This window comes from Cellulosimicrobium arenosum, from assembly GCF_014837295.1.
In the GTDB taxonomy this organism is placed as follows: domain Bacteria; phylum Actinomycetota; class Actinomycetes; order Actinomycetales; family Cellulomonadaceae; genus Cellulosimicrobium; species Cellulosimicrobium arenosum.
In genome coordinates, this window is record NZ_JACYHB010000011.1 from 1 (window position 1) to 57,671 (window position 57,671).

Genomic DNA, 57,671 nt, shown 5'->3' on the forward strand with positions numbered 1-57,671 from the left:
GCCCTTGCGGGCCACGGCCACGACGTCGTCGCGGAACTCCTTGGGGTAGGGCTTTGCCACGGGGACATCCTTCCACCTGAGGCCGGAACCTCAGAGATCAGGTGTCAACCAAACTCGGGGCAGACCCCAGGAACGCTGAGTCAGACCTGCATATCGACGAACCGCGAGTAGTGACCCTGGAACGCTACGGTGATCGTGTCCGTCGGGCCGTTACGGTGCTTCGCGACGATCAGGTCCGCTTCGCCAGCTCGCGGCGACTCCTTCTCGTATGCGTCTTCGCGATGCAAAAGTATGACCATGTCCGCATCCTGCTCAATTGAGCCACTTTCGCGCAAATCAGACATTGCAGGCTTCTTGTCGGTGCGCTGCTCCGCGCCACGGTTGAGCTGCGAGATCGCGATGACCGGGACCTCGAGCTCCTTCGCGAGCAGCTTCAGCGCCCGGGAGAACTCCGACACCTCCTGCTGACGCGACTCGACGCGCTTGCCGGACGTCATGAGCTGCAGGTAGTCGATGACCACGAGCTTGAGGTCGTGTCGCTGCTTGAGTCGCCGACACTTGGCACGGATCTCCATGAGCGACATGTTCGGCGAGTCGTCGATGAACAGCGGAGCCTCGGAGATCTTGCCCATCGTCGCGGCGAGCTTCTGCCAGTCGTCCTCGCCCATCGAGCCGTTACGCATCTTCTGCAGGTGGATGCGCGCCTCGGCCGCCAGCAGACGCATCGTGATCTCGTTGCGGCTCATCTCGAGCGAGAACACCACGGATGCCAGGTTGTGCTTGATCGACGCGCTTCTGACGACGTCGATTCCTAGAGTTGATTTGCCGATGGCCGGCCGGGCGGCGACGACGATCATCTGCCCCGGGTGGAGCCCGTTCGTGAGCCGGTCCAGGTCCGCGAACCCGGTCGGCACGCCGACCATGCCCTCGCCGCGGTGGCTGGCCGCCTCGATCTCGTCGACGGTGCCGCCGATGATGTCCGACAGCGGCAGATAGTCCTCGGTGGTCCGCCGCTCCGTCACGGCGTAGACCTCGGCCTGCGCGTTGTTGACGATGTCGTCGACGTCGCCGCCGTCGGTCGCGTACCCGAGCTGGACGATGCGCGTCCCGGCCTCGACGAGGCGGCGCAGCACGGACCGCTCGCGCACGATGCGTGCGTAGTACCCGGCGTTCGCGGCCGTCGGCACGCCGGCCATGAGGTCGTGGATGTAGGGGGCACCGCCGATGCGGGTGAGCTCGCCGCGCTTCTGCAGCTCGGCGACGACGGTGATCGCGTCGGCGGGCTCGCCCCGGCCGTAAAGGTCGATGATCGACTCGTAGACGACCTCGTGCGCGGGGCGGTAGAAGTCGGAGCCGCGGATCTGCTCGATGACGTCGGCGATCGCGTCCTTCGACAGGAGCATGCCGCCCAGGACGCTCATCTCCGCCGCGACGTCCTGCGGGGGCGTGCGGTCGAAGCCGGTGGGCCCCGGTCCCCCGTAGCTCTCCTCGAGCTCGTCGATCGACATGCGCCCCTCATCCCCCCGGTCCCGCCGACGCCCACAAGGGCCCCGACGCCCGGGCATCGCCCGCGTCGTACATCAGTTCTACAGCGGGCCACCCACAAGACCGCCCCGGTGGCCGCGCCTCCCACCCCCGACAGGCACGACCTGGCGACACTAGATCCCGCATCCAGGCCCCGCAAACGAGCCTGTGCACACACCGGTGGACAGACCGCCCGTTCCTGTGGACGAACGGTCCCAGCCTGTGCACATAACGTGGATAACCCTGTGGACAGAGCACGGATGTCCCTGTGTACACCTCCGCGCGCGGGGTTTGACCTGCGCCTTCACTACCCTCAGGGTGTGGACGAAAGAAAGTCCGGCGACACGCCGACGCTCGACCGCCAGATCGTCGCGCTCGCCCTGCCTGCTCTCGGCGCGCTCGTGGCCGAGCCGCTCTTCGTCCTGGTCGACTCCGCCGTCGTCGGCCACCTCGGCACGGCCCAGCTCGCGGGCCTGTCCCTCGCGTCCACCCTGCTGGTCACCCTCGTCGGGCTGTGCGTGTTCCTCGCCTACGCGACCACGGCCGCGGTCGCCCGCCGTCTCGGCGCCGGACGCGAGCGCGAAGCCCTGCAGTCCGGCATCGACGGGCTCTGGCTCGCGCTGGGCCTCGGCGTCGTGCTCGCGCTCGTGCTGCTGCTCGCCGCGCCCTGGGCCACGGACGCGATGGGCGGGGCGGGCGCCGTCGGGCAGCATGCCGTCACCTACCTGCGCTGGTCCGCGCTCGGTCTGCCCGGGATGCTGCTGGTCCTGGCGTCCACCGGCGTGCTGCGCGGGCTGCAGGACACCCGCACCCCCCTGTGGGTCGCAGCGGGCGGGGCGACGTTCAACGGGGTGCTCAACGTCGTGCTCGTCTACGGGCTCGGCCTGGGGATCGCCGGGTCGGGGATCGGGACCGCGGTCGCCCAGACCGCGATGGGCCTCGTCCTCGTCGTCGTGGTCGTCCGCGGCGCCCGACGCCGCGGCGCCTCCCTGCGCCCGGCCACCGGCGGCATCTGGGCCAACGCGCGCGCCGGCGCGCCGCTGTTCGTACGCACCCTCTCGCTGCGGCTCGCCATCCTGCTCACGGTGTTCGTCGCCGCCGGCCTCGGCGAGGTCGCGCTCGCCGGCTACCAGGTCGTCGCCTCCGTGTGGGGCCTGGCGGCGTTCGCGCTCGACGCCCTCGCGATCGCGGCGCAGGCGCTCGTCGGTTTCGGGCTCGGGGCCGGCGACGTCCCGCGCGTCCGCGGCGTCCTGCGCCGCACCCTGCAGTGGGGCGTGGCCGCGGGCGCGGTGATCGGCGTCGTGATGGCCGCGGGCGGCTGGTGGTTCGCGCTGCTCTTCACGTCGGACCCGCAGGTCCGGACCGCCGTCGCGCTCGGCATGGCGGTCTGCGGCGCACTCATGCCCATGGCGGGCTGGGTGTTCGTGCTCGACGGCGTCCTCATCGGCGCCGGCGACGGCCGGTTCCTCGCCTGGGCGGGCATGGTGACGCTCGTCGTGTACGCGCCGGTCGCGCTCGCCGTGCGGCACTGGGCGCCCGACGGCGCCCCCGGCCTCGCGTGGCTCTGGCTGGCCTTCGCGGGCGTCTTCATGGCGGCACGAGCCCTCACGACAGGCCTGCGCGCCCGAGGCACCACCTGGATGACCACGGGCGCCGCCCCCTGACACGACACCTGGCTCACCGGGGGCTGACACGTGGGTGGGGGGATGACGAAGGCCCGGTGCCGGGAGCTCGCGAGGAGCTCCGGCACCGGGCCTTCGGGTACTGCTGGATCAGGCAGCGACGACCTTCACCGTGACGGTCGCGGAGACCTCAGGGTGCAGGCGCACGGAGACGGTGTAGTCCCCGGTCGACTTGATCGGCTGGCCGATCTCGATCTTGCGCTTGTCCACCGACGGGCCCTCGGCCGCGGCGACCGCGGACGCGATGTCCGCCGTCGTCACGGCGCCGAAGAGACGACCGGCAGCGCCGGACTTCGCCTCGACCACGACCGTCTTCGCCTGCAGCGAGTCACGGATCGCCTTCGCGTCGTCGAGCGACGCGATCTCGCGGGCCTTGCGCGCCTTGCGGATCGCAGAGACCTGCGACTCGGCGCCCTTGGTCCACGGCGTGGCGAGCTTGCGCGGGACGAGAAAGTTCCGGGCGTACCCGTCCTTCACCTCGACGACGTCGCCAGGCTCACCGAGACCGGTGACCTCGTGGGTCAGAATCAGCTTTGCCATGTTCTTCCCCTTCCTCAGCGAGCCGTCGACGTGTACGGCAGCAGGGCCATCTCACGCGCGTTCTTGACGGCACGGGCGATCTGGCGCTGCTCCTGCACGGAGACGCCGGTCACGCGACGCGCACGGATCTTCCCGCGGTCGGAGATGAACTTCCGCAGCAGGACGGTGTCCTTGTAGTCGACCGTCTCGATCTTGGCCGTCTTCAGCGGGTTGGACTTCTTCTTGGGCTTACGCACCACAGGCTTGGCCATGGTGTTGCTCCTCTACAAGGTGCGATCCTCGCGAGCGGTCCGCGCCGACGGGCGGCGACAGGCCTACGAGGATGGGTGTGTGTATCCGGGAAGGCGTCCGGTCAGAACGGGGGCTCGTCGGAGAACGAACCACCGGACGACGCGGGACCAGCCGTGGCCCACGGGTCGTCGTTCTGCTGACCGGCGCCGGAAGCGCTGAAACCACCGCCGGCGGAGGCACCGCCACCGCCGAAGTTGCCGCCACCGCCGCCACCGCCGAAGTTCCCGCCACCCGAGCTCTGCGCCCGGGTGACCTTCGCCGTGGCACGTCGCAACGACGGGCCGACCTCGTCGGCCTGCATCTCGACGACGGTGCGCTTCTCTCCCTCGCGAGTCTCGTACGAACGCTGGACGAGGCGGCCCTGCACGATCACGCGCATGCCCTTCGTCAGCGACTCCGCGACGTTCTCCGCGGCCTCGCGCCAGATCGAGCAGCGCAGGAACAGCGTCTCCGCGTCCTTCCACTCGTTCGTCTGACGGTCGAAGGTCCGCGGCGTCGACGCCACCGTGAAGCTGGCCACTGCTGCACCCGATGGGGTGAAGCGCAGCTCCGGGTCAGCGGTCAGATTGCCGATCACCGTGATGACGGTGTCACCTGCCATGCCAGCTCCTCGTTCCTGTGTGCGTCGTGCGTCGTTGTCGCGGCTGTCGCGTGGCTCGTGCTGCTCTCGCGTCGGCTCATCCCATCACGCGGCACCGACACGCGCGAGGGCGTGCGGGCACACGATCAGCAGGGCGTGCCGAGCAGGGGCGGGGGGAGGTTCAGCGAGCGTCCGTGCGCAGGATCTTGGTCCGCAGCACAGCCTCGTTCAGGCCGAGCTGACGGTCCAGCTCCTTGGCGGTCGCGGACTCCGACGTGAAGTCGACGACCGCGTAGATGCCCTCGGACTTCTTGTCGATGTCGTACGCCAGGCGGCGACGACCCCAGATGTCCACCTTGTCGACGTTCCCACCGTCGGTCTTGATGACCGTCAGGTACTTGTCGAGCGACGGGCCGACGGTGCGCTCCTCGACCTCAGGGTCAAGGATGATCATCATCTCGTACTTGCGCATGTGGGTAACCCACCTCCTCTGGTCTTCACGGCCACGGCCTTTCCGTGGCAGGAGGGTTCATGCACTGCAGGCTGCCCGACGACGCGGCGTCCCCGGGTGGGCACACCGCGGCTCGCGGGTCAGCAGCTCCCCAGGGTACTCGCTGCGCGAGCACCCCGGAAAATCAGGGTCAGCGGAGACGGTCAGCCGGTGCCGCCGTTGCCCCCGCCGCCACCGGCATCGCCCCCGCCACCGCCGTTGCCGCCGCCGTTGCCGCCGCCGCCTCCCCCGCCGTCGTCGCCGCCGCCACCGTCGGTGGGCGGGTCGGTCGGGTCCGGAGCGGGCGGCTCGGTCGGTTCGGTCGGTTCGGTGGGCTGCGTCGCGGGGTCCGGGCCCTTCGACACCACGAGCGCGATGGTCGAGCCGGGCGGGACCTGGCCCCCGCTCGACCCGGCGCTGATCACCGTGCCACGCGGCTGGTCCGAGAACTCCTCGGTGACCTGGGCGCCCAGCCCGAGCGCACCCAGCGCAGCGCGCGCGTCGTCGACGCTGCGACCCACGAGGTCGCCCGGGACGGTGACGTCCTCCGGCTCCTCAGGCTCCTCGGTGGGCTCCTCGGCCGGCTCCTCGGTGGGCTCCTCGGTCGGCTCCTCCGTCTTCGGCTCCTGCTGGGGGACGCGCTGCGTCGGGACGTACGCCGGGAACTCCTCGACCGGCATGCCGTCGAGGGCAGCACCCATGTACTGGGTCCAGGCCTGCACCGGCCAGGTACCACCGGTCATGGACTCGCCCGCCCACTGGCCGAACGGGGTGACCGACTCCTGCTCGCCCTTCGGCCCGGACTGGTAGATCCCGACGACGGTCGCGAGCTGCGGCGAGTACCCGGCGAACCACGCCGACTTGTTCTCGTTCGACGTGCCGGTCTTGCCGGCGAGCGGACGACCGAGCTCCTTCGCGGGCTCGCCCGAGCCGCGCTCGATCACCTGGGTCATCGCGTACGTCGCCGCGGCCATGTCGTCGGCCTCGAACACGCGCTCGCGGTCGTCCGACCCCGGCCCCTCGTGCACGAGGCTGCCGTCGAGCTTCTCGACCTTGGCCACGATGTGCGGGTCCGACCGCAGGCCCTGCGCGGCGAACGTCGCGTACGCGTTCGCGAGCTCGAGCGGGGTGACGGTCGCCGTCCCGAGCACGTTCGCAGCGTTCGACTGGATCTCCGTGTCCTCCGCGATGCCCGCCCGGTGCGCGACCTCGGCCGTCTTCTCGGGGCCGTCCTCGACGTTGAGCTGCGCGTAGACGGTGTTCACGGAGTTCGCGGTCGCCGTGGCGAGGTCGATGGTCCCCCAGCTGTAGCCGTTCCCGACGCCGAAGTTCTGCACCCTCCAGTCGTCGCCGTTGTTCGCCTCGGGGAACGTCCGCGGCGAGTTGCCGTCGTACCGCTCCTCGAGCGTGTGCCCGGCCTCGAGCGCCGCGACGAGCGTGAACGGCTTGAACGTCGACCCACCCTGGGCGGCGCCCATGGTCGAGTTGTTGTACGACTGCTCGAGGTAGTCCGCACCGCCGTAGAGCGCGCGGATCGAGCCGTCGGCCGGGTCGATCGACACGAGCGCCGTGCGCGCGTTCTCGGACGCAGGGTTCGGGTCGTCCTCCTCGGTGCGCGGCACGGACTCGGCGGACTTCACGGCCGCCTTCTGCATCTTGGGGTCGACGGTCGTGGTGACCTTGTACCCCTTCTGGTCCAGGTCCTGCTCGCTGATGCCCTCCTCGACGAGCTCGTCCCGCACCATCGCGAGCAGGTACCCCGTCGGACCGGCGTACCGGTCGGACTTCTTGTACTCCTTGGCCTCGGGGAAGCCGGCGGCCTTCGCCTCGTCGTACTGGGCCTTGTCGATGTGGCCGTCCGCGAGCATGTTGTCGAGGGACCGCCCCCAGCGGTGCTCGGCCTGCTCGGGCGAGACCGCCGGGTCCCAGTTGGTCGGGTTGGGGATGACCCCGGAGATCATCGCGGCCTGCGACACCGTGAGGTCGGCCGCGTCGACGCCGTAGTAGGCCTGGGCGGCGGCCTCGATGCCGTAGGCGCCCCGGCCGAAGTAGATCGTGTTCAGGTAGTTCCCGAGCACGACCTCCTTGTCCTGCTGCTGACCGATCTTGATCGCGAGGACGGCTTCCTTGAACTTGCCGGCGTAGCTGGTCGTCGTGTCGAGGTAGTACCGCTCGACGTACTGCTGCGTCAGGGTCGACGCCCCCTGCGTGTCGCCGCCGCGGATGTTGTTGAGGAACGCGCGCCCGATGCCCTTGAGGTCGACCCCGGAGTTCGTCCAGAACGTGCGGTCCTCCGACGCGACGACGGCGTCGCCCACGTACTTCGGCAGCGTCTCGTACTCGACGATCTCGCGGTCCTCGACCGCGAACTTGCCCATCTCGGAGCCGTCGCCCCAGTAGACGGTGGTCGTCTGGTTGTCGATGTCCGGCAGGGCCGTGGGGACGTCCGTCGTGTAGTACGCGGCGACGACGACGCCCGCGACGAGCGCCACGCCGGTCAGCATCGCCCCGACGACGACGCGCCACGAGGGGAGCCAGCGGCGGAAGCCGCGGACGCGCGAACGCGGATAGTCGAAGAAGCGCCGGCGGCCCCGCGGGGCCGTCGCCTGCTTCGTCCTCGTGGATCGCGCCACGGTCTACCTTCCTCTGGGGGGCAAGCTCGGGGTCCGACGCCGGGCGGCGCAGCGACACGCGCGAGCGTGGGCGCACACGGCGGACCACCCTGAACAATAGGGCGTCACCCCGCCGTGACAAGGCTCGAGAGCGCGCCCGCCGCGATCGTCCCCGATTGATTCGCCGCCGCGTCCCGGGTCCTTCACAACTCGCGGCGGACTCGCCGTGGACCTGTCGTGGACCCGCCGTGGACCAGGGACGTTTGCGCGATGCATCGCGACGATCTACTGTTCCGATGTATCGACTCGATACATCGGGTCGCACCGAGCTGGCGTGACGCCGACTCGACACGGCCTCGATACGGCAGGGGGTGGGATCGTGCGCAGCAAGACACCGGTGCTCGAGACCGCGATCCTCGGCCTGCTCAACGGCTCGCCGCTGCACGGGTACGAGCTGCGCAAGCGGCTCAACCTCATGCTCGGATCGTTCCGCGCCCTGTCCTACGGCTCGCTGTACCCCGCGCTCAAGTCGCTGGTCGCCCGTGGACTGATCAGCGGCAACGAGCAGCCCGCGTCCTCGACGACGCCTCCCGTGCGCCCCCTGTCGGGACGCCGCGCACGGATCGTCTACGAGCTGACGGCGGACGGCAAGGAACAGCTCCAGAGCGTGCTGGCCTCCTCCGGGCCGGCCGCATGGGAGGACGAGAGCTTCGACGTCCGGTTCGCGTTCTTCGCGCAGACCGACGCCGAGACCCGCATCCGCATCCTCGAGGGCCGGCGCATCCGGCTCACGGAGAGGTTGGAGGCGGTCAGGGAGTCCGCGGCTCGCACCCGCGAGCGGCTCGACGAGTACACCCTCGAGCTGCAGCGCCACGGACTCGATCAGGTCGAGCGCGAGGTGCGCTGGCTCGACGGTCTCATCACCACCGAGCGCGACCGCTCCTACGGGCAGACCCGTACGAGCGGCCGCGCACGAACCAGCAGCACCCCGCACCCCGCGGACACACCAGAACAGGAGCCCGACGGCGCACGGCGTCCCGAGGACCCTGGAACTTCGAGAACCAAGGAGCGAGGATGACCTCCATCCGCGTCGCCATCGTCGGCGTAGGCAACTGCGCATCGTCCCTCGTGCAGGGCGTCCACTTCTACCGTGACGCCGACCCGGGCAGCACCGTGCCGGGCCTCATGCACGTCCAGTTCGGCGACTACCACGTGTCGAGCCTGGATTTCGTGGCGGCGTTCGACGTCGACGCGAAGAAGGTCGGGTTCGACCTCTCCGAGGCGATCAACGCCTCCGAGAACAACACCATCAAGATCGCTGACGTCCCGCCGCTCGGCGTGACGGTCCAGCGGGGCCCGACGCTCGACGGCATCGGCAAGTACTACGCCGAGACGATCGAGGAGTCGACGGCCGAGGCGGTCGACGTCGTCGCCACGCTGCGCGAGTCCCGCGCCGACGTGCTGGTCTGCTACCTGCCGGTCGGGTCCGAGGCCGCGGCGAAGTTCTACGCGCAGTGCGCGATCGACGCGGGCGTCGCGTTCGTCAACGCGCTCCCCGTGTTCATCGCGTCCGACCCGGAGTGGGCCGCGAAGTTCGAGGAGGCCGGCGTGCCGATCGTCGGCGACGACATCAAGTCGCAGGTCGGCGCCACGATCACGCACCGCGTGCTCGCGAAGCTGTTCGAGGACCGCGGCGTCGTGCTGGACCGCACGTACCAGCTCAACGTCGGCGGCAACATGGACTTCAAGAACATGCTCGAGCGCGAGCGCCTGGAGTCGAAGAAGGTCTCGAAGACGCAGGCCGTGACCTCCAACCTCACCGGCGCTCTCGCCGGCAAGAAGGAGGACCGCAACGTCCACATCGGCCCGTCGGACTACGTCGCGTGGCTCGACGACCGCAAGTGGGCGTACGTCCGCCTCGAGGGCCGCGCGTTCGGCGAGGTCCCGCTGAACCTTGAGTACAAGCTCGAGGTCTGGGACTCCCCCAACTCCGCCGGCATCATCATCGACGCGGTCCGCGCGGCGAAGATCGCCAAGGACCGCGGCGTCGGCGGCCCGATCCTCTCGGCCTCGACGTACTTCATGAAGTCCCCGCCGGTCCAGATGGAGGACACGAAGGGCCGGGCGCAGCTGGAGTCCTTCATCGCCGGGGACGTGGAGCGCTGATCCGGAGCGCAGCAGAGGTTGAGGGCCCGGCATGCTTTTCGCCGGGCCCTCGGCCGTCGCGCAGCGCAGGATCAGCGCGACCATGAGGATCAGGCGCTGATCCCGAGTGCAGCAGAGGCTGAGGACCCGGCATGCTTTTCGCCGGGCCCTCGGCCGTCGGCCCGGCATGCTTTTCGCCGGGCCCTCGGCCGTCGCGCAGCGCAGGATCAGCGCGACCATGAGGATCAGGCGCTGATCCCGAGTGCAGCAGGGGTCGAGGGCTGAACCTGGCCGCTCGCGTCGCGGGCGGCGCTGGTGCGGCGGGACTACGAGTGCCTGCGGCGGGCGAGCAGGACCCCGCCCGCGCCGAGCAGGACCAGGAGCAGTGCCGCGCCCGCCACGGCGATCACGTCCGCTCCCGTCGCGGGCAGCGGCCCCGGACCCGGGGTGGGCGTCGGGGTCGGGGTGGGCGTCGGCGGGTGCTTCGGGGTGAACTCGTTCGCCACACCGGCCACCTGCACGATCCCGTCGGCGTCGCCCGCTCCGCTGAGCGTGATCGTGCCGCTGATCACGGGGTCCTCCCAGGTACCCCCGTCGACGTCGGGAGCCGGGTCCTCGAAGACCGTGCACTCGGTGCCGACCGGCAGGTCCGCAGCCAACGTCTCGGTGCTCTCGCCCGCCTCGAGCGACCACGTGCCGTCCGTCACGACACCTTCGGGATCTGTGCACTGCCACGTCCCGGAGTACACGGTGTCCGCCGGGACCACGTCGCCGTCGTCGGTCAGGGACTTGGCGATCCGGAAGCCCGCGGCGGCCGGCGTGAACTCGTTGTCCACCGTGACCACCGGGACCGGGTCGTTCGCCGCGACGCCCAGCGTCACCTCGGCGCTGACGACCGGGTCCACCCAGTCGCCACCGGCCTGGTCCGCGGGCGGGTCCTCCGTGACCGTGCAGACCGAGCCCACCGGCAGGTCCGTCGCCACCGTGACCGTCTCCCCCGCGATCAGCGTCCAGTCGCCCGACCCGACCTCGGTGTCCGCGTCGGGGTAGGTGCACACCCACTCCCCCGTGAACTGGGTCCCGTCCGGGACCAGGCTCCCGTCGTCGGTCAGGTTCTTGGTGATCGCGAAGCCCGTCGCGTCCGCGTCCAGCTCGTTGTCGACCGTCACCAGCGGGATCGGGTCGGCGTCACCCGCTCCGATCACGATCGGGTCCGAGACCACCGGGTCCACCCACTCGCCGTCGTCCACGTCCGTCGGCGGGTCCTCCGTCACCGTGCACGTCGCACCGACGGGCATGTCCGTCGCGACCGTCGCCGTCTCCCCGGCCGTCACGGACCACGTCCCGCTGCCGACCTCGGTGCCCGCGTCCGGGTACGTGCAGACCCAGGTCCCGGTGAACTCGGTGTCCGGGGGTACCAGGCCGCCGGTGTCCGTCAGCTCCTTGGTGATGTCGAAGCCCGACGACGGCACGCGCGTGTTCGTCACCGTCACCGTCGTGTCGGTCGAGCTCCCGTCGACGAGGAACCAGTCGTCCGGCTCGATCGTGACCTCGTAGCTCGGGTCCACGTCCGGCTCGGTGACCAGGATCTGCGCACCCGCCGGCAGCGTGCTCGGCGACTCGGGGACGTCCGCGCTCTCGCCGTCGGCGAGGGTCACGGTCTGGAACGGGTCGGACCCGAGCGGGTCGCCGCGGAAGTCCCGCGCCTGCACCTCGATCGTGAACTCCTGGTCCGGGTCGACGTACAGGTCGTCCGGGTTCTCCACGACCTTCTCGACGCTCGTGGACACGTCGGCGACGTAGCCGGCGTCGATGGTCGGGTCGTTGTGGCCCGGCGAGCCGGCGGTGTAGACGACCTGCCCGGTCGCCTGGTCCGCGTCGGAGTCCACCTGGTCCTCGGGACCTCGGTCGTCGGTCGGTCCCTGGACCGTGAGCGCGGCCTCCGTCCACGGGACCGCCCCGAACGTCGCGAACGACGGGTCGTTCGCGGCGAACACGTCGCCGGTGGTCGGTGCGACGAACTCGACGGTGTAGTCCCCGCCGTCGGGGTCGAAGCCCTCGATGGCGGGGTCGTCGGTCGCGAAGTAGTACTGCCCGTTCGCGTCCGTCGTCGAGGTGGCGATCGTCGCCCCCTGGGGGTCGAGGAGGTTGACGGTGACCCCGGGCAGGGGCGGCTCGTCGGCGTCCTGACGACCGTCCTGGTCGGCGTCGAACCACACCACGTTCCCGATCTGCAGCGGCGCGAGCGGGAGCAGGGTGGCGACGTCGCCGAGCCCACCGGCCTTCTTCACGGAGGCACCGGTCTCCGGACCGGAGATGATGCGGGCGTCCGCGCGCGAGCCGTCGTCCGTGCTGAACCAGGAGAACCCGTTGGTCCGGTACTCGCCGCCCGGGTCGTAGGCCGTCGAGAGGATCTGGTCGACGCCGGGGATCGTCGCCAGCGCTCCCGTCGTCGTCTCGTGGTGGACCGGCGGGATGCTGACGTAGTCCGGGTCCTGCCACTGGGCCGAGTAGACGTTCGTGTCCTCGAAGAACTCGCCGCCACCCGGGCCCTCCGCACGACCTCCCGGAGCGGTCGACTTCCCGGGGATCGATCCCGCGCTCTCGAGCGTGAACCCGCCCGCGCCGTCGGGCGCGGCGATCAGCGTGTCACCGTTGCTGTAGGCGGTGAAGCCGCCGCCCGTGCCGTTCGTCTCGCCGCCAGGCCCGTAGTAGTCCGCACCCATCTGCAGGGAGAAGCGGTCCTGGAGACCGACGACGAGCTCGCCGTCCGCGGTGAAGTCGATCGAGCTGAGGATCGGCTGCGCGTGCGCGACGCCCTCGGCGCCCTCGTTCTCGATCCCCCAGCCGGTCGCGTCGAACGTGTCCGTCCACGGGTGCCAGAGGCAGACCTCGACCGGGTCCGGCGGAGCCGACGGCGGTGACGTGTCCGTGCACGACCGGCCCGGGCGCTCCCAGGGCAGCCCGTTCAGGTAGTCCATGCCGATCGTGAGGGCGGCCGGGGCCGTGGCCAGCGAAGCCAGGTCGGTCTCCGGTGCGCTGCGCACGACGCTCGTCATCGCGCTCGTCGGTGCGGTCGTGCCGCTGACGTGGCCGACGAGCACCTGTCCGTCGTGGACCTCGACGGCCCAGGGGCGGTCGTCGTCACCCAGGCCCAGGTCGATCTCGTCGACGAGCGACGCGCTCGCGATGTCGATGACGAGCAGCTGCTTGCTGTACAGGTTCATCGCGTACAGCAGGGTCTGGTCGGTGCTCACCGCCATGCCGCCGATGCCGACCTTGCCCGCCCACTCGTACCCGGTCGGGTCGAGGCCGGGGTTGTTCGGGTCGTCCGTGATCGGCCGGCCCACGGGCGAGAGGTCGAGCCCGGGGGGCGCGACGTCGGTCAGGGTCGACACGTCGAGCCACTGCTCGACCGCGCCGGGCGTGCCGACGAGCCCGGTGCCCGGGTCCATGACGTCGGGGACGCGGTAGATCCCCCCGATACCGAGCGGCCCGAGGTCCGTGTGGCGCTTGAGCAGCGCGGCCGCGAGCACGTCACCGGTGCTGCGCTGCGTGGCCATCCCCCACAGGGCGCCCGTGTCCTGGGTCTGGGCGAGGACGACACCGTTGCGGAGATAGCTGGAGACGCGGTCCGGGCTCGCGGGGTCGGGCTCGAGGTTGAACGCCGGGGCCTGCGAGACGTCGGTGTACTGGTCCTGCCACGGGTAGACCACGAGGGACTGCCAGGTCGCGGCGTACGGGTTGTCGCGCGTGCCCGCGTAGTGGATCGCGCTCACCACGGGGGTGTCGGTGCCCGCGGACGAGAAGTCTCCCGGCGCGTTGATCCCGAAGTCCGCGTCCGTGTCGCCGATCGTGACGAGCTGCACGTCGCTGCGGCTGTAGGTGCCCGACCCGTCCGCCGCGAGCAGGGAGTACGACGGGTGGTACCCCGCGGGCAGGTCGGAGAACGTGAGGCGGATCTCGTCGGTGTCCGCGCCCGTCACCGTCACGTCGTACGTGCCGTCCGCGCCCGACGTCGCCGTCCCGACCACGGTCTCGTCCCGGTCCACCGCCGTGACGAGCACCCCACCGATGCCGCGATCGACCGGGACGCCCGGCGCGACCGTCGTGTCCAGGAGCCCGTCGGAGTCGAAGTCGTGGAACACCGTGCCGGAGACGGACCCGTCGGCGGCGACCGCCGGGGCGACCGTGCCGGGCAGCCCGCCCGCGATGCCGACCGCCGCGAGGCTCAGGGCCACCAGCGCGGCGACGCGGGGCCGGGCCCGGTGGACCGCGCTGCGCGCGACGGCGCGTGCGTGCCGCGGTCGGTCCGGTGCACTCGTCATCCGGTGCTTCTCCTCGTGCCTCGCTGCCCGTCACACCCCCATGTGATCGCGCCCACCGATGGTTCGAGACCTACCATGCGCCATGACGCCCCTTCCGGCCACCGAGGCACGGGCGAGATGGGGTAACGATCCGACATACGTCAGGAGGGGCGCAGAACCGTCCCGAGCGGCCGGTCCGGGGTGAACCCGGGGAGGACGAGGAACGCGCCGGACGCCGTCGTGCGCGCCAGGGACGTCAGGGCGTCGGCCTCGTCGAGCCGGAGCTGGGTGCGGACGAACGTGTCCAGGTCCCGCTGGAAGGACATGAACAGCGCGCCCTGCTCGCCGCCGTCGGAGAACGAGTAGCTGCGCCGCAGCATGAGCGTGTCCAGGCCCGCGGGCAGCGGGTGCGCGCGCGAGACGTGCGCGTCGCGCGGGATGAGGAGGTTCCCGGCGTCGTCCTTGGCATGGATGTTGGGCTCCGTCGTCGCGTCACCACCCGACAGGGGCGCGCCCGTGGCGCGCACGCGCCCGACGGCGGCCTCCTGGTCGGCCACCGGCAGCGCCGTGAACGCGGCGGTGTCCAGGGGCATCTTCCGCACGACGAACGTCGTCGCGCCCGCGAGCGCCCCGTCCAGCCAGACGGCGGCATCGACGTCCGCGGCGGTGCGCGGGATGCTGAGCCCGTCGTGGAAGCCGACGACGTTGCGCGGCGCCGGCGCGTCCCCCGACTCGTCGCGCGGCACGACGAACCCGTGGACGCTCCAGCGCTCGGAGACACCGCCCCCGGCCGTCAGGGCCCGCACGACGGCGTCGCGCGCCAGCGCGACGACCACGCCGTCGTCGGCGCGGACCAGGACGACCACGTCACCTCCGGTCGTCGCGTCGGTGAGGTCGTCCCGCCCGAAGGCGGGCAGCTCGGTCGCGGCCGGGGTGTCGGCACCGAGCAGGGCGGCGACCACGCGCGGACCGACCCCGACCGTGACGGTCAGCCGCGCCGGCCCGAGTCCCGCGAGCGCCCGGGAGGTCCCGTCGGCGAGGTCGGCGATCGTCTGCCCGACGACGTCGAGCCGGTCCGCGAGAGCGGTCGGGTCGGTCACGTCGAGGGTGACGACCTCCGCGTGCCGCTGGATCGCGTGCGGACGCACGACGCCGCCCTGGTGCGTCCCCTGGGCCGCGACGCGAGCCGTCGCGGTCCCCTCGTCGGGGCCGCCGCCGTCGGGACGGGCCTGGCCAGGTCCGGTGGCGGGGGCCGTCTCGCGGCCCGCGACCGTGCCGACGGCTGCGCCGGCCAGTCCGACGCCGCCGACGACGAAGGACCGCGCGAGGAACTGGCGCCGGCTGGCACCCGGCGCGTCCCCGGTGTCCTCGTCCTCGGTGCCCTGGCCCGCTGAGGTCATGGGACGAGGGTAGGCGTCGGTAGGGTCGGGCCATGCGTCGTTCCCGACTCGTGCCCGCGGCCGTGCTCGCCGCGGTGCTGCTGCTCGGGGCCTGCTCCCCGGACGGCGGTGAGGAGCTGCCCGACGCCGACGCGGGGAGCGGGGACGTCAGGGTGCCCGCGGACGTGCCCACCATCCAGGAAGCGGTGGACCAGGCGGCCGACGGCGATGTCGTCGTCGTGGGACCGGGAACGTACACCGAGAGCGTGCAGATTCGTACGCCGAACCTCACGCTGCGCGGGACGGACCGCAACGGCGTGGTGATCGACGGCGGCCAGGTCCGGGGCAACGGGATCGTCGTGACGGCCCCGGGCGTGACGGTGGAGAACCTCACGGTGCGGGGCCACAACCTCAACGGGATCCTCGTCACGGGCCTGACGGCGGACGGCGGCCTCGCGGCGGGCAGCGACGGGTACACGCGGCTCGACCCCGAGGAGTTCCCGCCGCTGCAGGGTTTCGCGGTGCGGTCCGTGACGACGTACAACAACGGGCTCTACGGCGTGTACGCGTTCGACGCGAACGACGGCGTGATCGAGGACAGCTATGCGTCGGGGCACGCGGACTCCGGGTTCTACGTGGGCCAGTGCCGGGACTGCCGGATCGTCGTGCGCGGCAACGTGGCGGAGCACAACGCGGTGGGCTACGAGCAGACGAACGCGAGCGACTCCGTGACGGTCGTGGGCAACAGGTTCACGGACAACCGGGTGGGGGCGTCGCTGCTGTCGGACTACCAGGAGGCGTTCGTGCCGCAGCACGGCACGACCTTCGCGGGGAACGTCGTCAGCGACAACGCGCAGGCACAGACGCCCGCGGAGGCGAACGGCGTGTTCGGGGTGGGCGTCGCGGTCACGGGCGGGCAGGACGACGTCGTCGCGCGCAACCGCGTCGAGGACAACCCCGCCGCAGGCATCTGGATCGCCTCGACCGAGGACCTCGCGCCGGACGGCAACCGCATCGAGGGCAACGTCGCCCGCGGCAACGGCGTGGATCTCGCCTACACGGGCAGCGAGCGCGCGCCCGGCGCGGGGAGCTGCGCGGCGGACAACACGCTCGACACCACGCTCCCCGCGGACCTGCTCGACCTCTGGCCCTGCCCCGACGGCGGGACGCGCGCTCCCGGCGGGGCGCTCGACCTGCCCGAGGCGCCACCCGGCATCTCGTTCCGCGACGTGCCCGCGCCACCGGAGCAGCCCTCGATGACCGCGGCCGACCTCGACGCGGCGCCGGGGGCCCGCGCCCCCGCGGTCGACGCCGACGCCATCGCCGCGACCGGCGTCCCCGCCGCAGACCTCCTCGCCGACCGGGCCCGCTCGTGAGGCCGGACCCCGTCGTGCGACGCGGCCGCACGCGGCGGCGCGCGACCGGCGTCGGGCTCGTGGTCGCGGCGGCCACCGCCCTGGGGGCCTGCACCTCGGGGCCCGACGACGCGCCGTCGGGCAGCCGGGACGACGCACCGCGGGCGGTCACCCAGGACGAGGCGGACCGGCTCGCCGTGGCGCGGTTCAACGTCTACGACCAGCACTACGTCGACCTGGTCGCGACCGTCCCGGTGGAGGGGCAGACGCTGCGGCTCGACGGGACGGCGGACACGCAGGCCCACGCCGCCTCCGCGCGCGTCGAGTCCAGCGACGGGCAGCACGCGCTGCTGCAGTGGACGCTCGCCGCGAAGGCGCTCTACCCGGTCGGGGCGGCCGACGACCCGGGGCTGGACCCGGCCGACCTCCCGGACCCGACGGCCCTGCCCGCCGACGGCTGGACCGTCGCGGGCCTGGGCCCGGACGACCCGCTGGACGCGGCCCTCGTCGTGATCCTCAACCTGGCGTCCGACCGGCCGGAGAACGCGCAGCTGCTGCGGCAGAACGGCGCGCAGCGGGTGGGGACGCAGGAGATCGACGGGACCGCGGTGGACGTGTTCACCGCACCCGCCGCGACGGGCGGCAGCGACGACCGGGTGCGCTGGTTCGTCGACGACCAGGGCGTGCTGCACCGCGTGGAGGCCGACGTCGGACGCGACGTGCCGCTCGTCGTGGACCTGACGCCGTCGCAGGCCACCGAGGTCCCGGTCATCGACGCTCTCGTCGAACCGTAACCTTGACGCCGTGGGTGTGATCTCGGAGCTGCGGGCGCTGCTGCGCCTGGAGGGCTTCCGCAAGCTGTTCGCCGTCCGGCTCGTGTCGCAGGCGGGCGACGGCATGTTCCAGGTGGGCCTCGCGTCCCTGCTGTTCTTCTCCCCCGAGTCGCAGGGGACGGCGACGGCGATCGCCGGGGCCTTCGCCGTCATGCTCGCGCCCTTCACGATCGTCGGCCCGTTCGCCGGCGTGTTCCTCGACCGGTGGCAGCGCCGCCAGGTGCTCGTGTGGGGCAACGCGGTGCGCGTGGTCCTCGCCCTGGGCATGGCCGCGATGATGCTGACCGGCGGGGTGAGCGGCTGGATCTACGCGGTCGGCCTCGCAGCACTGTCCGTCAACCGGTTCCTGCTGGCAGGGCTGTCCGCAGGGATGCCGCGGGTCGTCGACGGCCCCCTGCTGCTCACCGCCAACTCCCTCGCCCCCACGCTGGGTGCGGGCGCCGCGTTCCTGGGGGGCGGCGTCGGGTTCGTCCTCGGGCTCACGTTCCCGCCCGGACGGGTCAAGGACTCGGTCGCGCTCGTGTGCGCGGGGGTCGTGTTCGGGGCGGCGTCGCTGCTCGCGCTGCGGATGAGCCGCACCCGGCTGGGACCGGATCGTCCTGCCGAGGCGGCGTTGACGAGCGAGATCGCCAAGGTCCTGGCCGGGCTGGCCGACGGCGCGCACTACCTCGTGCGCCGGCGCACCCCCGGGCAGGCGCTGCTGGCGATGGCGACCCACCGGTTCCTGTACGGCGTCGTGTTCATCGCGTCGATCCTCATGGCGCGCAACCTGCTCTCGCCCGAGTCCCAGGACGCCGGTCTCGCGACGTTCGCCGTGATCATCGGGCTCACGGGGGTCGGCGGGGCGGGCGCCGTCGTCCTGACCCCGACCCTGTCCCGCTACACCGGACCGCAGGTGTGGATCGCGCTCATGCTGCTCCTCGCCGCCGCGAGCCAGCTGCTGTTCCTCACCGAGCCGACGCGAACCGTCGTGTACGTCGGGGCGGCGCTCCTGGGGCTCGCGGCCCAGGGGACCAAGATCGCCGTCGACACGATCGTCCAGCGCGACACCGAGGACGGCTACCGCGGGCGCGCGTTCGCGTTCTACGACGTGCTCTACAACGCGGCGTTCGTCGGCGCCGCCGCGCTCGCGGCGTTCACGCTCCCGGACGAGGGGTGGTCGCGCGGGGTGTTCGTCGCGCTCGCCGTCGCCTACGTCCTCGCCGCGCTCCTGATGTGGCTGCGCGGCGCACGGACCGCCGCACCCGCAGGCATGCCCGACGACGTCCCCGCACCCCCCGGGCGGCCGCTGCCCCAGGACGGCCGGGCCTGACCGCACGGCACGCCCGGCCCGACCTCGACGGGCTCGACCGGCCGCGTGCGAGCCGGCGTTCGTACGATGGCCGGGTGACAGACCTGCCCCCGCCCAGCACCGCGTACCTCGATCACGTCGCCGCCGAGACCGAGGAACGCCGTCGGGCGGCGGTCGGACCGGGAGGGGCCGCCGTCGACCCCGGGCCCGCCGTCGCGACGCCCGAGCCCCTGCGCGATGCCGTCGAGACGGCGGTCGCGGGCCTGGGGCCGGACCTCGTCCGGGTCGTCCACACCCTGCACGAGCATCCCGAGACCGCGTTCGCCGAGCACGACAGCGCGCGCCTGCTGGTCGACCTGGTCGCGTCCCACGGGATCGCCGTCGAGGCGGGCGCACACGGCGTGCCCACCGCGTTCCGCGCCGAGCTCGGGACCGGGGACGGTCCCACCATCGCGATCTGTGCGGAGTACGACGCGCTGCCCGGGATCGGGCACGCCTGCGGGCACAACGTCATCGCCGCCGCGGGGGTCGGCGCGTTCCTCGCGTTGCGCGACGTTCTGGGTGGCGGGCTGCGTGGTGCGGGCCGGCCGGGGAGCGACGGGCCGGTGCCGGGCCGGGTCGTGCTGCTCGGCACGCCCGCCGAGGAGGGGCACAGCGGCAAGGAGGTCCTGGCCCGGGCGGGCGCGTTCGACGACGTCGACGCGGCGATCATGGTGCACCCGTACGGGGTCGACGTCGCCGACCAGGTGTGGCTCGGCCGGCGCCTGCTGACGTGGACGTTCACCGGGCGCGCGGCGCACGCGTCGGCGCAGCCGTTCATGGGTCGCAACGCGCTCGACGCCGCGCACCTGGCCTACCAGGGGATCGGCCTCCTGCGGCAGCAGATGCCGCCGTCCGACCGGGTGCACGCCACGATCGCCGAGGGCGGGACCCGGCCCAGCATCATCACCGAGCGGGCCGTCATGCACCTGTACGCGCGCTCCAAGTACGCCGACACGCTGCGTGACCTGTCGTCGCGTCTCGACGACGTCGCACGCGGGGCCGCTCTCATGACGGGTACCGAGGTCCGCATCGACTGGGACGACGGCGCGCACCCGTCCCTGCCGGTGCGCACCAACCAGGCCCTGACCCGGCGGTGGGTCGCCGCGCAGCGGCGGCGCGGCCGGGACGTGCTCCCGGGCGGGGTCGTCTCGGAGACGCTCGCGGCGTCGACGGACTTCGGCAACGTCAGCTTCCGCGTTCCCGGGATCCACCCGCTCATCCAGGTCTCCGCACCGGACGTCGCCCTGCACACCGTGGAGTTCGCCCGGGCGGCGGGCGGGCGGGCGGCCGAGGTCGCGGCCCTCGACGGGGCCGCCGGTCTCGCGCAGACCGCGCTGGACTACCTGTGCGACCCGGAGCTGCAGGACGCGGTCGCCCGGGAGTTCACCGCGCAGGGCGGACCCGTCGACGTGCCGCGCTACTTCGACTGAGCCCGTGCCGGTCCCGACCGGTCCCGACCCGCGACCTGCACCCACCACCGTGCCGAGGCCGGTGCCGCGACGGCCGATGACTTCGGTACCGAAAAGAAGTCGTCAGGTCAGGAGGGAATAACGCAGGATCGTTCGTGGTCGTACAGGGTACGGACAGCGCGCCGAGCGCGGTGTCCGTCCGGACTGCCGCACGTCACGCGGACCTCCCCACGACCGACCCGACGACGGCCGCGCCACCGCGCGCACACCGTCCGACCTGCCCACCGCCGGCCCGGAACGCGACCGGCGCGCCCACCCACGCGAGCGGAGCCCACCCGTGACAGCATCTCCGACCACCACGCACGCACCTCCCGGCACGCTCTCCCGCCAGAACTTCCTCGTGATCGCGCTGCTGCTGGTCTCCACGTTCGTCGCGATCCTCAACGAGACCACGATGAGCGTCGCCGTCCCGGTGATCATGGACGAGTTCGGCGTCACCGCCGCGTCGGGCCAGTGGCTCATGACGGCGTTCCTGCTCACGATGGCGGTCGTGATCCCGACGACGGGCTGGTTCATCGGGCGCGTCGGGACCCGGGTCGCCTACCTCACCGCGATGTCGATCTTCAGCGTCGGCACGCTGCTCGCTGCGCTCGCGCCGACGTTCGGCGTCCTGCTCGGAGCCCGCGTGCTGCAGGCCTCGGGGACGGCGGTGCTGTTCCCGCTGCTCATGACCACGGTCATGACGCTCGTTCCCGCAGCGCGCCGCGGCCAGGTCATGGGGAACGTGTCGCTCGTCATCTCCGTCGCTCCCGCGCTCGGCCCGACCATGTCCGGCGCCGTGATCGAGATCGCGAGCTGGCGCTGGACGTTCGGCGTCGTGCTCCCCATCGCCCTGATCGCGTTCGCGATCGGTACCCGGTACGTCCGCAACACGGCGGAACGTACACAAGCGCACCTCGACCTGCTGTCCGTGCTGCTCGCCGTCGGCGCGTTCGGCGGGCTCGTGTACGGCATGTCGGCGTTCGGCGAGAGCGCGCAGGGCGGAGCCGGTCTCCCCGGTGTTCCCCTGTGGGCCCCGCTCGCGGCCGGTGCCGTGCTCCTCGTCCTGTTCGGGCTGCGCCAGCTCTCGCTGCAGAAGCACGACGACGCGCTGCTCGACCTGCGGGTGTTCCGCTCGCGCGGGTTCTCCACCGGCCTCGGCATCCTCGCCACCGGCATGGTGGCGATGTTCGGCGTCATCATCCTCCTGCCGATGCTCCTGCAGGACGTCCTGGGACTCACGACGCTCCAGACCGGCCTCACGATGCTTCCCGGAGGCATCCTCATGGGCGTCCTGTCGCCCGGCGTCGGCCGCCTCTACGACCGGTTCGGTCCGCGCCCGCTCGCCGTCCCGGGGCTGCTCGCCGTCGCGACCGCGATGTTCCTGCTCACGCGCGTCCACGAGGGTTCCCCGGCGTGGAACGTGCTCGTCGCGCACGTCGTGCTCAGCCTCGGCCTGGCGTTCGTGTTCACTCCGTTGTTCACCACGGCGCTGTCGTCGGTGCGCCCGGACATGTACGCGCACGGCTCGGCGACGCTCGCCACGCTGCAGCAGCTCGCGGGTGCGGCCGGGACCGCGATCTTCGTCGCGATCATGTCCACGGCGGCCCGCGGCCTCGAGGCCGGCGGCGAGTCCGAGACCTCCGCCCTCGCCGGCGGGATCGACACGGCCTTCATGGTCGGTGCGGTCGTCGCGCTCGTGGCCGCGGTCGTCGCGACCACGCTGTCCAAGCCGGTCGAGCAGGACGGCGCCCCGCACCCGCACGGCGGATCGACCGTCGATCCCGTCGACGTCACGGACGAGCCGCTGCGGGCCGACCCGGCCCCGCTCCCGTCGGCCCCGGTGCAGGACGCCCCGGTCTCCCGCTGAGACCCGTGGTCGACCAGGCGGTCGTGGCACGTCCCGCTCCGAGGACGAGCCGCGACCGCCTGGTCAGCGGCAGGCCGAGGCGCCAGGAGTCATGACGACGACGACTCCGGCTGGGTGGCCCACCAGGCCAGGAGGTCCTCGCGGGCGACGTCCGCCGCGACCGGGCCGCGGTCCAGGCGCCGCTCGAGCAGGTACCGGTACGCACGGCCCACGACCGGGCCGGGAGCGATGCCGAGCGCCTGCATGATCTGCTCGCCGTCGAGGTCCGGGCGCACCGCGTCGAGCTCCTCCTTCGCGCGGAGCTCCGCGATGCGACGCTCGAGGTCGTCGTAGGACTCGCGCAGCCGCTGTGCCTTGCGCCGGTTGCGCGTCGTGCTGTCGGCCCGCGTCAGCCGGTGCAGCCGCTCGAGCAGCGGGCCCGCGTCGGTCACGTAGCGCCGCACGGCCGAGTCGGACCACGCGCCGTCGCCGTACCCGTGGAACCGCAGGTGCAGCTCCACCAGGCGCGCGACGTCCTTGACCACCTGCTTCTCGTACCGCAGGGCCTTGAGCCGCTTCGCCACCAGCTTCGCGCCGACCACCTCGTGGTGGTGGAAGCTCACGCCCCCGCCGTCCTCGAACCGACGCGTGGCCGGCTTGCCGACGTCGTGCAGCAACGACGCGAGCCGCAGCACGAGGTCCGGTGCCGGCACCGCCCCGTCCGGGCCGGTCTCCTGCGCGATCGCCTGGTCCAGCACCGTCAGCGAGTGCTGGTAGACGTCCTTGTGCCGGTGGTGCTCGTCGATCTCGAGCTGCAGGGCCGGCAGCTCGGGCAGCACGTGGTCGGCGAGGCCCGTGTCCACGAGCACCTCGAGCCCGCGCCGCGGCTCGTCCCCGCACACCAGCTTGGTCAGCTCGACCTGCACCCGCTCGGCGGACACGATCTCGATGCGCGAGGACATCGCGACCACCGCTGCGAGCGTCCCCGGTTCGACCGAGAAGCCGAGCTGGGCCGCGAACCGTGCGGCGCGCATCATGCGCAGCGGGTCGTCGTCGAACGACCGCTCCGGCGCGATCGGCGTGCGCAGCACGCGCCGGGCCAGGTCCGTCAGTCCGTCGAACGGGTCCACGAACGTCATGTCCGGTACGCGGACCGCCATCGCGTTGACCGTGAAGTCGCGGCGCGACAGGTCCCCGTCGAGCGTGTCGCCGAACGCGACCACCGGCTTGCGCGACGTCGGGTCGTACTCGTCCGTGCGGTACGTCGTCACCTCGACGACGATCTCGGGCGAGAACCTCTTCGCACCGATCGTGCCGAACTCCTTGCCGATGTCCCAGTGCGCGTCGCCCCACCGCGCGAGCAGGGTCTGGGTCTCGTCGGGAGACGCGGACGTCGCGAAGTCCAGGTCGTTGCTCGCGCGCCCGAGGAACGCGTCCCGCACGGGGCCGCCGACGAGCGCGAGCTCGTGGCCGGCCGCGCGGAAGACCTCTCCGAGCTCGACCGCTGCGGGTGCCATCTCGGTGAGCACGCCGAGGGCGCGACGCTGGAGCTCGAGCGCAGCGCCGGGAGACGGGAGTTCGGAAGGTATGGGCACGACGTCCAAGCCTGCCAGATCCCCGCGGTCCGCGGTGCGCCGACGGCCGCGTGGCGGCCCGGTCGGACGCCGGGCGCGGGGCCGCGTCCCGACGCGACGCGTCGCACTCGGTAAAGTTGCTGCATGTCCACCCCAGCGCACGCCGACGAGCCCCGGAGGGAACCGGGGAGCTCGCGCGCTGACGGTCGGGCCCGCTCCTTCCCCGTTCCCTCGCCCCCCGGGGGCCACCCGCTGCGCATCGACCCCGACGCCCGCCAGGCCCCGACGCCCGCTCCGCTGCCCGTCGTGGAGGAGGAGTCCGCCGGCGGTCTGGTGATCGAGGTGGACGACGGACGGCCCCACGCCGCCGTCATCGCGCGGCGCAACCGCGGTGGACGCCTCGAGTGGTGCCTGCCGAAGGGCCATCTCGAGGGGACGGAGACCCCGGCGCAGGCCGCCGTGCGCGAGATCGCGGAGGAGACGGGGATCGACGGCGCGGTCCAGGTCCCGCTCGGCGTCATCGACTACTGGTTCACCGGGTCCGACCGTCGCGTGCACAAGGTGGTCCACCACTTCCTGCTCCGCGCGACCGGCGGGTACCTGACCGTCGAGGGCGACCCCGACGGCGAGGCCGAGGACGTCGCCTGGATCGCCGTGGACGACCTCGCGGCCCGTCTCGCGTACCCGAACGAGCGCCGCATCGCGCTCGTCGCGCAGAACGTCCTCGCGGGTCGTCCGACCAGGTTGCGCACCACGGTCGAGAGTAGGGTGACCCGGACGATCGTCCGCCTGCCCGGCCCACGGAGCTTCCCCGACCCCTCATGACGTCCACCGCCTCGCGCGGCGTGCGCGCCACCCGCGCGTCGACGCCGGTCCGCTCCGCCACGTCCGCGTGGCCCGTGGTGCTCCGGTTCCTGACCGCGGTCCTCCTCGGTGGTCTCGCCCTGCTCCCCACGGGCGGGCCCGCGCTGGCCGACCCCGCGGCGTCGGGCGCGCTGGGCAGCGCCACGGACGAGCCGGGCGTCACCGTGCAGCTCCTCACCCTGAGCCCCGGCGTGCTCACGCCCGACGACACGCTCGACCTGACGGTGCGCGTGACCAACGCGGGGACCGCGGCCGTCGCGGCGCCCGCGGCGTTCCTCGGCGTCGACCGCCGCTCGCTCGACACACGCTCGTCTCTCGACGGCTGGGTGGAGGCCGGCGTCGTCGGCCGGACCGGGTACCGGGTCGCGGACGAGTCCCTCGACCCGATCGCCCCGGGCGACTCGGTCGACGTCCCCCTCTCCGTCCCCGCGGACCGGCTGGGGATCGTCGCGGGCAGCGACTGGGGCCCGCGCGGGATCGTCGTCGTCGTGACCGACGCCGGGTCCCGCGTCGCCGCGACCAGGACGTTCGTGGTCGGTGCCCCGCCGGGCGACGTCGAGCCGCTGCGGCTGAGCGTCCTGGCGGCCGTCACCGGCCCGGCCGTGGACCCGGACGCCCAGACGTACGACGACGCGTTGGCCGCGGCGACCGCGGAGTCCGGCCGCCTCGGGAGGCTCCTCGCCGCGACCGGGACGACGACGCAGGTGGGCTGGGCCGTCGATCCTGCCCTGGTCGCCGCCGCCGCAGCGTCGGCCGACCCTGCGGTCGAGGACTGGGCCGCGTCCCTGGACGCGGCGACCGCCGACCGCACGACGTTCGCCCTCGAGGCGTACGACCCGGACCTGGCGGCGTACGCGCGCGCCGGTGCAGACCTTCCCCGCGGGACGCCCCTGCCCGGCTCGGACCCCGAGCCAGCGGCGTCGGACGCGCAGGGCACGCCACCGGAGTGGCGCACGGACCTCGCCTGGCCCGCCGACCCCGTCCCGGACGTGGAGACGACGACGCTCGCCGCGTCGTCGGGCGCCACGGCCGTCGTCGTGGGCGGGGGCGGGCTCGCGCCCGACGACGCGCTGACCTACACCCCTACCGGGCTCGCCCGGGTCTCGACGACGGCCGGCGAGGTGACGGCCCTCGTCGCGGACCCGACCGTCACGAGCCTCGTCGCCGCAGGGGACGACCTCGCCACGTCGCAGCGTCTGCTCGCGGAGACCGCGGTCGTGGCGCGCGAACGACCCGCGGAGACCCGGTACGTGCTCGCCGCGCTGGACCGGACCTGGGAGCCCGACCCCGCCGCGCTCTCCGCGAAGCTGGACGTCCTCGGCGACGCGCCGTGGGTCGAGGTCGCGCCCGTGTCCGAGATGCTGTCCGCGCCCGTCCCCGCGGTCGACCGCGCGGCCTTGCCCGACGTCGCCACCGCGGAGACCGAGATGCCCGCCGCCGAGCTCGGCGAGCTCGGCGAGTCCCGCGCGGAGCTCGCCGAGTTCGCGAGCGTCGCCGTCGAGCCGGCCGCCCTCACCAGACCCCTCGAGCCGCGGTTCGTGACCCCGACCTCGGTGGCCTACCGCGCCGATCCCGAGAACCGCACGCGTGCGGTCCAGGACGTGCAGCGTGCGGTCGCGACCACGACGGGCAAGATCTCGTTGCAGCTGGGATCGACCATCACGTTCATCGCCGAGTCGGAGAACCTGCCCGTCCAGGTGTACAACCAGCTCCCGGAGGACGTCGTCGTGCAGGTCGTGCTCCGCCCGGACGGGCAGCAGCTCCAGGTGACGCAACGTCCTACCGCGTCCGTCCCCGCGGGCGAGGAGGTCACCGTCCCCGTGCCCGTCGAGGCGTTCGGCAGCGGCAACGTCACCGTGGCGGTCGAGCTCGTGAGCGCGGCGGACCCGCAGGTGCGGGTCGCGGACCCGCAGGATCTCGTCGTGCGCGTGCGTGCCGACTGGGAGTCCGTGGGCACCGTGGTCGTCGCCGGGCTGCTCGCCGTCGGGCTGCTCGCCGGGATCTGGCGCACCGTCCGGCGCGGCCGCTCACCGCGCCGCACCGCGGGGACCGAGGAGGAGTCGTGACGCCGAGCGCTCCCCGCCACGCGCGGTCCTCCGGTGCCGGTCGGCGTGCTCGCACCGGCGCGCCGCCGTCGAGCGAGGGCACGATCGCGGGCGATCCCGCCGCCGCCGGCCCGCCCGACGACGTCGCCGAGGGTGACGTGCCACCACCGCCCCCCACGGCCTCGTCCTCGGGCGGCCTCGGCCGCTCGTCCGCGCTCATGGCCTCCGGGACGTTCGTCTCGCGTGCCCTCGGGCTCGTGCGCAACGTCCTGCTCGTCGCGGCGATCGGGACGACCGGTCTCGTCGCCGACGCGTTCGACATCGCGAACAAGATCCCCAACGTGCTCTTCGCGATCCTCGCGGGCGGGGTGCTCAACGCCGTCCTCGTCCCGCAGATCGTGCGCGCCTACCGTGCGCGCAACACGCAGGAGCGCCTCGACAAGCTCCTCACCCTCTCCGGCGTCACCCTGCTCGCGATCTCCGCGCTCCTCACCGCGGGGGCGAGCATCCTGGTCGCCATCATGTCCGGTCCCGGCTGGACGTCCCCGCAGACGGCGCTCGCCGTCGCGTTCGCGTTCTGGTGCACCCCGCAGCTCTTCTTCTACGGCCTGTACACGCTGCTCGGGCAGGTCCTGAACGCGCGCGGGCAGTTCGGCCCGTTCATGTGGGCGCCGGCGCTGAACAACGTCGTGTCGATCATCGGGTTCGGCGCCTTCATCGCCGTCTACGGCCCCTACGCGATCGGCAGCACCGACGACCTCGCGCAGTGGGACGCCGCCAAGATCGCCCTCCTCGCCGGCACGGCGACTCTCGGTGTCGCCTCCCAGGCGCTCATCCTCGTCGTCCCGCTGTGGCGGTCCGGCTTCCGCTGGCACGCGCGGCTCGGTGTGCACGGGATCGGGCTGCGGTCCGCGGGGCAGGTCGCGCTGTGGACCTTCGCCGCCGTCATCCTCGAACAGGTGGGCGTGCTCTTCACGACACGCTTCGCGTCCGAGGCGCCACGGGCCGCCCTCGCCGCCACGTTCGGCGCCGGCGCGGGCGACGCCGCCGGGCAGGGCGTGGCGACCGGGCTGGTGACCGCCGTGCCCGGCGCGTTCACGGACACCCTCACCGTCGCCGGCAACGCGGCCTACACGCAGGCCCTCATGATCTACCTCCTCCCCCACTCCCTCGTCACCGTCTCGATCGCGACCGCCCTGTTCACGGGGATGAGCGCGGCGGCGCACGCGGGCGACGTCGCGCGCGTGCGGTACGACCTGTCGCGAGGTGTGCGGACGGTCGGGGTCTTCACCGTCCTCGCCACCGCCGTCCTCGTCGTCCTCGCCCTCCCGATCACCAAGCTGCTGGTCCCGACCGTCACCGCCGCCTCGGGCCAGGCGGTGGCGCAGGTCCTCGTCGCCATGGCGTTCGGACTGGTGCCGCTCGGCGGCATGGTGCTCATGAAGTGGGTGTACTACGCGTTCGAGGACGGCCGGACGGTCTTCTGGATCCAGGTCCCGGGCACGGTCGTGCTCGTCGGCGTGTCGTGGCTGGCCACGCGGACGCTCGATCCGCACTGGTGGGTCGTCGGCGTCGCGGCGGCGATGAGCCTGTCCAACATCGTCGCGGTCGCGCTCCGCACCGCCGGGCTGCGGCGCACCCTGCGCGGGCTGGACGGTCCCCGGATCGTGCGCATGCACGTCAAGGCGATCCTCGCAGCGCTCGCCAGCGCGGGGGCCGGGTGGGGAGTGCTCCAGGTCTTCGCCCAGGTCCTGGGCTCGATCTACGGCCTGTCCTGGTGGGAGGCGGCCGTGGTCGTCGCCGTCGCCGGGATCGTGATGGTCACGGTCTACGTCGTCCTGCTCAGGCTCCTGCGGGTCCGCGAGCTCGACGAGCTGGCCGCCCCGATCGTGGGCAGGGCGCGGCGGCTGCTGAGGCGATGAGCAGCCGATGACCGCACCGGAGCACCTGGTGGCCCGTCCGGCCGCGTCGTCGCGATACCGGCAATCCGGTCCCGCGTACCATGTGGTGGTGCTGCCCAACACACCCGCGGAGGAGGTCCGGTGAACGGCGTGGCCCCTGGAACCGTTCTCGTCGCGCGCTACCGCCTGGACGCGCCCGCCCCGTCCGATCTCGCGGATGTCTCTGCGTGGACCGCGCACGACCAGATCCTGGACCGCGACGTCCGGGTCTCGCTCGTCGCCGGCCCGCGCGTCGCCGAGGCGCTCGACTCCGCGCGCCGCGCGGCGCTCGTGTCCGACCAGCGCCTCACCCGCGTGCTGGACGTCGGTACCGAGGACGACGTGGCGTACGTCGTGACCGAGCCCTTCACGGGCCTGACCCTCAGCGAGGTCGTCGCGGGCGGCATCGTCGACCCGCAGCAGGCGCGCGCCCTGGTCGGCGAGGCGGCGTCGGCCCTCGAGACGGCGCGACGCCGCGGCGTCCACCACCTCGCGCTGCGCCCCGACTGCGTGCGGATCGACGGCAGCCGCGTCGTCGTGACGGGGCTCGGGATCGACGCCGGGATCGCCGGCCAGGACCAGGGCGATCCCGTGCGCACGTCGCGCGCCGACGCGGTGGGCCTCGTCTCGCTCCTGTACTACGCGATGACCGCGCGGTGGCCCGGGCCGGCACTCGACGTCCCCTGGATCCAGGACGCGGTGGTCCACCCCCTGCCTGCGCAGCGCGACGACGACGGCACCGTCCGGTTGTCGAGCGTGCGCTACGACGTCCCGCAGGACCTCGACACGCTCTGCGCCCAGACGTTCCGGACCGTCGCGGGGGACGGCGAGGACTGGACACGTGACCTGTCGGGCGAGGGTCCCGCCCAGCCCGCCGACGTCGTGGCGGCGCTCGAGCCCTGGGGAGAGGTGTCCGTCGTCGCGGCGATCCCGGACTTCGTCCCGGCCGGCTCGCCGGGCGTCAGCCGCCAGTCGGTCCGCAGCGTGTTCGACGGCGGCGCGTCCTCTCCCCCCGGCACCCCACCCCCCGCGGCCCCGGTACGACGCCCGAGCACGGGCCGCATCCGCCGCGTGAGCTCGGTCCCCGTGGCGGCGGGCGCCGGTGCGGCGGCGGCCACCGCGACGGCCCCGACGGCGCCCGCACCCTACGCGGCGGCGGCGTACGCGCCGCCTCCTGCTCCCGGTGAGACCGCAGCCCTCGACGTCGGGCAGTCGGCACCCACGGCGCCCGACGGGTCGGCCGTCGGGCCGCCCCCTCCTGCGCCGCCACCCCGACGTGGCCCGCGGAGGTTCAACGCCACCCCCTTCGTGATCGTCCTGGTGCTGGGCCTCGTCGGGTTCGGGGTCTACTGGGCGACGAACACGGCGTTCGAGGGGTTCGAGCCGCCTCTGCAGTCCGAGGGACGCAGCACCGCGGGCACCGACGAGGACGCGCCGGCCCCCGACGGCGAGGACACCGGTTCGACGGGCGACGAGGAACCCGCGGAGCCCGAGCCGGCACCGGAGGTCCGCCCCGTCATCGCGCAAGGCACCGCTCTCGATCCGGAGGGCGACGCGCTCGACCCCAGCAACGAGGGCGAGCACCCCGAGGCGGTCCAGCGTGCGTACGACGGTCAGCCGGAGACGTTCTGGTTCACCCGCAAGTACACCTCTCCGCAGTTCGGCGGCCTGCGCGACAAGGGCGTGGGCTACGCGATCTCGCTCGAGGAGAAGGCACCGGTCACCACCGTCGTCCTCGACACGGCGGTCTCCGGAGGCAACGTCGAGATCCGAGCCAGCGACGTGGACGACCCGACGTCGGGCAAGGTGCTCGCGTCCGGACCGCTCAGCCCCGGCGTGGAGTTCGAGCTCCCTGCGGGCACGGAGACCGCCTCGCTCGTGCTCTGGTTCACCGAGCTGCCGCAGAACGCCGCCGGGGAGAACCGCGTCGAGCTGAACGAGATCCTGCTGTCCTGATACGTCGGTGCACGGCAGAACCCGTCATGGAACAGAAGTCTGGCCCTCGGCGTTGACGACGAGGCGTGAGCAGACCACGCGAGAACGAACCACCGAGGAGCAGCACGTGACCCAGCAGCCAGCCGTCCACAACCTGATCATCATCGGGTCCGGCCCCGCCGGGTACACGGCGGCCGTGTACGCGGCGCGCGCCGGGCTCGAGCCCGTCGTGCTCGCCGGATCGGTGACCGCCGGCGGTGCGCTCATGAACACCACCGACGTCGAGAACTTCCCCGGCTTCCCGGAGGGCGTCCTCGGGCCCGACCTCATGGAGAGCATGCGTGCCCAGGCGGTCCGCTTCGGCGCCCGGGTCGAGTGGGACGACGCGGAGTCGGTCGATCTGGTCGGTCCGGTCAAGACCGTGGTCACCGGCGGGGGCGAGACCTACCGGGCGCGCGCGATCATCCTCGCGACCGGGTCTGCCTACCGAGAGCTGGGCCTCGAGGACGAGAAGCGGCTCTCCGGCCGCGGCGTGTCGTGGTGCGCCACGTGTGACGGGTTCTTCTTCCGTGACCAGCACATCGCCGTCGTCGGTGGCGGGGACTCCGCCATGGAGGAGGCCACGTTCCTCACCCGTTTCGCGTCGAAGGTCACGATCGTCCACCGTCGAGCCGAGCTCCGCGCCTCGAAGATCATGGCCGACCGTGCGCTGAACGACCCGAAGATCGATTTCGCCTGGAACAGCGAGGTCACCGCGATCCAGGGTGACAAGAAGGTCGAGGGCGTCACGCTGCGGGACACCGTGACCGGCGAGTCGAGCGTGCTGGACGCGACCGGCATCTTCGTCGCGATCGGGCACGATCCGCGCACCGACCTCGTCGCCGGGCAGGTCGAGCTCGACGACGAGGGCTACATCAGGGTGATCGGTCGATCGACGGCCACGAACGTGGAAGGCGTGTTCGCCTGCGGTGACGCCGTGGACCACACCTATCGACAGGCGATCACGGCGGCAGGGTCCGGTTGCGCAGCGGCCCTCGACGCGCAGCGGTTCCTCACCGAGCTCGCGGACCTCACGGAGGACGCCGAGGGTCTCCCCCGCCTGGCCGGCACCCCCGAGGTCCCCAACCCCGACGAGCTCCCCGAGGCGCTCGCCGAGATCAACTCCTGATCCCGCTCCCGACCCACCCCCTACCGGAGGTCACCATGCCGACCGTTCCTGTCACCGATGCGACGTTCCGCGCCGAGGTCCTCGAGGCCGAGGTCCCCGTGCTCGTCGACTTCTGGGCCACCTGGTGCGGCCCGTGCCGCCAGGTCGCGCCGATCCTGGAGGAGCTCGCCGAGGAGTACGAGGGCAAGATCAAGATCACGAAGCTCGACACCGACGCGAACCCGGAGACGACCGCTGCCTACGGCATCGTCTCGATCCCCACGCTCAACGTCTACGTCGGGGGCGAGCTGCAGAAGTCGATCATCGGCGCGCGGCCCAAGCGGGCGCTGACCGAGGAGATCGACACCGTCCTCGGGTCGACCGTCTGAGTCGGATGTGAGGCGGACGTGACTCGGGTGTGAGTCCCGGTCACGACCGGCCGCCGGAGGGCGAGCAACCATCGGTTGCTCGCCCTTCGGTGTCTTCACGATTCCCACCGACACCGCGTGCGAGACTGTTCGGCGTGAACGACTCGACGCCCGATACATCGTCCTCCACCGGGACTCGACTCGACCCGTGGTTCGGCGCGTACGCGGAGCGTGCGCACGGGATGCGGGCTTCCGAGATCCGGGCACTGTTCGCCGTGGCGAACAGGCCCGAGGTCGTCTCGCTCGCAGGCGGGATGCCGTTCCTCGACGGCCTGCCTCTCGAGACCATCTCCGAGACGATGGCTCGGCTCATCGCGACGAAGGGCACCAGCGCCCTGCAGTACGGCTCGGGCCAGGGCCACGAGGAGCTGCGGGAGCGGATCCTCGACGTCGTCCGGCTCGAGGGGATCGAGTGCCATCCTGACGACGTGGTCGTCACGACCGGGTCGCAGCAGGCGTTGGACCTGGTCACGCGCATCTTCATCGATCCCGGTGACGTCGTCGTCGCGGAGGCTCCGAGCTACGTCGGAGCCCTCGGGGTCTTCCGCTCGTACCAGGCCGAGGTGGTCCACGTCCCGCTGGACGAGCACGGACTGGTGCCCGAGGCGCTCGAGACGACTCTCGCCGACCTCGCCCGTACCGGTCGGCGGGTCAAGCTCCTCTACACGGTGCCGAACTTCCACAACCCGGCGGGGGTCACCCTCAGCGCGGAGCGGCGGCCCCGCGTCCTCGAGATCGCCCGCCGCTACGGGGTGCTCGTCATCGAGGACAACCCGTACGGACTGCTCGGCTTCGACGGACAGACGCTCCCCGCCCTCCGCTCGCTCGACGACGACGGCGTCCTGTACCTCGGGTCGTTCTCGAAGACCTTCGCGCCCGGACTCCGGGTCGGGTGGGTCATCGCACCCCATGCCGTCCGCGAGAAGCTCGTCCTCGCGAGCGAGTCCGCGATCCTGTGTCCGTCGAACGCGTCGCAGATGGCGATCTCGTCCTACCTGGACACGTGTGACTGGAAGGCGCAGATCAAGCAGTTCCGTGAGCTGTACCGAGAACGTCGCGACGCGATGATCGGCGCGCTCGCCGAGCACCTGCCGGCTGCGAGCTGGACCGTACCCGACGGCGGCTTCTACACCTGGGTGCGGCTGCCGCCCGGGCTCGACGCGCGATCCATGCTGCCGCGTGCGGTGACCGCGCGAGTCGCCTACGTGCCGGGCACGGCCTTCTACGCCGACGGCACGGGCTCCGACCATGTCCGGCTGTCCTTCTGCTACCCGACGCCCGACCGCATCCGGGAGGGCGTGCGACGACTGTCAGGTGTGGTCAACAGCGAGCGCGAGCTGGTCGAGATCTTCGGTACGGACTCTGAGCTCGATCCTGACCTCACCGACGTCGAGAACCCGGGTCCCGACCTCGCGTGACACCTGCGTCGCCCGCACCGCACCGCCGACACCGACGCCACGGATCCGAACAGGAGTCTCACAGCATCGTGGAGAACAGCATCGACCATGCCAACCCGACGGGGTCCACTCCCCCGGTCTCGCCGGGCCCCGGCTCCGCCCGACAGGACGACGAGGACCTGCACCGTGCCGGTGGCGGTGGCGGCCGCGTCGTCATCCTCGCCGGCGGGCTCTCCCACGAACGAGACGTCTCCCTGAGGTCCGGTCGCCGGGTCGCGGAGAGTCTGCGGTCGACCGGCCTGGAAGTCGACCTGCACGACCTCGACGCCGACCTGCTCCCCTTCCTCGACCAGGTACGGCCCGACGTCGTCTGGCCCCTGCTGCACGGCGCGAGCGGCGAGGACGGTTCTGTCCGCGATGTTCTGGGGCTCCTCGGGCTCGACTACGTGGGGACCGGTCCGCGAGAGTGCCGCGCGGCCTGGAGCAAGCCGGTGGCGAAGGCGACCGTCATCGGTGCCGGGCTCCGGACGCCGGAGTACGTGACGTTGCCTCAGAGCCTCTTCCGCGAGCTCGGGGCGCAGCCCGTTCTCGACGCCGTGCTCGCGCGGCTGAGCCTCCCCCTCGTCGTCAAGCCGACCCACGGGGGGTCTGCCCTCGGCGTCACCCTGGTCCGTCGCGCCGACCAGCTGCCTCGTGCGATGGTCGACTGCTTCGCCTACGGCGACGTGGCGCTGATCGAGGAGGCGGTCGAGGGGACCGAGCTCGCGGTGAGCGTCGTCGACACCGGCGACGGACCCGTCGCACTCCCGCCCGTCGAGATCGTCACAGAGGGCCCCTACGACTACGACGCCCGGTACAACCCCGGCCGCACCGAGTACTTCGCTCCCGCGCGGATCGATCCTGCCGTCCTGGACCGGGTGCGGGACGCCGCCGTGACCGCGCACCGCTCGCTCGGCCTCCGCGCGCTCTCTCGTACCGACGTGATCCTCGAGAAGGACGGCACGATCCAGTTCCTCGAGGTCAACGTCGCTCCCGGGATGACCGAGACCTCGCTGTTCCCGCAGGCCGCTCGCGCCGGCGGATATGACCTCGCGAGCCTCTACCGGGCCATCGCCCTCGGGCCTCGCCACCGCTGACTCCTGGCGACGACGCCGGTGTTTCACGTGAAACAGGCGTGTGGGCCAGCGCGAGCGAGGGCCGGTCACACGCCCGGGCCAAGGACCCGACCCGGTGCTGCCGACCATCTGACGTGTGACCGGCGGGCCTGGTGGAGAACCAGGGCCGGGCATCTGGCGGCAGTGTCGGGCGTGCGAGATCATCGTTTCACGTGAAACACGGCAACGAGGCGGTGTGTCCCGAGAGCAACGCTCCCGAGGCCCAAGCGCCAGCCTCGCCAGCCGCCGCTACTCCGAGTCGTCGTGGTCCGACACCGACCAGACGCCACGACTCGGCGGGGACCTGCCTCCACATGACTGATCCCCGGTGCTCCCACTACGGGGTTCACCGGGGATCTGTCGCTGCTGTCAGCGTCGCAGGAGCCCAGGGTCCTGTGGCGCCATCAGGTCCAAGATCCTGTTGAGGTCCTCGACGGACGCGAACTCCACCGTCAGGCGCCCCTTGTTCTTCCCGAGATCGACCTTGACGCGCGTCTCGAACCGATCGGACAGACGCGTCGCCAGCTCATCGATGGCTGCGGACCGCTGGCCGGCGCGCGGCGTGCGAGGCGCTCGCTCCTCACGCTCCCCCATCGCCACGATCTCCTCCGTCGCGCGAACAGACAGCCCTTCCGCGACGATGCGTTGCGCCAACCGCTCGATCTCCGCCCCGTCGGTGAGGCCCAGCAGCGCTCGCGCGTGGCCAGCCGACAGCACCCCCGCGGCGACGCGGCGCTGGACCAGTGGAGGCAGACGCAGCAGTCGGAGCGTGTTCGAGATCTGCGGTCGGCTGCGCGAGATCCGCGTAGCCAGCTCGTCGTGCGTACATCCGAAGTCGTCGAGCAGCTGTCGGTACGCCGCTGCCTCCTCGAGAGGGTTGAGCGCGCTGCGGTGCAGGTTCTCCAACAGCGCGTCGCGCAGCAGGTCCGAGTCGTCGGTCTCCCGGATGATCGCCGGGATCGAAGCAAGCCCCGCCGCTTGGGTCGCGCGCCATCTCCGCTCGCCCATGATGAGCTCGAAGAAGCCCGGGTCGCCGTCGACGGGGCGCACGACGATCGGCTGCAGGACTCCGATCTCGCTGATCGATCCGACGAGCTCGTCGAGCTCAGTCTCGTCGAAGACGGTGCGCGGCTGCTTGGGGTTGGGGCGGATCGCCGATACCAGCACCTCGGCGAAGCGAGCACCCGGCACCGGAACGAGATCGTCGGCACCGCCGCCGGTCCACTCCACCGACGACGAGTCGTCCGCCGGGACGTCGTCGGCGACGTGCGCGTCGCCCGGTGTTTCACGTGAAACACCCGGAGCCACCGGAGTGGCATCCGCTCCCGTCGCGGACAGCCCGTCACCGGACGAGTCACCCACCGAGATGGTCGGACCGGCGTGCGAATCCTTCCCCGCCACCGCCCCGTCGTCGCCCGCCGTGCCGAGCTCCCCGTGATCGAGGTCCTCGAGCTGAGCGATCGTGACGGTCGCGAAGCTGGTCACGTCCGTGGAGCCATCCGTCTCTACGGAGACGACACCGGGTCCTTCGAGGTCACCGCCGCCGGTGACGTCCGTCGCGGTCTCCGCTGTGCTCTCAGGTTCGGACTCGGCATCCTTGCCCGTCTCCACGCCCTGGGAACTGGGAAAGAACACGTCGACCGGGCGTGCACCTTCCGAACTGGTGGGGATCAAAGCTCCCAGACCACGGCCGAGACCCCGCCTCTTCTCGCTCATCCCTGCTCCTCCTGACCAACGACAGGCTGCTCAGCCATGTCTGCATACCCTGCTCGAGGTGCGTCTGCCGCAACGAGGTGGCCGACCATGATGCTGGACGACCCCTCAGCGCGGTCGTCGTTCATGTCGCGGACGTCATCTGCGGGGACAACCGTCGATGACGGCGTGCCGCCGTGATCTCCTCGCTCGTCAGGCGCGTCAGACGCCACGTTGCTGCCCCGTTCCGCAAGCTCCCTCGCAGCTTCGAGGTAGGCGAGCGCGCCGCTCGACCCGGCGTCGTACGTCATGACGGTCTGCCCGTAGCTCGGCGCCTCCGACACCCGCACCGACCGTGGCACCGTGGTGCGCAGGGTCTGGTCAGGGAAGTGCTCGCGAACCTCGGCGGCCACCTGCTGGGCGAGATTGGTCCGCCCGTCGTACATCGTCAGGAGGATGGACGAGACGTGCAGGCTCGGGTTCAGATGCGACTTGATGAGTTCGATCGTCTTGAGGAGCTGGCTCAGACCCTCGAGCGCGTAGTACTCGCACTGGATCGGGATCAGCACCTCCCGTCCCACCACGAAGGCGTTCACGGTCAGCAACCCCAGGCTCGGTGGGCAGTCGACGAGGACGTAGTCGATGGGGTCCTCACCACGCGCGGCCCGTGCAGCGAAGTAGTCGTCGAGCGCGCGCCGCAGGCGTGTTTCACGTGAAACCAAGGACACCAGCTCGATCTCCGCACCGGACAGATCGATCGTCGCGGGAACGCACCAGAGAGTCGGGATGTCCGGGCAACGCTGCACAGCAGACTCGAGGGGATCACCGTCCACCAGCACCTCGTAGACGGACGGGGTGCCGGCGCGGTGCTCCACACCCAGAGCAGTCGACGCATTGCCCTGCGGGTCGTTGTCGATAACCAGGACGTTGAGCCCGGCTTGGGCCAGACCGGCCGCGATGTTGACCGTCGTCGTGGTCTTGCCCACGCCACCCTTCTGGTTCGCGACCGTGATCACCCGCGTCGTCTCGGGACGCGGGAACCGACGACCGTGCAGCTCGATGCGGCGGCGCGCGTCGACAGCCAGCTGGGCTGCCAACGGCGTCGAGTCATCCGTCTCGGGGAGACTCGCCATGAGTGCAGCCCGTCGCTCGTCGTCGGGCGACGGATCACTCACGACAGCCTGCTCCGGCACCGCGCTCTCTCCTGCTCCAGCGTCGTCGATCGCCGCGCCATCCGTCACGCCCGTCCTCATCTCCTTCTCGTCCTCCACCGTCGATGTCGCCACGTTCTCGGAGTCACTGCGACGACGACCCCACGGCATCGCCCGCATCCAGCGCATCACCGGTTCAGCGTGACTTAGTCTGCCGCACGATGCGGACCACCGTCGTACTCTCCGCGCCAGGAAGAGTGACCGCATCCAGTACCTCGGGATCGGAACCGCCGAGCCGCCGGAGGACCTTCCTCGCGGGTTCGATCTCTCGGGCCACGTTGCGGCCCTTGAGGACGACCATCTCTCCGCCGGGGCGCAGCAGGGGAAGCGAGATTCTCACCAGCTTGTCCAGTCCGGCGACCGCCCGCGACGTCACGGCGTCGCACTCGAACGCACCGTGAAACTCCTCAGCGCGTCCCCGCTTGATCTCGACGTTCGTGAGTCCGAGGTGCGCGCTGATGGTCGTCAGCCACTCGCACCGGCGCTCCATCGGCTCGACGAGATAGACGGTCGCGGACGGACGCATCGCCGCGACCACGATGCCCGGCAGGCCGGCGCCCGAGCCGAGGTCCCCGATCAGCCCCTCGTCCGGGAGGAACGGAACCACCGCTGCGGAGTTGAGGATGTGCCGGTCCCAGATGCGTGGGACCTCGCGGGGCCCGATGAGCCCACGCACGCCGCCCTGCGTCTCCAGCTGCTGGGCGAACTCCGCGATGATCGGATAGGCACTCCCGAAGTACTCGACGAGTGCCGCTTCGTCGACCGATGACACCTCGAAGCCGTCAACAGCGTGCGCCGGTCCCGGCGTTCCCCCACTCACGGACTTCGCGCTCATATCTCCTCCACCTCGTCGTCGACGACCCATCGTTTCACGTGAAACGTCGTCTGACGTGACGCCGTGCGGGGTTCCACGCACTCCGTACGTTCGATCAGCACCGCAAGAGAAAGCGCCCCCTGCTCTGACGAGCAGGGGGCGCCGTTCCGGAGCAGCTAGTCCGCGGCCAGCACGACGACATAGCGCCGCGGCTCCACACCCTCGGAGTCGCTTCGCAGTCCTGCTGCGGCAACGACGTCGTGCACGACCTTCCGCTCGAAAGCGTTCAGCGGATCCATCGCGACTCGTCCTTCGCCACCCTGCACCCGCGCCACGACGTCCTCCGCCAGCACGGTCAGCTCGCGACGTCGTCGGGCGCGGTAACCCGCGACGTCGAGCATCAGCCGGCTCCGCTCGCCGGTCTTCTGCTGCACCGCCAGGCGGGTGAGCTCCTGCAGGGCGTCGAGCACATCGCCGTCCGTGCCGACGAGCGCGGAGAGGTCCTCGTCGTCCTCGGCCACCACCGAGACGGCGGCACGGTCGTGCTCGACGTCGATGTCGATGTCACCACCGAGGTCGGCGATGTCCAGAAGCTCCTCGAGATAGTCGGCAGCGATCTCGCCCTCTTCCTCGAGACGCCGGGTCAGGTCGGTGCCCGTGACGGTGTCCGAGGACCCCTCGCGAGGGACAGATGTTTCGGTCGACGGCATCAGGTGCTCCTTCAGGGCGCCGATGGCGCCACACGTCTACTTCTTCTTGGGCTTCTTCGTCGCGCCGCTGCTCTGACGCGGTTGCTGACGGGGTTCCTTCTCGGTCGGGGCCGGCGAGTCCTCGATCGCCTTCTCCTTCGAGGATCCGGGTGACTCGTTCCCGGCGTCCGAACGCGCCTGCTGCGGGGTCTGCGGGGGTCGGGGTGCCACCGCGCCCTTCTGGCGGTCCTTGCGCTTGGGCTGCTGGCGCTGGCCCTTGGGCTGCTCGATCACAGGCACCTCGTCCTCGACGATGCCCTTCGCGGCGCGCTTCTTGGCCTGTCGCTCCTTCAGCATCCGCTCGGCCTCCGAACCCGGAGCCGGCATGCGACGGATCGTGTAGAACTGCTGCCCCATGGACCAGAGGTTCGTCGTGGTCCAGTAGATCAGCACGCCGACGGGGAAGTTCACGCCGGACACCGCGAAGATGAACGGGAAGACGTAGAGCATCATCTTCTGCGTCGATGCCATCGGTCCCTCGAGGGCGGACTTGGGCATGTTCTTCATCGTCAGCTGGCGCTGGGTGAAGAACGTCGTCGCGCACATCGCCACGATCAGCACGGCGATGACGAGCCTCGTCTGCAGGTCATCGGTCTGCAGGAACACGTCCGAGAGCCGAGCTCCGAACACCGAGGACTGCTCGATGTCGCTCGCGACCGATGCATCGATCGGCCCGATGGGATCGTTCTGCCCGCTCGAGATGGGGACGAGCCCGTTCAGGACGCGGAAGAGCGCGAAGAAGATCGGCGACTGCAGCAGGATCGGCAGGCACGACGCGAACGGGTTCGTCCCGTGCTTCTTGTAGAGCGCCATCGTCTCGCGGCTCATCGCCTCACGGGACGCGGGGTCGGACTTCCCCTTGTACTTCTTCTGGATCGCCTGCATCTCCGGTTGCAGCATCTGCATGCCTCGAGAGGCCTTGATCTGCTTGAAGAACAGCGGGATCAGGATGATGCGCATGATCACCGTGAGGCCGACGATCGACAACACCCAGGCCGGACCTGGTCCGTCGGAGAAGCCGAGGAACTCGAGCCCTTGATGGCACAGGTACATGATCCAGGCAACGACCCACTCGATGGGGTAGAGGATCGCAAAGAGGTTCATGCGCTGGTGCTCCCGGGGATTCTGGCGGCGTTCGTGGGTCGCCCATCGCTGGGCTGCGGACTAGTGCGGGTGGCGTGCGGACGGGACGTCGTCGACCCCACCGAGGCTCCAGGGGTTGCACCTCAACAACCGCCAGAGTGCGAGGCCCGTACCCCGCAGCGCACCATGCCGTCGCACCGCCGTGAGAGCGTACTGCGAACAGGACGGGTAGTACTTGCATGTCGGCCCGGTCATCGGCGAGATGACCGACTGGTACGCACGAATCATCCCGACGAGTGCGAGAACCGGGACCTTCCGGACGAAACCCATCACCTGGGACAGGCGTCGAGTCGAGCCCACCTCAGGTACTGCCTCCGCGGGCTCGCGCACCTGCCTCGCGTTCTCGGGACGCACCAGCGGTTCAGTACTCACGACTGCGCGCTCCCCCGTCGTTCCCACCGTGAGATCGCGCGCTCCAGACCTCGGTCCAGGTCACCGCTGAGCTCGTCGTAGGTCGAGTCCGCGGCAGGGACGAGCGCGCGCACCACCGTCCGGCTGTGCGCGGGCAGGTCGGCCAGACGGGACCCGGCGGCGGCACGGAGCCTTCGCTTGACGAGGTTGCGCTGCACGGCGTTTCCGACGGCTCTGGACACGACGAAGCCGACCAGTGGTGTCACGTCCCCCCGGATGTCCTCGGAGAGATGGACGACCATGGTCGGCCTGCCTGCGCGCACACCACCACGCACCGCCCGCTCGAAGTCAACGGAACGGCGCATTCGGTGCGCCGCAGGTAGCACGCGTCGTCAGGCTGCGAGCTCGGAGCGACCCTTGCGACGGCGGGACGCAAGAATCGCGCGGCCGGCGCGGGTGCGCATCCGCAGCCGGAAGCCATGGGTCTTCGCCCGGCGTCGGGTGTTCGGCTGGAAGGTCCGCTTGCTCACGAGGTACTCCAAGAACGGGTCGGAAGGGTCATCGCCGCTGATCTCGACGATGTGACGGGTTCCGGTGGATCCCGCCGATGCTACTGGTGCAGTTCGTGGACGGTCCGTCCTCACGAACGAGCGCACGCGGGCGCGTCAAGAGCACCTGAACGGCTGTACGACGTTACGCTCCGCACGGCCTCCAGGTCAAACCCGATCACTCGTGCGGTGAGCAGAGGATAGTCAACCCACAGCCTGTGGACAACTGTGTGGACAAGCCGACTCCATGGCACGATCGTCTGCAGCAGCACCACCCGGAGAACTACTGCGTCCTGGACGGCTTCCGCGGGCCGTCCGTCTCGCGCCCCCGCGCGCGGGTCACGGCGTGATGGTCCTCGACGACGCCCGCCGCGACCTCAGAGGACAGAACGTGCCCAACCCCGACGAGAACATCGCAGACGTCTGGGCACAGACCCTCAGCATCCTCGAGGCCGATCCCGACACGACCTCCCGCCAGATGGCCTTCATCCGCCTGGCGAAGCCGCTGGCCATCCTCGACGACACGGTCTTCATCGCCGTGCCCCACGAGCAGACGCGGCGCTACCTGGAGACCGGTGTGCGGACCGAGCTGGTCACCGCGATCTCGTCCTACCTGGGTCGCGACGTGCGCTTCGGGATCACGGTGGACCCCGAGCTGAGCTCCGAGCCGGTCACCGCGCCGGCCTCGAGACCGGCGGTAGCACGTCCTCCCTATCCCGAGCTGGACGACGACGACGAGCTCCCCGAGCTCCCCGCCCCCACCCAGGTCCGACCTCAGGCGGAGCCCAGCAGGCTCAACCCGAAGTACATCTTCGAGACGTTCGTGATCGGGTCCTCCAACCGTTTTGCCCACGCCGCTGCGGTCGCCGTCGCCGAGGCTCCCGCGAAGGCGTACAACCCGCTCTTCATCTACGGCGACTCCGGGCTCGGCAAGACCCACCTGCTCCATGCGATCGGGCACTACGCCCACAACCTGTATCCCCACGTGCGGGTCCGCTACGTGAACTCCGAGGAGTTCACCAACGACTTCATCAACTCGATCGGTGAGGGCAAGGCAGGGGCGTTCCAGCGCAGGTACCGGGACGTCGACGTCCTCCTCATCGACGACATCCAGTTCCTGCAGGGCAAGGAACAGACGATGGAGGAGTTCTTCCACACCTTCAACGCGCTGCACAACGCGAACAAGCAGGTGGTGATCACCTCGGACCTTCCACCGAAGCAGCTCAACGGCTTCGAGGACCGGCTCCGTTCGCGGTTCGAGTGGGGCCTGATCACCGACGTCCAGCCGCCCGACCTCGAGACCCGGATCGCGATCCTGCGCAAGAAGGCCAGCAACGAACGGCTCAATGCTCCGGACGACGTCCTGTCCTACATCGGTTCGCGCATCTCCACGAACATCCGCGAGCTCGAGGGCGCTCTCATCCGCGTCACCGCCTTCGCCAACCTCAACCGGCAGCAGGTGGACCTGCCCCTGGCCGAGATCGTGCTCAAGGACCTGATCACCGACGACGACTCCGCCGAGATCACCCCCGCCTCGATCATCGCGCAGACCGCGGCGTACTTCGGCCTGACCATCGACGACCTCTGCGGCAGCTCGCGGTCCCGCGTGCTCGTGACCGCACGACAGATCGCCATGTACCTCTGCCGAGAGCTGACCGACCTCTCCCTGCCCAAGATCGGTCAGCAGTTCGGCGGCCGCGACCACACCACGGTCATGCACGCGAACCGCAAGATCACCGAGCAGATGGCTGAACGACGGTCGACCTACAACCAGGTCACGGAGCTCACGAGCCGCATCAAGCAGCAGCACAGAGGCTGACGCCACTCCCGGGTCGACGGACGCCGCAACAAGACGCCGCACGGACCTATGCTGTCCGCACCTGTGCACAACCTTGTGGACAATTGCCCGCACCGCGCCTCGCGGCCCCCAGATCTGTCGTCCGACGCTTCCGTACACAACGTGTGGACCGACTTGTCCACAGGCGTCCACAGGCAGCACGCGGACTCGGGAGCGGCCGTCCCGCAACGATCACAGTCGCCATCTGTCCTGGACAATCGTCCGATTCCCGCCGGTTCGCTGGTGTTATCCCCCGTGTTCCTGTGGACGCAGGACCCGCGAACCTCACCCTCCGAGCGCACCGACCGTCGGCCCTGTGCGCACACCTGTGGATAACTGTGGACGACTCCACCCAGAGTGTGGACAACCACCCACATCGCGGTGGACAACGTGTGGGCGAAGAGGCCTCACCCACAGGCTCCGCGAGTTACCCACATTGGGTCCCCCACCTCTTCCACAAGCAAGAATGTCCTCTGACCTGCACATCAACCTGATCTCCACGGATTCCACAGCTGCGACGACGACGACGAACCATCTCTCTCACGGGGAAATCCACACGCCTTCATCAGGCTCCGAGCCGCTTCCTCACGCGCCCCCTCGTCAGGAGCACGCCCCGATGCACGGTGCCGAGAACGTCTGCCTTCTACGGTTTCTCCCGACACCGTCCTCGCGTAGGGTTCATGCACGACAGGTCGTCTGACACGCCCGCACCAGCACCGCACGTACCGGACCGCCCTCGCGCTCGGTGCGAGGTGGCAGCACGGACGGACCGCACGGACCCGTCCGCTCGGCGCGCTGGCGTGGAACATGTGAAGATCGAGTCCGATCCTGGATGTGGGACGAGAGGGTGTGGGATGAAGTTCCGGGTTGAGCGTGATGTCCTGGCCGACGCGGTGACCTGGACGGCACGGACCCTGCCGACGCGACCTCCGGCCCCGGTCCTCGCGGGCGTCCGCATCGAGGCGGACGCGACCGGCACGATCGGTCTCTCGAGCTTCGACTACGAGGTCTCGGCCCGCTCCGAGATCCCTGCCGAGGTCAGCGAGCCCGGGACGGTCCTCGTGTCCGGACGGCTGCTCGCCGAGATCTCGCGCGCGCTGCCCGCCAAGCCGGTCGACGTCGTCCTCGAGGGCAGCAAGGTCACCGTCACCTGCGGGGCGAGCAGGTTCACGCTCCTGACGATGCCGGTCGAGGAGTACCCCGCGCTCCCGCCCATGCCCGAGCTCTCGGGCACCTGCTCCGGCGACGAGTTCACGCACGCCGTCGCGCAGGTGACCGTCGCGGCGAGCCGTGACGACACGCTGCCTCTCCTGACCGGTGTCCGGGTCGAGATCGACGGTGAGCGCATCACCCTGCTCGCCACCGACCGGTACCGGCTCGCGCTGCGTGAGATGACGTGGACCCCGGTCACACCGAGCTTCTCCGCGATCGCGCTCGTGCGGGCCCGCACGCTGAACGACGTCGCCAAGTCGCTCGGCGGCTCCGGCCTCGTGAACGTCGGTCTGAACACCGGGTCGGGCGTCGACCTGATCGGCTTCGAGGCCGGCGGCCGCCACACCACGTCGCAGCTCGTCGACGGCGACTACCCGGCCGTGCGCCGGCTCTTCCCGGACGAGACCCCGATCCACGCGGTGGTCCCCACGGCGCCGCTGATCGAGGCGGCGAAGCGCGTCGCGCTCGTCGCCGAGCGCAACACCCCGATCCGCCTCTCGTTCACCGAGGGACAGGTCGTGCTCGACGCCGGGCAGGGCGACGACGCGCAGGCCTCGGAGGCGCTCGAGGCCGTCCTCGTCGGCGAGGACATCTCGGTCGCGTTCAACCCCCAGTTCCTGCTGGACGGTCTGGGCGCACTGGGTACCGACTTCGTGCGGCTCGGGTTCACGCACCCCAACAAGCCCGTGGAGTTCACGGGTCAGGGTTCGCTCGACGGCGACGCCTCCTCCGCCTACCGCTACCTGCTCGTCCCCATCCGGTTCGCGGGTTGACGAGCACACCCGCCCACCGGCGGCTCACCCCTCGGTAGCAGTCAGCCCCACCCGCCACAGGAGGTCTTCCATGGTCAGCAGGATCGGACTCGTCGGTCTCGGGAAGATGGGCGACAACATGCGGTCGCGGGTCCGCGCCGCGGGGATCGAGGTCACGGGCTACGACCCTCGACCGGAGGTGTCCGACGTCGCGTCGCTCGCCGACCTGGTCGCGGCACTCCCGTCGGACGAGCCCCGCGTGGTGTGGGTGATGGTCCCTGCCGGCGAGCCGACGCGCAGCTCCGTGGACGCCCTGGCGGGTCTCCTGGGCTCGGGCGACGTCGTGATCGAGGGCGGCAACTCCCACTACGTCGAGGACCAGGAGCGCGCCGCCCAGCTTGCCGAGAAGGGGATCGGCTACATCGACGTCGGCGTCTCCGGCGGTGTCTGGGGGCTCGACAACGGGTACGGGCTCATGGTCGGTGGCGACCGGGACGTCGTCGAGACGGCGATGCCCGTGTTCGACGCCCTGCGACCGGACGGTCCCCGCGAGGAGGGATTCGTCCACGCCGGCGAGGTCGGGGCCGGGCACTTCGCGAAGATGGTCCACAACGGCATCGAGTACGGGCTGATGCAGGCGTACGCGGAGGGCTACGAGCTCCTCGCGGCGAAGAAGGGACTCGTGACGGACGTCCACGGCACGATGAAGGCCTGGACCCGCGGCACCGTGGTCCGTTCGTGGCTGCTCGACCTCTTCGTCCGTGCGCTCGAGGAGGACCCTAGCCTCGCCGAGATCACCGACTGGGTGGACGACTCCGGCGAGGGGCGGTGGACCGTCGACGAGGCCATCGACAACGCCGTACCTCTCCCCGTCATCTCGGCGGCGCTGTTCGCACGGTTCGCCTCGCGGCAGCAGTCCTCACCCGCGATGAAGGCCGTCGCCGCGCTCCGTCAGCAGTTCGGCGGGCACGCGGTCCGGGCGGCCGGTCCTACGTCGCCCGGTGCCGGCCCCCTCGAGCCACCCGCCTGACCGGGACGGACCCGTCCCGCACCCATCGGTATGTACTTCTCGCACCTCTCCCTGATCGACTTCCGCTCCTACGAGACGGTCGATGTCGAGCTCGTGCCCGGCGTGAACGCGCTCATCGGTCCCAACGGGCAGGGCAAGACCAACCTCGTCGAGGCGCTCGGGTACGTCGCGACCCTCGGCAGCCACCGCGTCGCCGGGGACGCCCCGCTGGTCCGGGCGGGGGCAGCACGCGCCGTCGTCCGCACGCGTGTCGTCCGAGGCGACCGGGCGAGCACGATCGAGCTCGAGATCACGACCGGGAAGGCCAACCGCGCGCGCATCAACAGGTCGCCCGCGTCCAGGCCGCGGGATGTCCTCGGTATCGCGCGCACCGTGCTGTTCGCGCCGGAGGACCTCGCCCTGGTGAAGGGGGACCCCGACGGCCGGCGGAGGTTCCTGGACCAGCTCGCGGTGCTGCTCGTCCCGCGCGTGGCGGGCCTCGTGACGGACTACGACCGGGTGCTGCGTCAGCGCGGGGCCCTGCTCAAGTCGGCGAGCGTCGTCCGGGGCCGCGGGCGCGGGAAGCGTCGCGCCCGGCCGGCACCACCGGTGAGCTCTCCCCCGGCCGGCGACCCTCATGATTCTGCCGGACCAGCCGGATCCGGTGCCGTGGACGACCCGGAGTCGGCGGCACTCGCGACCCTCGACGTGTGGGACTCGCGCCTTGCAGAGCTCGGTGGCCAGCTGACCGCGCTGCGTCGTCAGCTCGTCGCCGCGCTGGGGCCCTACGTCGCCCAGGCGTACGAGGACGTCAGCTCCGGGCAGGGAGAGGCCCGGATCACCTACCGGTCGTCGGTCGACGACGCCGTCGACACCACGGACACGGACGTGCCGACCGCGGACGTGCTCGAGCAGCGGATGCTCGACGCCCTCGGCGCGGTCCGCGACAAGGAGCTCGACCGTGGCGTCAACCTCGTCGGACCGCACCGCGACGACCTCGACCTGCAGCTCGGCGGTCTCCCGGCCAAGGGCTACGCGAGCCACGGGGAGTCCTGGTCCTTCGCGCTCGCACTGCGCCTCGCGTCGTACCGCCTCCTGAAGGAGGGCGCACCGCAGGGCCACGACTCGCTTCTCTGGGCCGACGACTGGGGCAGCGACAGCGAGCCGATCCTCGTCCTGGACGACGTCTTCGCGGAGCTCGACGTCCGCCGTCGGGATCGCCTCGCCGAGCTCGTCGCGGGCGCGGGACAGGTCATCATCACCGCAGCGGTGCCCGACGACGTCCCCGCCCTCCTCGCCGGAGCGCGGTTCGCGGTCGAGAACGGGACGGTCGCTCGTGTCGACTGACGGACCGGACCCGACCCCGGGAGACGACACCGACGACGCGGACGCACCGCCCCGTGCCACGGGCGTACCGGTCGGGCACGTCGTCGACCTCACCCCCCCGGCCGAGGTCGCCCGGCAGGCGCTGAACCGTGCCAAGGCGGCCGCACGGGCGAAAGGGCTGCGGCCGGGGCAGGAACCGCGCCGTCGCATCCTCGCGGACCCGCCGTCGTCGGGCGCCCGTCCTGGGGCCCGCGACCCGCAACGCGTCGCGGACACCCTGGCGCGGCTGCTGCACGAGCGGGACTGGGTCGCGGACGTGTCCGTGGGGGGCGTGATCGGCCGTTGGCGAGAGGTCGTGGGGGACCAGATGGCGGAGCACTGCCAGCCGGAGACGTTCGAGGACAAGGTCCTCGTGGTCCGCGCGGACTCGACGGCGTGGGCCACGCAGGTGCGTCTCCTCGTTCCGCAGCTGCTGCAGCGGCTCGCCGACGAGGTCGGCGAGGGCGTCGTGGAGACCGTGACCGTGCTCGGGCCGGCGGGACCGAGCTTCCGCCGGGGACCACGCTCGGTGCGCGGTCCCGGCCCGCGCGACACGTGGGGGTGACCCGGAAGGGCCCGCTGCGGGTCGATCGCAGCGGGCCCTTCTCGTCGGTCACCCGGTGATCACCGGCCCGATGTCACGCCTGCACGCGGCGGCGCAGCCAGAACACGAGGACACCGCCGCCGACCAGGAGGAGGGCGAGGCCGGCCGCGCCCGCGACCGTCGCGCCGGTCGACGCGAGCGCCGGCCCGGTGGTCTCGGCGTCGACCTCGGTGGAGCCGCCCGGCGCTCCGTCGGTCGTGGTGTCGTCGTCGCTCACGAGCTCCGCCTCGGTGACCGGCGGGTTGGCGCAGGTGCTCGTCGCCTCCGGGTACTCCACGATCGTGGAGTACGACGGGTTGACCTCGAACAGCACGGTCGCACCCGTCCGGGTCCACGCGTAGTTGCCGTCGGTCTCGACGTAGCTGCCGTCGTCCGTCTGCATCCAGCCCGGCCACTGCCGGGGCTCGACGTCGGAGGCGCCGGGCCACAGGATCGAGCCGGTCAGCGGCTGGTCGGTGACGACGTAGTCGTCCTCGCCCTCCGGGGCCACGAACGTGATCGTCAGCGGCGTCTCGTCCGCCGTGGTGTAGCCCTCGGGGAGGCTGACGCCGTAGCCGAGGTAGGGGACGTCGCTCTCGCAGACGGCCTGGATCTCGCCCGGGACGAGATCGCAGTCCGCGACCTCGAGCGCCACGTCCGCGAGGGCGAGCGTGGCGCTCGTGCCGTCGTCGGACGAGGTGTACCCGCCGAGGTCGCTCCCGAAGGTGTACCCCTCGAGCGGCGTGGCGGTGACGATCCCGCCCTGCGCCGCGTAGGCGATGCCGTCGGTCGTCGGCAGGGTCATGGCGACGTCGTCGGACTCGCACGTCTGGGAGACCGTCGGGGGTGCCGGGACGACCGACTCCTGGACCGGTGTCGTGTCGCACGCGCCCTGCGGGAGCAGCGCGCCGACGTCCTGGTGGTCGTCGCCGAGCAGGTAGCCCTCCGGGAAGATCCCGGTGTTCGTGGCCCTCTCGATGACGGCCGGCAGCTGGTAGTCGTTCGTGGCCCTTCCGACCAGGTCCTGCTGGATCCCCCACTCGGTGCACAGCTCGGCCGTCGTGACGTCCGCGTCGATCGTGCGTGCGACAGCGCGCACCTCGTCGAGGTCCAGCGGTGCGACGAGCCACTTCTTCTGCTCGGGGTGCGGGGGCAGCGTGATCTGCTCGCTGGTGACGATCCCCTGGAGTCCCGAGTTCTCCCAGGACGCGGGCTGCGTGGAGTCGAGCTTGGGGTAGACGTAGACGCCCACCTGGACGCGGGCGTCGTCGGGAAGATCGGTGTCGCACGGCTGCGATGTCCCGGTCACGTGCGCGCCGTAGCCGCGGGAGCCGTCGGGGTCGTCCCACGCGACCACGTCGACGCTCCACTCGTGCGAGGTGGTGGGCGGCTCGAGCCGGTAGCTGGTCATGAGCTCCCGGTCGAACGTCTCGTCGACCGTCTCGCCGTCGATGGTCACCGAGATCTGGTTCTCACCGGGGGCGTAGGAGGTCAGGTCGACGTCGATCGAGTCGCAGTCGGCGGTGATCCGCGGAGTGTGGGCCGAGGCCGGTGCCGCCGTGGCGACGGCGATCCCGCCCAGTGCGAGTGCTGCGGTCACAGCGCTCGCGAGGAGTCTCTTCACGGTGTCGGGGGTCCTTCGCTGTCGGGGCGTCACACGACATGCGTGATCACCGGGCGAATGGTATGAGTACATGACATCCAACCATTTGTCCGGAGTTCTGCGCATAACGGTCTGGTCACGGAGCGCGCCAGGGCGACTGCGGGGGTCGCTCCGCGCCCGTACACAGGGGCCTGTGGATAACTGAGGTGGAGAACGACGACCGGAGCGAGGGAGACTCACGCACCGTCGTCGTGGGATCCGCGTCATGGTGCCGCAGATCCGCGGTTCTCGGCCCGTGGCGGGTAGACTGTGGAGGTCATTCCGGGTCTTGTCATCACGCGCCCGCACAGGACGTCCTCCTGGCTCGTCCCAGGTGTGCTGCTCATCGACCAGCACACCTCGGAACTCGCCTCGGGACGGTACGAGCGATCGTGGTGCAGGCCCGGAACCTGTGAGCCGTGAATGACCGTTGCCCGGGGATATCCTGCGGAAACGTGCCTCACGTGCCAGACGACGAGGAGCAGTCCTGCCCGTGGCAGAGCACATCGACCCAGCCAGCCTGCAACCAGCCGTCGGGGCCGCCGACACCGGCGGCGCGAGCGGCGCCACCGGCCCAGCACCCTCGGCCACAGGCTACGACGCCGGGAACATCACCGTCCTGGAAGGCCTCGAGGCGGTTCGCAAGCGACCCGGTATGTACATCGGGTCCACCGGCGCCCGCGGCCTCCACCACCTCGTGACGGAGGTTGTGGACAACTCTGTGGACGAGGCGCTCGCGGGGCACGCCGACACGATCGACGTGACACTTCTCGCCGACGGAGGTGTACGCGTCGTGGACAACGGTCGTGGCATCCCCGTCGCGATGCACCCGACGGAGAACCGTCCGACCGTCGAGGTCGTCATGACCATCCTGCACGCGGGCGGCAAGTTCGGCGGCGGCGGGTACGCCGTCTCCGGCGGACTGCACGGCGTGGGCATCTCCGTCGTCAACGCGCTCTCCCGCAAGGTCGAGACCGTGGTCAGGCGGGACGGGTACACGTGGTCGCAGACGTTCGCGAACGGTGGCGAGCCCGTGACCGAGCTGGTGCGGGGAGAGGCCACCTCGGCAACGGGGACGTCGCAGACCTTCTGGGCCGACCCGGAGATCTTCGAGACCACGGAGTTCGACTTCGAGACGCTCCGTGCGAGGTTCCAGCAGTACGCGTTCCTCAACAAGGGCCTACGGATCAACCTGACGGACGAGCGTCCGGAGCACCTCGACACGGGCGATGAGGTCACCGGTGAGGACGCGACGCCGACCGCGGACGCCGCAGTCACCGAGACCGCGCCCGACGGGGGCCCGGCGGATGCCCGTCCGGAGGGCTCCGCACGTCCTGCACCGACCGCGCGCACCGTGTCGTACAAGTACGACGGCGGGCTCGTCGACTACGTCACGCACCTCAACTCGGCCAAGAAGGTCGAGCTCGTCCACGCCGAGGTGATCGACTTCGAGGCGGAGGACACCGAGCGCCGGATCGCGGTCGAGATCGCCCTGCAGTGGACGAACGCCTACTCCGAGTCGGTGCACACCTACGCGAACACGATCGCGACGACGGAGGGCGGCACGCACGAGGAGGGCTTCCGTGCGGCGATGACGTCCTTGGTCAACCGCTATGCGCGGGAGAAGACGATCCTCAAGGAGAAGGACGAGAACCTCACGGGCGACGACATCCGCGAGGGACTCACCGCCGTCGTCTCCGTCAAGCTGGGCGAGCCCCAGTTCGAGGGCCAGACCAAGACGAAGCTCGGCAACACCGAGGCCAAGACCTTCGTCCAGCGCGTGGTCCACGAGCAGCTGACGGACTGGTTCGACTCGCACCCCACCGAGGCGCGCGACATCATCCGCAAGGCGATCCAGGCCTCCCAGGCGCGGCTCGCGGCCCGCAAGGCCCGGGAGGCGACGCGCCGCAAGGGTCTCCTCGAGTCGGGCGGTATGCCCGGCAAGCTGCGCGACTGCCAGTCGAACCGCGCCGCGGACTGCGAGGTCTTCATCGTCGAGGGCGACTCCGCCGGCGGGTCGGCGGTCCGCGGGCGGAACCCGGAGACGCAGGCAATCCTGCCGATCCGAGGCAAGATCCTCAACGTCGAGCGCGCACGCCTCGACCGGGCCCTGTCGAACCAGGAGGTCCAGTCGATCATCACCGCCTTCGGCACCGGGATCGGCGAGGACTTCGACCTGGGCAAGCTCAGGTACCACAAGATCGTCCTCATGGCGGACGCCGACGTCGACGGCCAGCACATCGCGACGCTCCTGCTCACCCTGCTGTTCCGGTACATGCGCCCGCTCATCGAGAACGGTCACGTGTACCTCGCGCAGCCGCCGCTGTACCGGCTCAAGTGGTCCAACGCGCCGCACGACTACGTGTACTCCGACCGCGAGCGGGACGCGTTCCTCAAGGCGGGCCTCGCCGACGGCAAGCGGATCCCCAAGGACAACGGGATCCAGCGCTACAAGGGTCTGGGCGAGATGGACTACTCGGAGCTGTGGGACACGACGATGGACCCGGAGCACCGCACGCTGCTGCAGGTCACCATGGACGACGCCGCGGCCGCGGACGAGATCTTCTCCGTCCTCATGGGCGAGGACGTCGAGTCACGCCGAAGCTTCATCCAGCGCAACGCCAAGGACGTGCGCTTCCTTGACATCTAGCACCGACCGCACGCGGCGACAGCAGCACGTAGAGACGAACGAACGAGGTAGAGCGTGAGCGACGAGCAGACTCCCCCGACCGGGCCCGGCGACGGAGCTGACGGGGCCGACGGCGCGGACGGCGTCGAGGAGGTCGTGCACGCCGACGGCACCGCGGTCGCGGTGCAGCACGGGCGCATCGAGCAGGTCGACCTGCAGCTCGAGATGCAGCGCTCGTACCTCGACTACGCGATGAGCGTCATCGTGGGGCGTGCTCTCCCGGAGGTCCGGGACGGGCTCAAGCCGGTCCACCGCCGGGTGCTGTACGCGATGTACGACGGCGGCTACCGCCCCGACCGCGCGTTCTCCAAGTGCTCGCGGGTCGTCGGCGACGTCATGGGCAAGTTCCACCCGCACGGCGACAGCGCGATCTACGACGCGCTCGTCCGCCTCGTCCAGGACTGGTCCCTGCGGTACCCGCTCGTCGCGGGTCAGGGGAACTTCGGCTCCCCCGGCAACGACCCGGCGGCCGCCCCCCGGTACACCGAGTGCCGCATGGCCCCCATCGCCATGGAGATGGTCCGGGACATCGACAAGGACACCGTCGACTTCCAGGACAACTACGACGGCCGCACCCAGGAGCCGGCGATCCTCCCGTCGCGCTTCCCGAACCTGCTGGTCAACGGCTCCGCGGGCATCGCGGTGGGCATGGCGACGAACATCCCGCCGCACAACCTGCGCGAGGTCGCCGACGGCGTGCACTGGCACCTCGCGAACCCGGAGGCGTCGCGCGAGGAGCTGCTCGCAGAGCTCCTGCAGCGCATCAAGGGCCCGGACTTCCCCACCGGCGCGACGATCCTCGGCCACAAGGGCATCGACGAGGCGTACCGCACGGGCCGCGGCTCGATCACCATGCGCGCGGTGGTCAACGTCGAGGAGATCCAGAACAGGATCTGCCTTGTCGTCACGGAGCTGCCGTACCAGGTCAACCCGGACAACCTGGCGGCGAAGATCGCCGACCTCGTCAAGGAGGGTCGGGTCAACGGCATCGCGGACATCCGCGACGAGACCTCGGGCCGGACGGGGCAGCGGCTCGTCGTCGTGCTCAAGCGTGACGCCGTCGCGAAGGTCGTGCTGAACAACCTCTACAAGCACACCCAGCTGCAGGACACGTTCGGCGCGAACATGCTCGCGCTCGTCGACGGCGTGCCGCGCACGCTGAGCCTCGACGCCTTCGTCCGGCACTGGACCGCGCACCAGCTCGACGTCGTCCAGCGCCGGACGCGGTACCTGCTCGCGGACGCCGAGAAGCAGATCCACATCCTGCGCGGCTACCTCAAGGCGCTCGACGCGCTCGACGAGGTCATCGCCCTCATCCGGCGCTCCCCCGACGCCGACCGGGCACGTGCCGGCCTCATGGAGCTGCTCGGTGTGGACGAGGTCCAGGCCACCGCGATCCTCAACCTGCAGCTGCGCCGCCTCGCTGCCCTGGAGCGGCAGCGGATCACCGACGAGCACGACGAGCTCGAGCGCAAGATCCTCGACTACGAGGACATCCTCGCCAAGCCCGAGCGCCAGCGGAGCATCGTGGGCGACGAGCTGCGCGAGATCGTCAACCGCTACGGCGACGAGCGACGCACGACGATCCTGCCGTTCGACGGCGACGTCTCGATCGAGGACCTCATCGCCGAGGAGGAGATGGTCGTCACCATCACGCGTGGCGGGTACGTCAAGCGCACGCGCAGCGACAGCTACCGGGCGCAGAAGCGCGGGGGCAAGGGAGTGCGCGGCGCACAGCTGCGCGAGGACGACATCGTCGACCACTTCTTCGTCACGACCACCCACCACTGGCTGCTGTTCTTCACCAACCTCGGCCGCGTGTACCGGGCGAAGGCCTACGAGCTGCCCGAGGGAGGTCGGGACGCCAAGGGCCAGCACGTCGCGAACCTCATGGCGTTCCAGCCGGGCGAGAAGATCGCGCAGGTCCTGGACCTGCGCGACTACGACACGGCCGACTACCTGGTGCTCGCCACCCGGCGGGGCCTGGTCAAGAAGACGCGCCTCATGGAGTACGACTCGCCGCGCTCGGGTGGTCTGATCGCCATCAACCTGCGTGAGGACGAGCACGGCACACCGGACGAGCTCGTCGCCGCGCTGCTCGTCGACGCGACCGACGACCTCATCCTGGTCTCGCGCAAGGGGCAGTCGATCCGCTTCCCGGCGGGCGACGAGACGATGCGCCCGCTCGGGCGCGCCACGTCGGGCGTCACGGGCATGAAGTTCCGGGCCGACGACGAGCTGCTGTCGGCGGACGTGGTCGAGCCAGGTGCGAACCTGTTCGTGGTGACCGAGGGCGGGTTCGCCAAGCGCACCCGCCTGGACGAGTACCGCGTCCAGGGTCGCGGCGGACTCGGCATCAAGGTCGCGAACCTGGTCGAGGCTCGTGGAGATCTTGTGGGGGCTCTGGTGACAGAGTCCGACGACGAGGTCCTGGTCATCATGGAACGGGGCAAGATCGTGCGGTCGGCGGTCGACGAGGTGAACCTGACCGGCCGGAACACCCAGGGGGTGACGTTCGCCAAGCCCGACAAGGGCGACCGCATCATCGCGGTCGCGCGGAACGTCGAACGTCGCCTCGGAGAGGATCGGGATACCGTGGTCGCAGACGACGTGTCGACCGATGCGTCGACGGAGGCCGCGCACGACGTGGATCAGACCGCTACGGCCGAGGAGGCCGGAGGGACCGACACAGCCCCCGGAACCACCGAGGAAACCAGATGAGCAGCGAGAACAACGCACCTCCGGCGATCACGCCGCGGTCGACAGCACCGCGCCCTGACGCGAGCTCCGGCCACGGGTACTCCGGGCGGACCGGCGCGCACGCGGACGACCGCGGCTCGAGCGTGGCCACGGAGCGACCGGTCCCGCCTCCTCCCCCGCCGCCGGCCTCCGGCAACGGTTCGTCCACGGCACCGTCCGTCGGCACCGCGCCGCAGCCGCAGCACGACGAGGACGACGGCATGGAGCGCGCCGCCGGCGAGAGCCGGGTCTCGGTCGCGCGGACGGGTGCGGTCAAGGCCGCGGCCGCGGCGATCGCCGCGGCGAAGACCGCGGCGAAGAAGGTCGGTTCGGCGATGCCGGCCGCGCCGCCGGAGCACGCGGTCGACGACGACCCCACGGTGCGTCGCACGCCGGGCGCCACGTCCGCCGTCGGCGCGGGTGCGGCCTCGACCATGCACTACTCGGCTCCGGGGCTGTCCGGCACCGCGACGGGCGTCAGCGGCACCGCGCAGCCGGCCACCGAGACGACGGCGACGGCCCGGACCGACGGCCCTCGTCGGGTCCGCCTCGCCCTGTCGCGGATCGACCCCTGGTCCGCGATGAAGCTGGGGTTCCTGCTGGCCGTCGCGATCGGCATCATGACGGTCGTCGCGACCGCGGTCGTCTGGTACGTCCTCGACGGCATGCACGTCTTCATCAAGATCGAGGACTTCGTGCAGCAGATCGTCGGGACCGAGACCGACGTCAACGTGCGCCAGTACGTCGCGTTCGGCCGGGTGATCTCGCTCGCGACCCTGGTCGGGGTCGTCAACGTGGTCATCATCACGGCGCTGTCCACGATCACCGCGTTCCTGTACAACATCGTGGCGTCGCTGGTCGGCGGGGTGCACCTCACGCTGACCGACGACTGACCGCTCCAGGTCCGCACCTGGTCCGGCGCGTGCTCGGTTTGGGCAAGCCCGGCCCGGTGGGGTAACCTCAAGCGCTGCCTGCGTGCGACACGGTCGCCAACGCACGGCTCGGGCCTATAGCTCAGACGGTTAGAGCGCTTCCCTGATAAGGAAGAGGTCAGAGGTTCAAGTCCTCTTAGGCCCACTGCCGATCCCACTCGAGGGGGAACGTATGAAGAAGCTGCTCGTCCTGCTGCTCGCCGCCGGCGCCGGTTACCTGGTGTGGCGCAAGTACCAGGAGGACAACGCGGAGCGTGACCTCTGGGCGGAAGTCACCGACACGTTCGAGTGACCGCGCCTGGCCGGCGCACGGGGCCATGGCGCAATTGGTAGCGCACCTGCTTTGCAAGCAGGGGGTTGGGGGTTCGAGTCCCCCTGGCTCCACCACAGCTCGAGGAACAGACCGAGGGCCCCGCACCGACTTCACGGTGCGGGGCCCTCGGTCGTACCGGCCCGGTCGTGCGGGTCAGCCGGCGTCGTCCGCCTTCTTCGCGGCGTCGTCCGCCCTGTCCACGGCGGCGTCGATCTGCGTCTCGGCTGCATCAGCGGCCTTCTCCGCACCGTCGGCCGCGCTGTCCGCGGCGTCCCCCACCTTGCGGCGGGTGCGGCTCGTCGCCTTCTTCGCGGCGTCCTTCGCCTCGGACACACGGTCGCTGACGTCCTCGCGGACCTCGGTCGCACGGTCCGCGAGCTTGTCCGACGCCTCCTTGCCCTTGGCGACCGCGCTGCCCGCCGCCTCGCCGAGGGACTCGGCGGCGTGACCCACCGCCTGGCGCGCGTCGTCCAGGCCGTTGCGCTGCTGCTCCTGCTCCCAGGGCTCGGCCCACGGGTCGGACTGCGGCTGCGCACGCTGGTAGAGGACGTACCCGACGCCCGCGGCCGTGACGCCCGCGGCGACCCACAGGAACGCCTTCCCCTTCGAGCCGTCCTTCGAGGCCTTCTGGGCCTGCTTGCCGGCCTTCTTGGACGCCTTCCCGGCGTGCTTGCCGGCGTCCTTCGCGGCGTCCTTCGCCTGCTTGGCGAGCTTCTTGGCCTGCTTGCGCGAGACCGCGCCCGCCGCCGCCGTCGCGTCGGCCGCGCTCTCCGCGGCCCGCTCGGCAGCGGCAGCAGCTGCCTCGGCCGCCGCGTTGAAGCTGGCGACGAGCTTCGGCAGGAGGTCGTCGACGAGCTTGTCGTGGGCGGTGTCGATCGCCGGGCCGGCCTTGTCGGCGGCCTTCTCGACGCGCGGCGCCGCCGCCTGGACGCTGTCCTGCCACGCCTTCTCGAGGCGCGGCTGGAGCCATTCCACCAGGGCCTCGACCTTGGGGACGCTCCACTCCTTCGCCTGGGTCGCGGCACCCTTCGCCTGGCCGGCGAGCTGGCCGGCCGTGTTCTGGGCCGAGGCGGCGGCGGTCGCCGCCTGGTCCTTCAGCTTGTCGGTGTCCACCGACCCGAGAGAATCCTTGATCGTGCTGCTCGCTGAGCGAGAACGGGTCATGCGCGCTCCCCGGTGTCGTCGTCCGGCACGGACGTTGCGGAATCTGTCGTTTCCCCGACACTCTGCCACTACAG

Annotated in this window: 44 protein-coding genes and 2 tRNA genes; 27 read left to right on the plus strand and 19 right to left on the minus strand. The window is 71.1% G+C overall.

Annotated features, from left to right (window positions below; all coding sequences use genetic code 11):
* Positions 1-140: 140 nt before the first annotated feature.
* Positions 141-1,508 carry a replicative DNA helicase gene (gene dnaB / locus IF651_RS12895; RefSeq protein ID WP_206715331.1) on the minus strand — a complete coding sequence of 456 codons (1,368 nt, stop codon included), beginning with the start codon at positions 1,506-1,508 and terminating at the stop codon, positions 141-143.
* Positions 1,509-1,844: 336 nt separating this feature from the next.
* On the opposite strand from dnaB, the gene IF651_RS12900 reads away from it, so the two are divergent.
* Positions 1,845-3,188 carry an MATE family efflux transporter gene (locus tag IF651_RS12900; protein WP_338403946.1) on the plus strand — a complete coding sequence of 448 codons (1,344 nt, stop codon included), beginning with the start codon at positions 1,845-1,847 and terminating at the stop codon, positions 3,186-3,188.
* Between the two features lie 108 nt (positions 3,189-3,296).
* Here IF651_RS12900 and rplI read toward each other — a convergent pair whose 3' ends face one another.
* From rplI to IF651_RS12925, 5 genes are all read right to left on the minus strand, one after another.
* Positions 3,297-3,746: a 50S ribosomal protein L9 gene (rplI, locus tag IF651_RS12905; protein WP_191829547.1), complete on the minus strand. Its 450-nt coding sequence runs from the start codon at positions 3,744-3,746 to the stop codon at positions 3,297-3,299.
* 14 nt (positions 3,747-3,760) lie between these two features.
* On the minus strand, positions 3,761-3,997 hold the full coding sequence (gene rpsR, locus IF651_RS12910; protein ID WP_069386010.1) for a 30S ribosomal protein S18: 237 nt from the start codon (positions 3,995-3,997) through the stop codon (positions 3,761-3,763).
* Positions 3,998-4,098: 101 nt separating this feature from the next.
* The gene (locus IF651_RS12915; protein WP_191829548.1) at positions 4,099-4,638 is read right to left on the minus strand and encodes a single-stranded DNA-binding protein; all 540 of its coding nucleotides are present in this window, start codon (positions 4,636-4,638) and stop codon (positions 4,099-4,101) included.
* A 160-nt stretch (positions 4,639-4,798) separates the two neighbouring features.
* On the minus strand, positions 4,799-5,089 hold the full coding sequence (gene rpsF, locus IF651_RS12920) for a 30S ribosomal protein S6 (RefSeq protein ID WP_191829549.1): 291 nt from the start codon (positions 5,087-5,089) through the stop codon (positions 4,799-4,801).
* 182 nt (positions 5,090-5,271) lie between these two features.
* Positions 5,272-7,740 carry a transglycosylase domain-containing protein gene (locus IF651_RS12925; protein ID WP_191829550.1) on the minus strand — a complete coding sequence of 823 codons (2,469 nt, stop codon included), beginning with the start codon at positions 7,738-7,740 and terminating at the stop codon, positions 5,272-5,274.
* Positions 7,741-8,098: 358 nt separating this feature from the next.
* Between IF651_RS12925 and IF651_RS12930 the strand changes: the two genes are divergently transcribed.
* Together IF651_RS12930 and IF651_RS12935 are read left to right on the plus strand one after the other, a co-directional pair.
* On the plus strand, positions 8,099-8,797 hold the full coding sequence (locus IF651_RS12930; RefSeq protein ID WP_191829551.1) for a helix-turn-helix transcriptional regulator: 699 nt from the start codon (positions 8,099-8,101) through the stop codon (positions 8,795-8,797).
* Positions 8,794-9,885 carry an inositol-3-phosphate synthase gene (locus IF651_RS12935; protein WP_191829552.1) on the plus strand — a complete coding sequence of 364 codons (1,092 nt, stop codon included), beginning with the start codon at positions 8,794-8,796 and terminating at the stop codon, positions 9,883-9,885. The genes IF651_RS12930 and IF651_RS12935 overlap by 4 nt, the downstream gene beginning before the upstream one ends.
* 305 nt (positions 9,886-10,190) lie before the next feature.
* Here the strand turns inward: IF651_RS12935 and IF651_RS12940 are convergent, their stop codons facing one another.
* Together IF651_RS12940 and IF651_RS12945 are read right to left on the minus strand one after the other, a co-directional pair.
* On the minus strand, positions 10,191-14,192 hold the full coding sequence (locus IF651_RS12940; protein ID WP_191829553.1) for a DUF5979 domain-containing protein: 4,002 nt from the start codon (positions 14,190-14,192) through the stop codon (positions 10,191-10,193).
* A gap of 140 nt (positions 14,193-14,332) precedes the next feature.
* Positions 14,333-15,571 carry a Dyp-type peroxidase gene (locus tag IF651_RS12945; protein ID WP_191829554.1) on the minus strand — a complete coding sequence of 413 codons (1,239 nt, stop codon included), beginning with the start codon at positions 15,569-15,571 and terminating at the stop codon, positions 14,333-14,335.
* Positions 15,572-15,603: 32 nt separating this feature from the next.
* Between IF651_RS12945 and IF651_RS12950 the strand changes: the two genes are divergently transcribed.
* From IF651_RS12950 to IF651_RS12970, 5 genes are all read left to right on the plus strand, one after another.
* Positions 15,604-16,926: a right-handed parallel beta-helix repeat-containing protein gene (locus tag IF651_RS12950; RefSeq protein WP_191829555.1), complete on the plus strand. Its 1,323-nt coding sequence runs from the start codon at positions 15,604-15,606 to the stop codon at positions 16,924-16,926.
* Positions 16,923-17,699, plus strand: a complete 777-nt coding sequence (locus IF651_RS12955; protein ID WP_191829556.1) for a hypothetical protein — start codon at positions 16,923-16,925, stop codon at positions 17,697-17,699. Before IF651_RS12950 ends, IF651_RS12955 begins: the two co-directional genes overlap by 4 nt.
* A gap of 10 nt (positions 17,700-17,709) precedes the next feature.
* Positions 17,710-19,050 carry an MFS transporter gene (locus IF651_RS12960; RefSeq protein WP_191829557.1) on the plus strand — a complete coding sequence of 447 codons (1,341 nt, stop codon included), beginning with the start codon at positions 17,710-17,712 and terminating at the stop codon, positions 19,048-19,050.
* 74 nt (positions 19,051-19,124) lie between these two features.
* Entirely contained in the window at positions 19,125-20,501 is a 1,377-nt protein-coding gene (locus tag IF651_RS12965) for a M20 family metallopeptidase (protein ID WP_338403947.1), read from the plus strand.
* A gap of 316 nt (positions 20,502-20,817) precedes the next feature.
* Positions 20,818-22,389, plus strand: a complete 1,572-nt coding sequence (locus tag IF651_RS12970; RefSeq protein ID WP_338403948.1) for an MDR family MFS transporter — start codon at positions 20,818-20,820, stop codon at positions 22,387-22,389.
* 89 nt (positions 22,390-22,478) lie between these two features.
* Here the strand turns inward: IF651_RS12970 and IF651_RS12975 are convergent, their stop codons facing one another.
* On the minus strand, positions 22,479-23,957 hold the full coding sequence (locus IF651_RS12975; protein ID WP_422110487.1) for a CCA tRNA nucleotidyltransferase: 1,479 nt from the start codon (positions 23,955-23,957) through the stop codon (positions 22,479-22,481).
* Positions 23,958-24,086: 129 nt separating this feature from the next.
* Between IF651_RS12975 and IF651_RS12980 the strand changes: the two genes are divergently transcribed.
* The 8 genes from IF651_RS12980 to IF651_RS13015 all read left to right on the plus strand — a co-directional run bounded on the left by IF651_RS12980 (position 24,087) and on the right by IF651_RS13015 (position 34,834).
* Positions 24,087-24,767 carry an NUDIX hydrolase gene (locus IF651_RS12980; protein WP_191829558.1) on the plus strand — a complete coding sequence of 227 codons (681 nt, stop codon included), beginning with the start codon at positions 24,087-24,089 and terminating at the stop codon, positions 24,765-24,767.
* Positions 24,764-26,872 carry a DUF6049 family protein gene (locus IF651_RS12985; protein ID WP_191829559.1) on the plus strand — a complete coding sequence of 703 codons (2,109 nt, stop codon included), beginning with the start codon at positions 24,764-24,766 and terminating at the stop codon, positions 26,870-26,872. The genes IF651_RS12980 and IF651_RS12985 overlap by 4 nt, the downstream gene beginning before the upstream one ends.
* A complete protein-coding gene (gene murJ, locus IF651_RS12990; protein ID WP_338403950.1) occupies positions 26,869-28,773 on the plus strand; it encodes a murein biosynthesis integral membrane protein MurJ in 1,905 nt (634 codons plus the stop codon). The genes IF651_RS12985 and murJ overlap by 4 nt, the downstream gene beginning before the upstream one ends.
* A 120-nt stretch (positions 28,774-28,893) precedes the next feature.
* Positions 28,894-30,747 (plus strand): protein kinase family protein, encoded by a 1,854-nt coding sequence (locus tag IF651_RS12995; RefSeq protein ID WP_191829560.1) that lies wholly within the window; start codon positions 28,894-28,896, stop codon positions 30,745-30,747.
* Between the two features lie 106 nt (positions 30,748-30,853).
* On the plus strand, positions 30,854-31,894 hold the full coding sequence (gene trxB / locus IF651_RS13000) for a thioredoxin-disulfide reductase (RefSeq protein WP_191829561.1): 1,041 nt from the start codon (positions 30,854-30,856) through the stop codon (positions 31,892-31,894).
* 35 nt (positions 31,895-31,929) lie between these two features.
* The gene (gene trxA / locus IF651_RS13005; RefSeq protein WP_191829562.1) at positions 31,930-32,262 is read left to right on the plus strand and encodes a thioredoxin; all 333 of its coding nucleotides are present in this window, start codon (positions 31,930-31,932) and stop codon (positions 32,260-32,262) included.
* A 221-nt stretch (positions 32,263-32,483) separates the two neighbouring features.
* Entirely contained in the window at positions 32,484-33,719 is a 1,236-nt protein-coding gene (locus IF651_RS13010; protein WP_191829640.1) for an aminotransferase-like domain-containing protein, read from the plus strand.
* Between the two features lie 158 nt (positions 33,720-33,877).
* Positions 33,878-34,834, plus strand: a complete 957-nt coding sequence (locus tag IF651_RS13015; protein ID WP_191829641.1) for a D-alanine--D-alanine ligase family protein — start codon at positions 33,878-33,880, stop codon at positions 34,832-34,834.
* A 387-nt stretch (positions 34,835-35,221) separates the two neighbouring features.
* On the opposite strand, the gene IF651_RS13020 is transcribed toward IF651_RS13015, so the two are convergent.
* From IF651_RS13020 to rpmH, 8 genes are all read right to left on the minus strand, one after another.
* Positions 35,222-36,568: a ParB/RepB/Spo0J family partition protein gene (locus tag IF651_RS13020; RefSeq protein WP_191829563.1), complete on the minus strand. Its 1,347-nt coding sequence runs from the start codon at positions 36,566-36,568 to the stop codon at positions 35,222-35,224.
* Positions 36,565-37,884 (minus strand): ParA family protein, encoded by a 1,320-nt coding sequence (locus tag IF651_RS13025; RefSeq protein ID WP_277818640.1) that lies wholly within the window; start codon positions 37,882-37,884, stop codon positions 36,565-36,567. Before IF651_RS13025 ends, IF651_RS13020 begins: the two co-directional genes overlap by 4 nt.
* 7 nt (positions 37,885-37,891) lie before the next feature.
* A complete protein-coding gene (gene rsmG, locus IF651_RS13030; RefSeq protein ID WP_191829564.1) occupies positions 37,892-38,590 on the minus strand; it encodes a 16S rRNA (guanine(527)-N(7))-methyltransferase RsmG in 699 nt (232 codons plus the stop codon).
* 155 nt (positions 38,591-38,745) lie between these two features.
* Positions 38,746-39,279 carry a Jag family protein gene (locus tag IF651_RS13035; RefSeq protein ID WP_191829565.1) on the minus strand — a complete coding sequence of 178 codons (534 nt, stop codon included), beginning with the start codon at positions 39,277-39,279 and terminating at the stop codon, positions 38,746-38,748.
* A gap of 36 nt (positions 39,280-39,315) precedes the next feature.
* Positions 39,316-40,422, minus strand: coding sequence for a membrane protein insertase YidC (yidC, locus tag IF651_RS13040; protein ID WP_191829566.1), 1,107 nt, complete (start codon positions 40,420-40,422; stop codon positions 39,316-39,318).
* Between the two features lie 60 nt (positions 40,423-40,482).
* Complete coding sequence (gene yidD, locus IF651_RS13045) at positions 40,483-40,731, minus strand: membrane protein insertion efficiency factor YidD (RefSeq protein ID WP_191829642.1); 249 nt, start codon at positions 40,729-40,731, stop codon at positions 40,483-40,485.
* 98 nt (positions 40,732-40,829) lie between these two features.
* Positions 40,830-41,198: a ribonuclease P protein component gene (gene rnpA, locus IF651_RS13050; protein ID WP_191829567.1), complete on the minus strand. Its 369-nt coding sequence runs from the start codon at positions 41,196-41,198 to the stop codon at positions 40,830-40,832.
* A 6-nt stretch (positions 41,199-41,204) separates the two neighbouring features.
* The gene (gene rpmH / locus IF651_RS13055; protein WP_191829568.1) at positions 41,205-41,342 is read right to left on the minus strand and encodes a 50S ribosomal protein L34; all 138 of its coding nucleotides are present in this window, start codon (positions 41,340-41,342) and stop codon (positions 41,205-41,207) included.
* Positions 41,343-41,751: 409 nt separating this feature from the next.
* On the opposite strand from rpmH, the gene dnaA reads away from it, so the two are divergent.
* From dnaA to IF651_RS13080, 5 genes are all read left to right on the plus strand, one after another.
* Positions 41,752-43,179 carry a chromosomal replication initiator protein DnaA gene (gene dnaA, locus IF651_RS13060; protein WP_338403952.1) on the plus strand — a complete coding sequence of 476 codons (1,428 nt, stop codon included), beginning with the start codon at positions 41,752-41,754 and terminating at the stop codon, positions 43,177-43,179.
* A gap of 872 nt (positions 43,180-44,051) precedes the next feature.
* Positions 44,052-45,182 (plus strand): DNA polymerase III subunit beta, encoded by a 1,131-nt coding sequence (gene dnaN / locus IF651_RS13065; protein ID WP_191829569.1) that lies wholly within the window; start codon positions 44,052-44,054, stop codon positions 45,180-45,182.
* A 70-nt stretch (positions 45,183-45,252) separates the two neighbouring features.
* Positions 45,253-46,191, plus strand: coding sequence for a phosphogluconate dehydrogenase (NAD(+)-dependent, decarboxylating) (gene gnd, locus IF651_RS13070; RefSeq protein WP_191829570.1), 939 nt, complete (start codon positions 45,253-45,255; stop codon positions 46,189-46,191).
* 30 nt (positions 46,192-46,221) lie between these two features.
* The gene (locus tag IF651_RS13075; RefSeq protein ID WP_191829571.1) at positions 46,222-47,517 is read left to right on the plus strand and encodes a DNA replication/repair protein RecF; all 1,296 of its coding nucleotides are present in this window, start codon (positions 46,222-46,224) and stop codon (positions 47,515-47,517) included.
* Entirely contained in the window at positions 47,507-48,100 is a 594-nt protein-coding gene (locus IF651_RS13080) for a DciA family protein (RefSeq protein ID WP_191829572.1), read from the plus strand. The genes IF651_RS13075 and IF651_RS13080 overlap by 11 nt, the downstream gene beginning before the upstream one ends.
* Positions 48,101-48,173: 73 nt before the next feature.
* Here IF651_RS13080 and IF651_RS13085 read toward each other — a convergent pair whose 3' ends face one another.
* Complete coding sequence (locus IF651_RS13085) at positions 48,174-49,718, minus strand: hypothetical protein (RefSeq protein WP_191829573.1); 1,545 nt, start codon at positions 49,716-49,718, stop codon at positions 48,174-48,176.
* A gap of 652 nt (positions 49,719-50,370) precedes the next feature.
* Between IF651_RS13085 and gyrB the strand changes: the two genes are divergently transcribed.
* The 6 genes from gyrB to IF651_RS13110 all read left to right on the plus strand — a co-directional run bounded on the left by gyrB (position 50,371) and on the right by IF651_RS13110 (position 56,507).
* Entirely contained in the window at positions 50,371-52,410 is a 2,040-nt protein-coding gene (gyrB, locus tag IF651_RS13090) for a DNA topoisomerase (ATP-hydrolyzing) subunit B (protein WP_338403959.1), read from the plus strand.
* 135 nt (positions 52,411-52,545) lie between these two features.
* A complete protein-coding gene (gyrA, locus tag IF651_RS13095; RefSeq protein ID WP_338403960.1) occupies positions 52,546-55,170 on the plus strand; it encodes a DNA gyrase subunit A in 2,625 nt (874 codons plus the stop codon).
* Positions 55,167-56,081, plus strand: coding sequence for a DUF3566 domain-containing protein (locus tag IF651_RS17825; RefSeq protein WP_241744434.1), 915 nt, complete (start codon positions 55,167-55,169; stop codon positions 56,079-56,081). The genes gyrA and IF651_RS17825 overlap by 4 nt, the downstream gene beginning before the upstream one ends.
* 110 nt (positions 56,082-56,191) lie before the next feature.
* Positions 56,192-56,265, plus strand: a tRNA-Ile gene (locus tag IF651_RS13105).
* 27 nt (positions 56,266-56,292) lie between these two features.
* A complete protein-coding gene (locus tag IF651_RS17830; RefSeq protein WP_241744436.1) occupies positions 56,293-56,412 on the plus strand; it encodes a DLW-39 family protein in 120 nt (39 codons plus the stop codon).
* A gap of 19 nt (positions 56,413-56,431) precedes the next feature.
* Positions 56,432-56,507 (plus strand) — tRNA-Ala (locus IF651_RS13110).
* A gap of 79 nt (positions 56,508-56,586) precedes the next feature.
* Here the strand turns inward: IF651_RS13110 and IF651_RS13115 are convergent.
* Positions 56,587-57,597: a hypothetical protein gene (locus IF651_RS13115; RefSeq protein ID WP_191829575.1), complete on the minus strand. Its 1,011-nt coding sequence runs from the start codon at positions 57,595-57,597 to the stop codon at positions 56,587-56,589.
* Positions 57,598-57,671 lie beyond the last annotated feature (74 nt).

Bases quoted from the DNA above. Each gene is read 5' to 3' on its own strand.
- IF651_RS17825 (WP_241744434.1), top strand. From the start codon at position 55,167: ATGAGCAGCGAGAACAACGCACCTCCGGCGATCACGCCGCGGTCGACA.
- rsmG (WP_191829564.1), bottom strand. From the start codon at position 38,590: ATGAGCGCGAAGTCCGTGAGTGGGGGAACGCCGGGACCGGCGCACGCT.
- gnd (WP_191829570.1), top strand. From the start codon at position 45,253: ATGGTCAGCAGGATCGGACTCGTCGGTCTCGGGAAGATGGGCGACAAC.
- rpsR (WP_069386010.1), bottom strand. From the start codon at position 3,997: ATGGCCAAGCCTGTGGTGCGTAAGCCCAAGAAGAAGTCCAACCCGCTG.
- dnaB (WP_206715331.1), bottom strand. From the start codon at position 1,508: ATGTCGATCGACGAGCTCGAGGAGAGCTACGGGGGACCGGGGCCCACC.
- rpsF (WP_191829549.1), bottom strand. From the start codon at position 5,089: ATGCGCAAGTACGAGATGATGATCATCCTTGACCCTGAGGTCGAGGAG.
- IF651_RS12940 (WP_191829553.1), bottom strand. From the start codon at position 14,192: ATGACGAGTGCACCGGACCGACCGCGGCACGCACGCGCCGTCGCGCGC.
- IF651_RS17830 (WP_241744436.1), top strand. From the start codon at position 56,293: ATGAAGAAGCTGCTCGTCCTGCTGCTCGCCGCCGGCGCCGGTTACCTG.
- IF651_RS12915 (WP_191829548.1), bottom strand. From the start codon at position 4,638: ATGGCAGGTGACACCGTCATCACGGTGATCGGCAATCTGACCGCTGAC.
- IF651_RS13075 (WP_191829571.1), top strand. From the start codon at position 46,222: ATGTACTTCTCGCACCTCTCCCTGATCGACTTCCGCTCCTACGAGACG.
- IF651_RS12950 (WP_191829555.1), top strand. From the start codon at position 15,604: ATGCGTCGTTCCCGACTCGTGCCCGCGGCCGTGCTCGCCGCGGTGCTG.
- yidC (WP_191829566.1), bottom strand. From the start codon at position 40,422: ATGAACCTCTTTGCGATCCTCTACCCCATCGAGTGGGTCGTTGCCTGG.
- yidD (WP_191829642.1), bottom strand. From the start codon at position 40,731: ATGGGTTTCGTCCGGAAGGTCCCGGTTCTCGCACTCGTCGGGATGATT.
- IF651_RS12980 (WP_191829558.1), top strand. From the start codon at position 24,087: ATGTCCACCCCAGCGCACGCCGACGAGCCCCGGAGGGAACCGGGGAGC.
- IF651_RS13025 (WP_277818640.1), bottom strand. From the start codon at position 37,884: ATGCGCTGGATGCGGGCGATGCCGTGGGGTCGTCGTCGCAGTGACTCC.
- dnaN (WP_191829569.1), top strand. From the start codon at position 44,052: ATGAAGTTCCGGGTTGAGCGTGATGTCCTGGCCGACGCGGTGACCTGG.
- IF651_RS13010 (WP_191829640.1), top strand. From the start codon at position 32,484: ATGCGGGCTTCCGAGATCCGGGCACTGTTCGCCGTGGCGAACAGGCCC.
- trxA (WP_191829562.1), top strand. From the start codon at position 31,930: ATGCCGACCGTTCCTGTCACCGATGCGACGTTCCGCGCCGAGGTCCTC.
- IF651_RS13035 (WP_191829565.1), bottom strand. From the start codon at position 39,279: ATGCCGTCGACCGAAACATCTGTCCCTCGCGAGGGGTCCTCGGACACC.
- IF651_RS13020 (WP_191829563.1), bottom strand. From the start codon at position 36,568: ATGAGCGAGAAGAGGCGGGGTCTCGGCCGTGGTCTGGGAGCTTTGATC.
- IF651_RS12935 (WP_191829552.1), top strand. From the start codon at position 8,794: ATGACCTCCATCCGCGTCGCCATCGTCGGCGTAGGCAACTGCGCATCG.
- IF651_RS13115 (WP_191829575.1), bottom strand. From the start codon at position 57,597: ATGACCCGTTCTCGCTCAGCGAGCAGCACGATCAAGGATTCTCTCGGG.
- IF651_RS12945 (WP_191829554.1), bottom strand. From the start codon at position 15,571: ATGACCTCAGCGGGCCAGGGCACCGAGGACGAGGACACCGGGGACGCG.
- IF651_RS12985 (WP_191829559.1), top strand. From the start codon at position 24,764: ATGACGTCCACCGCCTCGCGCGGCGTGCGCGCCACCCGCGCGTCGACG.
- rplI (WP_191829547.1), bottom strand. From the start codon at position 3,746: ATGGCAAAGCTGATTCTGACCCACGAGGTCACCGGTCTCGGTGAGCCT.